Annotated in this window: 58 protein-coding genes (1 of these 58 running past the window's edge); 22 read left to right on the forward strand and 36 right to left on the reverse strand. The window is 73.7% G+C overall.

Features of this window, described 5'->3' with window-relative positions:
• Positions 1–250: 250 nt before the first annotated feature.
• Genes AB7F12_RS11260 through AB7F12_RS11290 form a run of 7 tightly spaced genes read right to left on the reverse strand, consistent with a single transcriptional unit; the run spans position 251 to position 7,939 of the window.
• Entirely contained in the window at positions 251–1,786 is a 1,536-nt protein-coding gene (locus AB7F12_RS11260; protein ID WP_428497735.1) for an acyl-CoA synthetase, read from the reverse strand.
• Positions 1,787–1,841: 55 nt separating this feature from the next.
• The gene (locus tag AB7F12_RS11265; protein ID WP_428497734.1) at positions 1,842–3,158 is read right to left on the reverse strand and encodes an MFS transporter; all 1,317 of its coding nucleotides are present in this window, start codon (positions 3,156–3,158) and stop codon (positions 1,842–1,844) included.
• Positions 3,155–3,877, reverse strand: a complete 723-nt coding sequence (locus AB7F12_RS11270) for an enoyl-CoA hydratase/isomerase family protein (protein ID WP_428497733.1) — start codon at positions 3,875–3,877, stop codon at positions 3,155–3,157. The genes AB7F12_RS11265 and AB7F12_RS11270 overlap by 4 nt, the downstream gene beginning before the upstream one ends.
• 14 nt (positions 3,878–3,891) lie before the next feature.
• A complete protein-coding gene (locus AB7F12_RS11275) occupies positions 3,892–5,196 on the reverse strand; it encodes an LLM class flavin-dependent oxidoreductase (RefSeq protein WP_428497732.1) in 1,305 nt (434 codons plus the stop codon).
• A gap of 3 nt (positions 5,197–5,199) precedes the next feature.
• Positions 5,200–6,357 carry an LLM class flavin-dependent oxidoreductase gene (locus AB7F12_RS11280; protein WP_428497731.1) on the reverse strand — a complete coding sequence of 386 codons (1,158 nt, stop codon included), beginning with the start codon at positions 6,355–6,357 and terminating at the stop codon, positions 5,200–5,202.
• Positions 6,354–7,016, reverse strand: coding sequence for a cyclase family protein (locus tag AB7F12_RS11285; protein WP_428497730.1), 663 nt, complete (start codon positions 7,014–7,016; stop codon positions 6,354–6,356). The genes AB7F12_RS11280 and AB7F12_RS11285 overlap by 4 nt, the downstream gene beginning before the upstream one ends.
• Entirely contained in the window at positions 7,016–7,939 is a 924-nt protein-coding gene (locus tag AB7F12_RS11290; RefSeq protein ID WP_428497729.1) for a dihydrodipicolinate synthase family protein, read from the reverse strand. Before AB7F12_RS11290 ends, AB7F12_RS11285 begins: the two co-directional genes overlap by 1 nt.
• A gap of 377 nt (positions 7,940–8,316) precedes the next feature.
• Here AB7F12_RS11290 and AB7F12_RS11295 point away from each other — a divergent pair, with 377 nt between their 5' ends.
• Positions 8,317–8,979, forward strand: a complete 663-nt coding sequence (locus AB7F12_RS11295; protein WP_428497728.1) for a GntR family transcriptional regulator — start codon at positions 8,317–8,319, stop codon at positions 8,977–8,979.
• 87 nt (positions 8,980–9,066) lie between these two features.
• Here AB7F12_RS11295 and AB7F12_RS11300 read toward each other — a convergent pair whose 3' ends face one another.
• Entirely contained in the window at positions 9,067–9,474 is a 408-nt protein-coding gene (locus AB7F12_RS11300) for an STAS domain-containing protein (RefSeq protein ID WP_428497727.1), read from the reverse strand.
• A gap of 568 nt (positions 9,475–10,042) precedes the next feature.
• Between AB7F12_RS11300 and AB7F12_RS11305 the strand changes: the two genes are divergently transcribed.
• A complete protein-coding gene (locus tag AB7F12_RS11305; RefSeq protein WP_428497726.1) occupies positions 10,043–10,438 on the forward strand; it encodes an STAS domain-containing protein in 396 nt (131 codons plus the stop codon).
• A gap of 165 nt (positions 10,439–10,603) precedes the next feature.
• Here the strand turns inward: AB7F12_RS11305 and AB7F12_RS11310 are convergent, their stop codons facing one another.
• Together AB7F12_RS11310 and AB7F12_RS11315 are read right to left on the reverse strand one after the other, a co-directional pair.
• The gene (locus tag AB7F12_RS11310; protein WP_428497725.1) at positions 10,604–11,176 is read right to left on the reverse strand and encodes a hypothetical protein; all 573 of its coding nucleotides are present in this window, start codon (positions 11,174–11,176) and stop codon (positions 10,604–10,606) included.
• Between the two features lies 1 nt (position 11,177).
• Positions 11,178–11,624: a MarR family winged helix-turn-helix transcriptional regulator gene (locus tag AB7F12_RS11315; RefSeq protein ID WP_428497724.1), complete on the reverse strand. Its 447-nt coding sequence runs from the start codon at positions 11,622–11,624 to the stop codon at positions 11,178–11,180.
• Positions 11,625–11,704: 80 nt separating this feature from the next.
• On the opposite strand from AB7F12_RS11315, the gene AB7F12_RS11320 reads away from it, so the two are divergent.
• Positions 11,705–13,525 (forward strand): ABC transporter ATP-binding protein, encoded by a 1,821-nt coding sequence (locus tag AB7F12_RS11320; protein ID WP_428497723.1) that lies wholly within the window; start codon positions 11,705–11,707, stop codon positions 13,523–13,525.
• A gap of 46 nt (positions 13,526–13,571) precedes the next feature.
• Here the strand turns inward: AB7F12_RS11320 and AB7F12_RS11325 are convergent, their stop codons facing one another.
• Entirely contained in the window at positions 13,572–13,823 is a 252-nt protein-coding gene (locus AB7F12_RS11325) for a hypothetical protein (protein WP_428497722.1), read from the reverse strand.
• Between the two features lie 112 nt (positions 13,824–13,935).
• Between AB7F12_RS11325 and AB7F12_RS11330 the strand changes: the two genes are divergently transcribed.
• Positions 13,936–14,199, forward strand: coding sequence for a hypothetical protein (locus AB7F12_RS11330; RefSeq protein ID WP_428497721.1), 264 nt, complete (start codon positions 13,936–13,938; stop codon positions 14,197–14,199).
• Between the two features lie 53 nt (positions 14,200–14,252).
• Here AB7F12_RS11330 and AB7F12_RS11335 read toward each other — a convergent pair whose 3' ends face one another.
• Positions 14,253–14,798 (reverse strand): type 1 glutamine amidotransferase domain-containing protein, encoded by a 546-nt coding sequence (locus AB7F12_RS11335; protein ID WP_428497720.1) that lies wholly within the window; start codon positions 14,796–14,798, stop codon positions 14,253–14,255.
• A 40-nt stretch (positions 14,799–14,838) separates the two neighbouring features.
• Complete coding sequence (locus AB7F12_RS11340; protein ID WP_428497719.1) at positions 14,839–16,017, reverse strand: thiolase family protein; 1,179 nt, start codon at positions 16,015–16,017, stop codon at positions 14,839–14,841.
• A gap of 101 nt (positions 16,018–16,118) precedes the next feature.
• Between AB7F12_RS11340 and glgX the strand changes: the two genes are divergently transcribed.
• Positions 16,119–18,224 (forward strand): glycogen debranching protein GlgX, encoded by a 2,106-nt coding sequence (gene glgX, locus AB7F12_RS11345; RefSeq protein ID WP_428497718.1) that lies wholly within the window; start codon positions 16,119–16,121, stop codon positions 18,222–18,224.
• Here glgX and AB7F12_RS11350 read toward each other — a convergent pair.
• Positions 18,199–19,389: an erythromycin esterase family protein gene (locus tag AB7F12_RS11350; RefSeq protein ID WP_428497717.1), complete on the reverse strand. Its 1,191-nt coding sequence runs from the start codon at positions 19,387–19,389 to the stop codon at positions 18,199–18,201. The two genes, glgX and AB7F12_RS11350, sit on opposite strands and share 26 nt — an antisense overlap.
• Positions 19,390–19,447: 58 nt before the next feature.
• On the opposite strand from AB7F12_RS11350, the gene AB7F12_RS11355 reads away from it, so the two are divergent.
• Positions 19,448–20,260: a MerR family transcriptional regulator gene (locus AB7F12_RS11355; RefSeq protein WP_428497716.1), complete on the forward strand. Its 813-nt coding sequence runs from the start codon at positions 19,448–19,450 to the stop codon at positions 20,258–20,260.
• Between the two features lie 24 nt (positions 20,261–20,284).
• On the opposite strand, the gene AB7F12_RS11360 is transcribed toward AB7F12_RS11355, so the two are convergent.
• The gene (locus AB7F12_RS11360) at positions 20,285–22,702 is read right to left on the reverse strand and encodes a DUF6777 domain-containing protein (protein ID WP_428497715.1); all 2,418 of its coding nucleotides are present in this window, start codon (positions 22,700–22,702) and stop codon (positions 20,285–20,287) included.
• 219 nt (positions 22,703–22,921) lie between these two features.
• Here AB7F12_RS11360 and ppk2 point away from each other — a divergent pair, with 219 nt between their 5' ends.
• A complete protein-coding gene (gene ppk2, locus AB7F12_RS11365; protein ID WP_428497714.1) occupies positions 22,922–23,764 on the forward strand; it encodes a polyphosphate kinase 2 in 843 nt (280 codons plus the stop codon).
• Here the strand turns inward: ppk2 and AB7F12_RS11370 are convergent.
• The 3 genes from AB7F12_RS11370 to AB7F12_RS11380 all read right to left on the reverse strand — a co-directional run bounded on the left by AB7F12_RS11370 (position 23,761) and on the right by AB7F12_RS11380 (position 27,515).
• Positions 23,761–24,708 (reverse strand): LysR family transcriptional regulator, encoded by a 948-nt coding sequence (locus AB7F12_RS11370; RefSeq protein ID WP_428497713.1) that lies wholly within the window; start codon positions 24,706–24,708, stop codon positions 23,761–23,763. The two genes, ppk2 and AB7F12_RS11370, sit on opposite strands and share 4 nt — an antisense overlap.
• A 49-nt stretch (positions 24,709–24,757) precedes the next feature.
• The gene (locus tag AB7F12_RS11375; protein WP_428497712.1) at positions 24,758–26,575 is read right to left on the reverse strand and encodes a sensor histidine kinase; all 1,818 of its coding nucleotides are present in this window, start codon (positions 26,573–26,575) and stop codon (positions 24,758–24,760) included.
• Positions 26,576–26,690: 115 nt separating this feature from the next.
• Positions 26,691–27,515: a CPBP family intramembrane glutamic endopeptidase gene (locus AB7F12_RS11380; RefSeq protein ID WP_428497711.1), complete on the reverse strand. Its 825-nt coding sequence runs from the start codon at positions 27,513–27,515 to the stop codon at positions 26,691–26,693.
• Positions 27,516–27,648: 133 nt separating this feature from the next.
• Here AB7F12_RS11380 and AB7F12_RS11385 point away from each other — a divergent pair, with 133 nt between their 5' ends.
• Positions 27,649–28,044, forward strand: a complete 396-nt coding sequence (locus AB7F12_RS11385) for a LytR/AlgR family response regulator transcription factor (RefSeq protein ID WP_428497710.1) — start codon at positions 27,649–27,651, stop codon at positions 28,042–28,044.
• The gene (locus AB7F12_RS11390; protein WP_428497709.1) at positions 28,035–28,679 is read left to right on the forward strand and encodes a response regulator transcription factor; all 645 of its coding nucleotides are present in this window, start codon (positions 28,035–28,037) and stop codon (positions 28,677–28,679) included. The genes AB7F12_RS11385 and AB7F12_RS11390 overlap by 10 nt, the downstream gene beginning before the upstream one ends.
• Before the next feature lie 3 nt (positions 28,680–28,682).
• On the opposite strand, the gene AB7F12_RS11395 is transcribed toward AB7F12_RS11390, so the two are convergent.
• Positions 28,683–29,624: an FAD-dependent oxidoreductase gene (locus AB7F12_RS11395; RefSeq protein WP_428497708.1), complete on the reverse strand. Its 942-nt coding sequence runs from the start codon at positions 29,622–29,624 to the stop codon at positions 28,683–28,685.
• Between the two features lie 166 nt (positions 29,625–29,790).
• Here AB7F12_RS11395 and AB7F12_RS11400 point away from each other — a divergent pair, with 166 nt between their 5' ends.
• From AB7F12_RS11400 to AB7F12_RS11420, 5 genes are all read left to right on the forward strand, one after another.
• Positions 29,791–30,111: a hypothetical protein gene (locus tag AB7F12_RS11400; RefSeq protein WP_428497707.1), complete on the forward strand. Its 321-nt coding sequence runs from the start codon at positions 29,791–29,793 to the stop codon at positions 30,109–30,111.
• Between the two features lie 78 nt (positions 30,112–30,189).
• Complete coding sequence (locus AB7F12_RS11405) at positions 30,190–31,062, forward strand: AAA family ATPase (protein ID WP_428497706.1); 873 nt, start codon at positions 30,190–30,192, stop codon at positions 31,060–31,062.
• Positions 31,063–31,070: 8 nt separating this feature from the next.
• Positions 31,071–32,195 (forward strand): vWA domain-containing protein, encoded by a 1,125-nt coding sequence (locus AB7F12_RS11410; RefSeq protein ID WP_428497705.1) that lies wholly within the window; start codon positions 31,071–31,073, stop codon positions 32,193–32,195.
• 11 nt (positions 32,196–32,206) lie between these two features.
• Positions 32,207–32,494 (forward strand): hypothetical protein, encoded by a 288-nt coding sequence (locus AB7F12_RS11415; protein ID WP_428497704.1) that lies wholly within the window; start codon positions 32,207–32,209, stop codon positions 32,492–32,494.
• Entirely contained in the window at positions 32,491–32,892 is a 402-nt protein-coding gene (locus AB7F12_RS11420; RefSeq protein ID WP_428497703.1) for a hypothetical protein, read from the forward strand. Before AB7F12_RS11415 ends, AB7F12_RS11420 begins: the two co-directional genes overlap by 4 nt.
• A gap of 37 nt (positions 32,893–32,929) precedes the next feature.
• Here AB7F12_RS11420 and AB7F12_RS11425 read toward each other — a convergent pair whose 3' ends face one another.
• The 10 genes from AB7F12_RS11425 to AB7F12_RS11470 form a co-directional block, all read right to left on the reverse strand.
• Complete coding sequence (locus tag AB7F12_RS11425) at positions 32,930–33,271, reverse strand: hypothetical protein (RefSeq protein ID WP_428497702.1); 342 nt, start codon at positions 33,269–33,271, stop codon at positions 32,930–32,932.
• The gene (locus AB7F12_RS11430) at positions 33,268–33,573 is read right to left on the reverse strand and encodes a hypothetical protein (RefSeq protein ID WP_428497701.1); all 306 of its coding nucleotides are present in this window, start codon (positions 33,571–33,573) and stop codon (positions 33,268–33,270) included. The genes AB7F12_RS11425 and AB7F12_RS11430 overlap by 4 nt, the downstream gene beginning before the upstream one ends.
• Positions 33,574–33,575: 2 nt before the next feature.
• Positions 33,576–33,818, reverse strand: coding sequence for a hypothetical protein (locus tag AB7F12_RS11435; protein WP_428497700.1), 243 nt, complete (start codon positions 33,816–33,818; stop codon positions 33,576–33,578).
• A gap of 3 nt (positions 33,819–33,821) precedes the next feature.
• The gene (locus AB7F12_RS11440) at positions 33,822–34,049 is read right to left on the reverse strand and encodes a hypothetical protein (RefSeq protein WP_428497699.1); all 228 of its coding nucleotides are present in this window, start codon (positions 34,047–34,049) and stop codon (positions 33,822–33,824) included.
• Positions 34,049–34,318, reverse strand: a complete 270-nt coding sequence (locus tag AB7F12_RS11445; RefSeq protein ID WP_428517917.1) for a hypothetical protein — start codon at positions 34,316–34,318, stop codon at positions 34,049–34,051. Before AB7F12_RS11445 ends, AB7F12_RS11440 begins: the two co-directional genes overlap by 1 nt.
• Before the next feature lie 72 nt (positions 34,319–34,390).
• Positions 34,391–34,972, reverse strand: a complete 582-nt coding sequence (locus tag AB7F12_RS11450) for an SRPBCC family protein (RefSeq protein WP_428497697.1) — start codon at positions 34,970–34,972, stop codon at positions 34,391–34,393.
• A 3-nt stretch (positions 34,973–34,975) separates the two neighbouring features.
• Positions 34,976–37,387 (reverse strand): aerobic carbon-monoxide dehydrogenase large subunit, encoded by a 2,412-nt coding sequence (locus tag AB7F12_RS11455; RefSeq protein WP_428497696.1) that lies wholly within the window; start codon positions 37,385–37,387, stop codon positions 34,976–34,978.
• Positions 37,384–37,869, reverse strand: a complete 486-nt coding sequence (locus tag AB7F12_RS11460; protein ID WP_428497738.1) for a (2Fe-2S)-binding protein — start codon at positions 37,867–37,869, stop codon at positions 37,384–37,386. The genes AB7F12_RS11455 and AB7F12_RS11460 overlap by 4 nt, the downstream gene beginning before the upstream one ends.
• 80 nt (positions 37,870–37,949) lie before the next feature.
• Positions 37,950–38,825: an FAD binding domain-containing protein gene (locus AB7F12_RS11465; protein ID WP_428497695.1), complete on the reverse strand. Its 876-nt coding sequence runs from the start codon at positions 38,823–38,825 to the stop codon at positions 37,950–37,952.
• A complete protein-coding gene (locus AB7F12_RS11470; RefSeq protein WP_428497694.1) occupies positions 38,825–39,094 on the reverse strand; it encodes a hypothetical protein in 270 nt (89 codons plus the stop codon). The genes AB7F12_RS11465 and AB7F12_RS11470 overlap by 1 nt, the downstream gene beginning before the upstream one ends.
• A gap of 207 nt (positions 39,095–39,301) precedes the next feature.
• Here AB7F12_RS11470 and AB7F12_RS11475 point away from each other — a divergent pair, with 207 nt between their 5' ends.
• Genes AB7F12_RS11475 through AB7F12_RS11495 form a run of 5 tightly spaced genes read left to right on the forward strand, consistent with a single transcriptional unit; the run spans position 39,302 to position 44,599 of the window.
• On the forward strand, positions 39,302–40,180 hold the full coding sequence (locus AB7F12_RS11475) for an FAD binding domain-containing protein (RefSeq protein ID WP_428497693.1): 879 nt from the start codon (positions 39,302–39,304) through the stop codon (positions 40,178–40,180).
• The gene (locus AB7F12_RS11480; protein WP_428497692.1) at positions 40,181–40,660 is read left to right on the forward strand and encodes a (2Fe-2S)-binding protein; all 480 of its coding nucleotides are present in this window, start codon (positions 40,181–40,183) and stop codon (positions 40,658–40,660) included.
• Positions 40,657–43,065, forward strand: a complete 2,409-nt coding sequence (locus tag AB7F12_RS11485; protein ID WP_428497691.1) for an aerobic carbon-monoxide dehydrogenase large subunit — start codon at positions 40,657–40,659, stop codon at positions 43,063–43,065. Before AB7F12_RS11480 ends, AB7F12_RS11485 begins: the two co-directional genes overlap by 4 nt.
• A 7-nt stretch (positions 43,066–43,072) precedes the next feature.
• Positions 43,073–43,984, forward strand: a complete 912-nt coding sequence (locus tag AB7F12_RS11490) for an XdhC family protein (RefSeq protein ID WP_428497690.1) — start codon at positions 43,073–43,075, stop codon at positions 43,982–43,984.
• A 60-nt stretch (positions 43,985–44,044) separates the two neighbouring features.
• On the forward strand, positions 44,045–44,599 hold the full coding sequence (locus AB7F12_RS11495; protein ID WP_428497689.1) for a dihydrofolate reductase family protein: 555 nt from the start codon (positions 44,045–44,047) through the stop codon (positions 44,597–44,599).
• Between the two features lie 129 nt (positions 44,600–44,728).
• Here the strand turns inward: AB7F12_RS11495 and AB7F12_RS11500 are convergent, their stop codons facing one another.
• The 7 genes from AB7F12_RS11500 to AB7F12_RS11530 all read right to left on the reverse strand — a co-directional run bounded on the left by AB7F12_RS11500 (position 44,729) and on the right by AB7F12_RS11530 (position 51,843).
• Positions 44,729–45,409, reverse strand: coding sequence for a TetR/AcrR family transcriptional regulator (locus tag AB7F12_RS11500; protein ID WP_428517919.1), 681 nt, complete (start codon positions 45,407–45,409; stop codon positions 44,729–44,731).
• Positions 45,410–45,447: 38 nt separating this feature from the next.
• Positions 45,448–47,046 carry a DHA2 family efflux MFS transporter permease subunit gene (locus AB7F12_RS11505; protein WP_428497687.1) on the reverse strand — a complete coding sequence of 533 codons (1,599 nt, stop codon included), beginning with the start codon at positions 47,044–47,046 and terminating at the stop codon, positions 45,448–45,450.
• A 99-nt stretch (positions 47,047–47,145) separates the two neighbouring features.
• A complete protein-coding gene (locus tag AB7F12_RS11510) occupies positions 47,146–48,726 on the reverse strand; it encodes an MFS transporter (RefSeq protein ID WP_428497686.1) in 1,581 nt (526 codons plus the stop codon).
• Between the two features lie 113 nt (positions 48,727–48,839).
• The gene (locus AB7F12_RS11515) at positions 48,840–49,559 is read right to left on the reverse strand and encodes a M24 family metallopeptidase (protein WP_428497685.1); all 720 of its coding nucleotides are present in this window, start codon (positions 49,557–49,559) and stop codon (positions 48,840–48,842) included.
• Positions 49,560–49,764: 205 nt separating this feature from the next.
• Entirely contained in the window at positions 49,765–50,229 is a 465-nt protein-coding gene (locus AB7F12_RS11520; RefSeq protein WP_428497737.1) for an HAD family hydrolase, read from the reverse strand.
• A complete protein-coding gene (locus tag AB7F12_RS11525; RefSeq protein ID WP_428497739.1) occupies positions 50,226–50,468 on the reverse strand; it encodes a hypothetical protein in 243 nt (80 codons plus the stop codon). Before AB7F12_RS11525 ends, AB7F12_RS11520 begins: the two co-directional genes overlap by 4 nt.
• A gap of 124 nt (positions 50,469–50,592) precedes the next feature.
• The gene (locus AB7F12_RS11530) at positions 50,593–51,843 is read right to left on the reverse strand and encodes a CaiB/BaiF CoA transferase family protein (RefSeq protein ID WP_428497684.1); all 1,251 of its coding nucleotides are present in this window, start codon (positions 51,841–51,843) and stop codon (positions 50,593–50,595) included.
• Positions 51,844–52,022: 179 nt separating this feature from the next.
• Between AB7F12_RS11530 and AB7F12_RS11535 the strand changes: the two genes are divergently transcribed.
• From AB7F12_RS11535 to AB7F12_RS11545, 3 genes are all read left to right on the forward strand, one after another.
• The gene (locus AB7F12_RS11535; RefSeq protein ID WP_428517921.1) at positions 52,023–54,014 is read left to right on the forward strand and encodes a helix-turn-helix domain-containing protein; all 1,992 of its coding nucleotides are present in this window, start codon (positions 52,023–52,025) and stop codon (positions 54,012–54,014) included.
• Between the two features lie 234 nt (positions 54,015–54,248).
• Entirely contained in the window at positions 54,249–54,500 is a 252-nt protein-coding gene (locus tag AB7F12_RS11540) for a hypothetical protein (RefSeq protein ID WP_428497682.1), read from the forward strand.
• Between the two features lie 28 nt (positions 54,501–54,528).
• Positions 54,529–55,760, forward strand: the 5' portion of a protein-coding gene (locus AB7F12_RS11545) for a hydantoinase/oxoprolinase family protein (protein ID WP_428497681.1). It continues 805 nt past the right edge of the window; only the first 1,232 of its 2,037 coding nucleotides appear in the window; its start codon is at positions 54,529–54,531; its stop codon lies beyond the right edge, outside the window.

Consider the following 55,760-nt stretch of genomic DNA (forward strand, 5'->3'; position numbering starts at 1 on the left):
CGTCGCGGCGGAGCTCAACGGCCGACCGCGGGAGACGTTGGGCTGGGACAGCCCAGCCCAACGTCTCGCTACCGTGTTGCCCACACCGAACTAACAGCAGTGTTGCCACGACCCCACGAATCCACCCCGCCCACGCGACCGTGCCGTTCGTGCGTGCCGGTGGGTCGGCGCGCAGGTTCTCCGTGACGGTCGCCGCCACGTGGTCGGCACGGCGTGCCGGGGTCGTCGGCGCAGACGACGCGGGGACCGGTCAGCGGGCGTAGTGGGCGCGCAGGACGTGTTTGCGAAGCTTGCCCGTCTCGGTGCGGGGCAGCTCGTCGACGAAGTCGACCTGGCGCGGGACCTTGCGCCGCGAGATCCGCTCCTGCAGGAACCCCCGCAGCTCCTCGGCCAGGTCCGGTCCCGGGGTGGCGCCGGGCGCGGCGCGCACGACGGCCGTCACACGTTCACCGAGGTCGTCGTCGGGCACCCCGATGACGGCGACGTCGAGGACGGCGGGGTGCAGCGCCAGCGCGTCCTCGATCTCCTGCGGGTAGACGTTCACCCCGCCGGAGATGATCGTGAAGGCGCGGCGGTCGGTGAGGTAGAGGTAGCCGTCGGCATCGACGTGGCCGATGTCGCCGTTGGTGCCCCAGTTGGGGTGCTTCGGGTTCTGCGCCTCGGCCGTCCTGTCCGAGTCCTTGTGGTAGCTGAACGGCAGCGTCTCACGCTCGAAGTACACGAGCCCGGTGTCGCCGATCGCCACCTCGTCGCCGGTGTCGTCGCACACCCGCAGCACGCCGAGCCGGGAGCGGCCGACCGAGCCGGGATGCGCGAGCCACTCGTGGGAGTCGATCATCGTGACCCCGAGGGCCTCGGTCGAGCCGTAGTACTCGTGCAGGATCGGCCCCCACCAGTCGATCATCCGCCGCTTGACCTCGACCGGGCACGGCGCCGCCGCATGCACCGCCACCCTCAGCGACGACACGTCGTGGCGCGCGCGGACCTCGTCGGGCAGCTTGAGCATCCGCACGAACATCGTCGGCACCCACTGGCTGTGCGTGGCGCGGAAGCGCGCGATCGCGGCCAGCGAGGACTCCGCGTCGAAGCGCGGCATCACGACGACGGTGCCGCCGACGGCGTGCACCATGGCGCCGAAGCGCAACGGCGCCGCGTGGTAGAGCGGCGCGGGGGAGAGGTAGACGGTGTCGGCGTCGAAGCCGTAGACCGGCCCGAACACCGCCAGCAGCGGATCCGGGCCGTCGTCGATCCCCTTGTCCGACAGCGGCGGCTGCACGCCCTTGGGGCGGCCCGTCGTCCCGGAGCTGTAGAGCATGTCCTTGCCGCGCGGCGGGTTCCCGGGCACCGGCTCCGCAGACGCGCCGGCCAGCGCGGACTCGTAGTCGTCGTGCCCCGCCACCGCGCCGCCGAACGCCAGCCGCAGCCGCACCCGCGGCGTGCCGTCGACGATCGCGGTCGCCGTCGCGGCCTGCGCGGCCGAGGTGACCAGGGCGGTCGCGTCGCAGTCGTCGACGATGTAGGCCGCCTCCGCGGGCTGCAGGTGGAAGTCCACCGCGGTGACGTAGAGGCCGCTGCGCACCGCCGCCCAGTACACCTCGAAGCAGCGCGGGGAGTTCTCGGAGAGCACGACGACGTCGTCGCCCGGGCGCAGCCCCGCGTCGAACAGGACGCGGGCGAGCCGCCGTGAGCGCTCGTCGAGCTCGGCGTAGGTGAGCGTCTCGCCCGTGTCGGACATGACGACCGCGGGCGTGTGGGGCGTGAGAGCGGCGAACCGGCCGGGGTGCACGACGGCGAGGTTATGCGGCGCGCGGCCCGCGCGGCGACCCTCGCCACTCGCGGGGTCAGCCCGGGAGCGGCCTCCCCTTCGTCTCCGGGCCCACGACCAGCGCGAACACCAGCCCCAGGACATAGATCGAGCCGATGGTGAGCGCCGCCGTCGAGATCCCGCCCAAGCCGCCGACGATCCCGCCGGCCAGCAGTGCGCCCGCCGCGGCGAACACCCGGCTGATGTTGAACACGACGGTGATCGCGCTGCCGCGCAGGCTCGTCGGGAACAGCTCGCCCGGGTAGGTCGCCATCCAGCCCATCTGCCCGAGGGTGAAGAACCCGTTGACCGCGACGACGAGCGTCAGCAGTCCGAGCGAGGAGTACTGGACGCCGAACAGCACCCACGTCAGCACCAGCGCGCCCGCGAAGTAGGACCACAGCGCCCAGCGCCGCCCGATCGCGTCGGCCAGCACGCCCCACGCGAGCCAGCCCAGCACGCCGCCGACGTTGTAGGCCACGACGATCAGCGTCGTGGTCGTCGGTGCCGCGCCCGCGGCCTTGACCGCGGCACCCGCGTACTGCGGCACCCAGGTGGAGACGGCCCACCAGCCGACGAGGCTCGCCGTCGAGCACGCCAGCAGCGTCAGAATCCTGCGCCGGCTCTCCGGCTCGCTGAACAGCCGGCGCAGGGTGAAGACCGTCAGGGCGCGCTCGTGCTCGTCGAGGATCTCCCCGGAGGCCGCGCGGGCGGTGGCCGCGCGGCGGCGGGCGTCGGCGGCCTCCCACATCGGGGACTCTCCGACCCGGCGCCGGACGAACAGCACGACCAGCGCGGGCAGGGCGCCGATGGCCAGCAGCCAGCGCCAGGTGCCCGGGTCGGTGGGGCCGAGCAACCAGAACACGGCCGTCGCCACCAGGAAGCCGACGCCGAACGCACACTGCAGCAGCGCGATGCCACGGCCGCGGGTGCGGTCGGACCAGGTCTCGGCGACCAGCGCGCTGCCGGGACCCCACTCCGCGCCCATGCCCAGGCCGGCGATGATCCGCAGGACCAGGAAGATCGCGAAGTTCGGCGACAGCGCGGCGAGGCCCGTCGCGATCGCGTAGGTGAGGATCGAGGCCATCAGCACCTTGCGGCGGCCGAAGTAGTCGATCAGCACGCCCGACGCGAGGCCGCCGACGGCCCAGGCGATCAGCTGGACGGCGAGGATCGTGCCGAAGTAGATGGGTGAGGCGCCCTTGCCGACCAGGTCGGCGACGACCAGGCTGCCGACCAGCACGATCGCGTAGGTCTCGAACCCGTCGAGCATCCAGCCGAGCCAGGCCGACGCGAAGTTCGCGCGCCGCGTGTTCGGCGCCGTCTTCGGCGCGGCTGCCATCTCCGTACTCACGAGTGGGTCTCCCGCTCGATCCACGCGACGAGACGCTCCACCGCGTACTCGCCGAACTCCTTGGCCGGACGCTGCTCGGCCGACTTCGCCTCGCCCGCGAACTCCTTGAGCAGCCGCAGCGCCGACGCGTCCCGCCCGGCCAGCTCGGCGACGGTCCGCTCGACCGTCGTGTCCAGGTCCGCCTCGGCGACGACGCGGCTGACCAGGCCGAGCCGCAGCGCCTCGGCCGCGCCGACCTTGCGCGAGGTGAGGACGAGGTCGTCGGCGGCCTTGGGGGTGACGTGGCGGTACAGGTAGGTGAGGACGACCAGCGGCGGCAGCCCGGCCGCCAGCTCGTCGAACCCGAGGGTCGCGGTGTCGGCGGCGATCGCGATGTCGGAGTGCAGCGCCAGCCCGGTGCCGAAGCCGAGGGCACGGCCGCGCACGGCCGTCACGCTGATGCCGGGGAAGCCGGCGAGCAGCTCGTTGGCGCGCAGAATGAGCCGCAGGTTGTCGGCGCGGGTGACGCCGGCGACGCGCTCGCCCTTGTCACGGCCCAGCGTCAGGTCGTTGCCGTTGCCGGACACGACCAGCACGGTCGCGCCGCAGGCGTGGGCCCGCTCGAGGCCGGCGAGGAACGCCTGCATCGTCGCGTAGGTGATCGTGTTGGCGTGGTCGGGTCTGTTGAACCGCACGCGGGCGACGCCGTCGGTGACGTCGTAGAGCACGGGCTCTGTCATGGGTCGCTTCCGGGTCAGGGGGAGGGAAGGGGAGGGAGGCCGAGATTGGTGCGCAGGGTGGACCCCGCGTACTCGTGCTGGAACAGACATCGCTTGCGCAGCAACGGGACGACGTGGTCGACGACGTCCTCCAGGCCCGACGGGAAGCTGTCGATCATGAGGTTGAAGCCGTCGACCGCGCCGGCCTGCACCCACGTCTCGATCGTGTCGGTGATCTCCTCCGGCGTGCCCACCACCTGCTGGTGGCCGCCGCCGTTGGCGTAGAGCAGCTCGCGCACCGTGAGGCCCTGCCGCGTCGCGAGCTCGACGGCGGCGTCGCGGAAGCCGTGCGAGCCGCGGAAGGCGTCGTTGGCCCGGATGAGGTCCACGGGCAGGGGCGCGTCGAGCTCGAGCGCCGCGACCGGCACGCCGACCCGCAGCGCGAGCTTCTCCAGCTCCGGCCCGACGCCGCGCAGCTCGTCGAGCTCCTGCTTGCGCGCCTTCGCCTCCGCGGTGGTGCTGCCGACGACGGGCAGCAGCCCGGGGACGACCTTCACCGCGTCCGCGGACCGGCCGTACCCGACGGCCCGGCGCCGCACGTCGGTGCGGAACGCCGTCGCGGCCTCGATGGTGTTCTGCGCGGTGAACACGACGTCGGCGTACTGCGCGGCCAGGTCGCGCCCGCCCTCCGACGCCCCGGCCTGGAAGATCACCGGCCGGCCCTGGCGCGAGCGGGGCAGCGTCGACGGGCCGCGGACCGAGAAGTGCTCGCCGACATGGTCGAGGGTGTGCACGCGGGCGGGGTCGACGAACGTGCCCGTCGCCTTGTCGCCGACGGTCGCGCCGGGCTCCCAGCTCTCCCACAGCCCGATGACGACGTCGAGGAACTCCCGGGCCCTGGCGTAGCGCTGGTCGTGGGCCGGCAGCGGGGCCCCGCCGAAGTTGCCCGCGACGGCGGGCACGAACGTCGTCACCGCGTTCCAGCCCGCCCGGCCGCGGCTCATGTGGTCGAGGCTCGCGAAGCGCCGGGCCAGGTTGAACGGCTCGTTGAACGTCGTCGACGAGGTGCCGACGAGCCCGATCCGCTCGGTGTGGGCGGCCATCACCGCCAGCGTCACCGCGGGGTCGAGCGCCCCGAGGTTGGGCCGGGCGAAGCGCTCCTCGCTGACGTCGAGGGTGTCGGCGAGGAAGATCGCGTGCAGCGCCCCGGCCTCCGCGGTCCGCGCGATGTGCGCGTAATGGTCCGGGTCGACGTAGTCGAACGGGTCGCCGTCGCGGTGGCGCCACGAGCCGTGGTGCATGCCCAGGCCCATGACGGTGGCGGTGAGGATGATCTCCACGCCCTACCCCCGCAGGCCCTTCGCCTTGAGCAGCGGGACGACGGCCTCGGTGAAGAACGCCAGCTCGGGCTCGTAGTCGTAGAAGCCGAGCTGGACGCCGTCGAACCCGGCCGCGTGCAGCCGCTCCAGCGCGTCGGCGACCCGCTCCGGGCCACCGGTGATCTGGAGGTGCCCGCCGAGCGCGCGGTCGGCCAGTACGTGCTCGGGCCAGGCCTGGGCGTCGCCGGAGGTGTGCCGGGCGTGGTAGTTGACCAGCGAGCCGGTGTCGGCGTGGGCGACGATCTCGTCGCGGTAGGCGAACGCCTCCGCGTCGGTCTCCCTGCAGATGACCAGTGGGAAGATGATGACCTTCACCTCGCGCCCGTGCGCGCGCGCCGCGTTCTTGATCTTCGCGACGTGCTCGGGCATCGCGTCGATCGCACCGTCGAAATCGGCACCCGCGGGGCTCGCGGTGAACACGATGTCGACGTGGCGGCCCGCGAAGTCGTAGCCCGCCGGGGACCCGCTGGCCGCCACCAGGATCGGCCGGCCGTACTTCGGTCGCGGTGAGACGTAGGCGTCGCGCAGGGAGTAGAACTCGCCGTCGTAGGTGAGGTTCTCGCGGCCGTTCCACAGGTCGGAGAGGATCGAGGTGAACTCGTCGGCCATGTCGTAGCGACGGTCGTGGTCGATGCGGTCCATGCCGAACATCGGCGGCTCGCCCGCGGCGTAGCCGGTGACGATGTTGAGCCCGTAACGCCCGCCCGCGATGTGGTCGGCCGTGGCGGCGAAGCGCGCCAGGTGCATGGGGTGCCAGTTGCCGTAGAGCACGTGGACCGTGGAGATCGACAGGATGTTCGTCGTCACCGTCGACAGGGCGATCGTCGAGATGAACGGGTCCAGGAAGTTCTCCCGGTAGTTCATCTCGCCGCCGAAGCCGCCCTTGCCGATCCACTGCTGCAGCCCGAACACGAACTCGAAGCCCGACGCCTCGGCGAGCTGGGTGAGGTGGCGGTTGTACTCGAAGTCCCACCGCGTGGCCCGCGGCAGCGTCGACTGCGAGAACGCGCCCGTCTGCAGCGGCAGGAACAGCCCGAGCATCAGCGGCTGGCGCGCCGCGCGCGAGAGCGGGCTGTCGGGGAAGTCGAGCGGCCCGGGGACGGGGTCGAGGGCGCGGCTCATCGCGCGGCTCCGGTCTCGACGACCACGCGGGCAGGCCCGGCGTCGCCGCCACGGATCGCCAGCGGGTAGGCGTGCACGTGGACCCGTTGTCCCGCAACGGCGTCGAGGTTGGTGAGGTTCTCCGCGATCAGGACCTCGGCGCCGAGCAGCGTGCGGTGCACGGGGAAGTCGAAGCCCGCGCCGCGGCGGTGCACCGGCAGGTCGGGGGTGATCATGTCGACGCCCACGAACGGCACCCCCTGCTCCACACACCAGGTGGCGAGCTCGGGGGACAGGCTCGGGTGGTCGGCGTAGTCGGCGGAGCGGAACTTCTCGCTCCATCCCGTCGCGACCAGCAGGAACTCGCCGCGCCCGGGAGCGGGGCCGCCGGCGAGCACGTCGTCGACGGTGATCTCCTCGCCCGGTTTGCGGTCCACCTTCGCGACGACGGCCGACCCGGCGAACCGCTCGATCGGCAGCTCGTCGATCGTCTTCGCGCCGTCGACCGCGTGCGCCGGCGCGTCGATGTGGGTGCCGACGTGCAGCGCCAGCGTGATCGCGCTGATGTTGAGCGGTGCGCCGTCGGCGATCGAGGCCACCTGGTGGCGCTCGACCTCGGGCAGGATCGGGATCTTGGGCATCCCCGGCCACAGCTGGTGGGAGATGTCGAGCAGTGCCATCAGGCAGCCTCCTTGGCGGCGAAGTGGTCGAGCAGGTCCCACTTCGCGAGGAACTCACGCATCTCGGCGCGCGCGGTGTCGTCGAGACCTGACCAGGGCCACACCGGCTCGCCGAGGTCGCAGCCCATCAGACCGGCCGCCGCCTTGACCGCCGGCAGGAACCCGAGCCCCGTCCAGCGGCCCGGGAACTCCGAGAAGAACAGCTGCAGCTTCGCGGCCCCGGCGACGTCGCCCGCTTCGAACGCCTCGACGAGCCGGGTCGCGATCGGCAGCCCGGACGTCGGCAGCATGGCGCCGCTGCCGCCGAGGACCAGCGTCGAGAGCAGCAGCTCCATGTTCGTGTAGACGTGCGCGCTGCCCTGGATGCGGTTGATCAGCCCGAGCAGCTTCTGCTCGTCGCGTGAGGTCTCCTTGATCGCGACGACGTTCGGGTGGGCGCAGATGCGGGCCATGGTGTCGACAGACAGGTCCACACCCAGGCGCGGGTTGTTGTAGAGCAGCACCGGGATCGGGCTCTCGTCGGCCAGCGTCGCGAACCAGTGGTGGGCCTCGTCGGGTGTCGGGGCTGCGCCCCACGGCTTCGGGCTCGCGACCGCCGCCGCCACCGAGGCGCCCCGCTTCGCGATCTCCGACGCGAGCGCGATCGACTCCGTGAGCGACGCGCTCGACACCCCCGCCAGCACCGGCACGTCCCCGGGCAGACCCTCGCGGGCGGCGTCGACCAGCCCCAGCCGGGCAGCCTTGGTCAGGACCTGGAACTCCTGGCTCTCCACGGCGCCGACGGTCACCGCGACCGGCCGGGCATCCGCGAGGACGTCGATCTGTGCGGCGAACCGCGCCTTGTCCACCCGCACACTCGTCCCCACGAAGGGGGTCAGGGCTGCCACGACCAGTCCACGGCGCAGCACGACGTCAGCCGACATGAAGGGGTACCTCTCTGGGAAGGGTTCCGGACCGGCACGGGTCACGGACGGCGAGCGGCCCGGCTCGGCGGCGCGGGCGGCGGCGGTCAGCCGCGGAGGGGACCGGGACGACAGCTTCGGCAGCCGCGGTCACCGCGGGTGTCGCGCGGCCGGGACAGAACGCTGCGCTGGGAGAACCTCACGATTTCTCCTCGCCGTCGTCGTCGGGGTCGCCCGCGACATTAAGTCAGGGCCGCGCCATGTGCAAGACACGTGTCGACGCGCGTGTACGCGCGTCTACGTGCTTGACCGGTCGGCGGGATTGTGCGCACACGTCCCGTACTCTGTGCCGCGTCGATGTCGAGCCGGACCTCACGGTCCGCCGGTGAGGGGGATCCGTGGCCGCACCCGTGCCGACAGGCAACGCCGCCGAGTCGCAGTACCTCGTGCTGCGCGACGAGATCGTCGGCGGGGCGCTCCCGCCCGGGACGACTCTGCTGGAGACCGCACTCGCCGCCCGCCTCGGGGTCGGCCGCGCCCCCGTCCGCGAGGCCATCCTGCGGCTGGAGTGCGACGGTCTCGTCGTGCGCGGCCCACGCGGCCCGCACGTGCGCACCCTGACCGCGCCCGAGGTCGTCGACATCTACCAGGCCCGCATCGCGCTCGAGGCGGAGGCCGCCGCGTCCGCCGCCGCCCACCGCTCCGCCCTCGACCTGGCCCGGCTGCGCCACGTCGACGAGGAGGCCCGCGGTGCCCGCGACCAGGACGAGCGCCGCGCCCTGCACGGGCGCTGGCACGCCGTCCTGCGGCAGGCCTGCCACAACCCGACGATCACCGGCATCCTCGAACAGCTGGCCCTGCAGCTCGCGCTCTACGACAGCATCGACATGTCACGCAATCCGAACCTCGAGTCGACCGACGACGAGCATGCCGAGGTCCTCGAGGCCATCTCCGACGGTGACCAGGACCGCGCCCGCACCGTGCTGCGCGCGCACCTCGAACGCACCCGCGACGTGCGCATCGCCGCGCTCGTCCGCCAGGAGAACAGCTCCACGGCCTGAGCCCCGCCGAACCCGACGTCCGGCCGGTTGCCGTGACGGCCGACGACGCGGGCCCCGGCCGCCGCGCACTGATCGACGGGCGGGTGTTCAGTCCCGGGTGTCGAGGGAGTCGACGAGGTCGAGCGTGGTGTCGACCTGGGTGAGGGTCAGCGGTCGCATGACGACGTGGCTGCCGCGGTCGACGATCACGCGCATCCGGCGGCCGGCGGCTCCGGCATGGCGGTGCACGCGCAGCAGCGCGCTGATGCCGCGGGAGCCGAGGAAGGTGACGGCGCGCAGGTCGACGACGAGGTCGGCGCCGTCGTCGACGACGGCGACACCTGCCGCGACGAGGTCGGCGGCCTCGGGGGCGTCGACGTCGCCGCGAACCTCGAGCACCTGCTCGGAGGGCGAGAGCGAGGCCCGGCCGAGCGCGCCGGGGCGGGCACCGGGCACGTCGGTGAACCGCAGGCCGTCGCCGTCGACGGACAGGGGGTCGGGGGTCGCGGGCGGCACGGGAGTCCTTTCGGGGGTCCGGCGTTCTGCCGCTGGGGTCGGCGGGCCGGTCGCGGGCGCGGGCGTACGGCAAGCCGGAAGCACGCTGCTCGACCACCGGACGCGTGAGGACCATATCCGCGCGGGCCGCGACGCGCGCGGGATGGACCGGTGGTTGCGCCGGTCGGAGGCCTGTGGGTGTGCCCCGGTCGGCCGCCCGGGCCCGGGCGGCAGGGCAGCCGCGGTCCTCGCGGCGCCACGGGCACGGTGAACCGGACGCGGCGGCACCCGGCACCGGCGCCGGTGATCGTCGCCTCCGGGGTCGGGGGCCCTCCCGGTGCGGGTGACGGTGCCGAGCAGGACCGGCCACCGGCGGCCCCGGCCCCACTCGTCCGGCAGGAGAACAGCTCCACCCCCTCGGCGTGCCCTGAGGGGGTGCGGACCTCGTCGGTGCGCCGAGTCCGTCGAGCTCGGCGGGCGGAGTGGCGAAGTCGTCGGCGGAGGAGGTTTGGGACACCCGGAATGCGGTGATCATCTTCCGTCGGGCCGTTCGCATCCGGCTCGGGTGGCGTGGAGGGTGGAGGCAGCGGTGGACCAGGGAAGTCAGATCGCGGTGGACAAGCCGGAGCACGACGTCGTGCTGGTGCGGGTGGCGGGCCCGCTCGACGCCAGGACGGCGACGCGACTGTTGCGCAGCGTCGAGGTCCAGCTCCTCGCGCCCGCGCTCGTGCACTGCCGGCGAGTGCGGAGCCTGCTCGTCGACCTCTCGTCGGTGTCGCGGATCGACGCGGACGGCCTGCGGGTCCTGCACCGCACGGAGTACCTGGCCCGCCGCGCCGAGGCGACGATGACCGTCGTGGGCCTGGACGAGCGTCGCGACGTCCTGCCGGGACTGGTGGTCGAGGTCCTCGACTCGTTCGGTGTCGATGTCCTCTCGGACGAGTCCGTGACCGCCGACGAGGCCGACCTGGCCGCCGCGTCGTGATCCCCGGCGGGCGTCAGCCCTGACGGTCGAGGGTGGTGTCGACCTGCGTGAGCGTGAGCGTCCGCATGACGACGTGGCTGCCGCGGTCGACCACCGGGGCGCGCGGCGACGCCGGACACGTCGGTGAACCGCAGGCCGCCGATCGACGGTTGCGCCGGTCGGAGGTCAGGGTGGGAGCGGGACGGTGAAGCGGACGTGGCGGCGGCCGTCGCCGGCGTCGGTGATCGTCGCCTCCGGGATCGGGTGTTGCCCGGCGCAGGTGACGGTGCCGCGCGCGGGGAGGTCGGGGCAGTCGAAGGCGACGATGTCGACGGTGCCCACCGCGCGAAGCGCCTGTAGCGCCGCGCCCAGCAGCAGGCTCTCGTCGCGGATCGGCTGCGGTGGGTCGAGGACCTTGTCGTAGCGGCCGGCGGCATCGACCTCGAAGCCCCAGGTCCAGAAGGTGCTCCAGGCGCTGTCGAACTTGTCCTCGCGGGGCTTGCGGGTCACCGACGCGCTGAGCCAGCCGTAGCGGCCGGCATCGTCGCGCAGCAGGCAGCCCCAGCCGTCCTCGTGGGGCTCCTCGCACACGGCGGTGACGGCGGCGCGCTCGCGGGAGCCGACCTGGGAGGCGGCCTTCGACTCGAACGCGGCGCGGTCGGGCAGCGGGGTGCGCTGGGCCCACCAGGCGATGGTGCCCGCGATCGCGAGGGTGGCGAGGAGCGCGATCCAGCCGCGCAGCCGTCGACGAGCGGGCACGTCAGTCGCGCAGGGAGCCGAGGATGCGGGCGAGCTCGGCGCGGTCGTGGGCGTCGAGACCCCGGAAGAACTCCTCGGCCTCGGCGACGCGGGCGGCGCGGATGCCGTCGGCGACCTGGCGGCCGCGGGGGGTGACGCGCACGAGGGTGGCACGCCGGTCGGCGGGGTCGGGGGACCGTTCGACGAGGCCGCGGTCCTCGAGGTCGTCGACGACCTCGGTGGCCGAGCGGGGCGCGATCCGCAGGTGTTCGGACAGGGCGCCGGGGCGCATCTCGCCGCTGCGGGCGAGGACGCCGAGGGCGCGGGACTGGCCGGGGGTGACCTCCCAGGGGGCGAGCGCGTCCTTGGAGAGCCTGCGCAGCCTGCGGGCGACGGCCCAGAAGGTCTCGGCGAGCGCGTCGTCGTGGGCGGGCTCGGCGGGGGAGTCCGGGCCTGGCGCAGCGGTCACGGGAACAAAACTAGCACCAGGTCGTGTTGTCGCCTCATGTTGAGGTAACCTCAGTAAGTCTCGATCGAAAGGGGTCCGGCTTGGAACCCACGCTCAGCGGCAGCACCGCCGGCACCGAGGACCGTCCGCGTCGCGGCGCCCGCACCGTCACCGCGGCCGAGAAGGCCCAGGCGCGCGAGGTGTCGCTGCGCCGCATCGGCCGCCTGTTCACGCCCTACCGCAGCCGGCTGGCCGTGGTCGTCGCCATGATCGTCGCCTCGTCGATCGTCGGCATGGCCTCACCGTTCCTGCTGCGCGCCGTCATCGACACGGCGCTGCCCGCACGCGACGTCGCGCTCCTCGTGGCACTCGCCGCCGGAATGGTCGGCGTCGCCGCGCTGACCTCGGCGTTCGGCGTCGTGCAGACCTGGATCAGCACCCGCGTCGGCCAGCAGGTCATGCACCGGCTGCGCACCGACGTCTTCGGGCACCTCCAGCGCCAGTCCATCGCCTTCTTCACCCGCACCCGCACCGGCGAGGTGCAGTCGCGGATCACCAACGACATCGGCGGCATGCAGTCCGTCGTCACCTCCACGGCGACCTCGATCGCCGCCAACCTCACCACCGCCGTCGCGACGATCGTCGCCATGGCGGTCCTGTCCTGGCAGCTCCTCCTCGTCTCCCTCGTCGTCATGCCGCCCGCGATCCTGCTGACGCGCCGCGTCGCACGGATGCGCCGTGCGATCACCGCCGCCCAGCAGCGCGAGCTGGCCGACCTCAACGTCACCGTCGAGGAGGGCCTCTCGATCAGCGGGGTCCAGCTCAGCAAGACCATGGGCTCCGGGCCCGCCGTCGTCGAACGTTTCACCAGGTCCTCGGAGCGGCTGACCGACCTGGAGCTGCGCTCCCAGCTCGCCGGGCGCTGGCGGATGGCCTCGATGAACGTGATCTTCGCCGCCGTCCCCGCGATCATCTACGTCGGCGCGGGCCTGCCCGTCTCGCCCACGACGATGACGATCGGCACCCTCATCGCCTTCACGACACTGCAGGCCGGGCTGTTCCGGCCGATCACCGGGCTGCTCAACGTCGGCGTCTCCATCGTCAGCTCGCTCGCCCTGTTCGCGCGCATCTTCGAGTACCTCGACCTGCCCGTCGACGTCGACGACCCCGCCGACCCGGTCGAGGTCGACCCGGCCCGCGCCCGCGGCCACGTCCGGTTCTCCGACGTCACCTACGCCTACCCGGGCAGTGCGACCGCGGCCGTCGCGGGCGTGAGCCTCGACATCCCCGCCGGCTCCACCCTGGCACTGGTCGGCGAGACCGGATCGGGCAAGAGCACCCTCGCCGGACTCGTCGCCCGCCTCCAGGACCCCACCGGTGGCCGGATCACGATCGACGGCGTCGACCTGCGCGACATGCGCCTGGCCGACCTCACCGCGATCGTCGGCACCGTCAGCCAGGAGACCTACCTGCTGCACACCACGGTCAGGGAGAACCTGCGCCACGCCAAGCCCGACGCCACCGACGCCGAGATCGAGACGGCCGCGCGCGCCGCGCAGGTCCACGACCTGATCGCGTCGCTGCCCGAGGGCTACGACACCGTCGTCGGCTCCCGGGGTCACCGGTTCTCCGGCGGGGAGAAGCAGCGCCTGGCGATCGCGCGGACGCTGCTGCGCGACCCGCGGGTCCTCGTCCTCGACGAGGCCACCAGCGCACTCGACACCGAGACCGAACGCGCGGTCCAGCAGGCGTTCGACACCCTGACCCGCGGTCGCACGACCATCACCATCGCCCACCGGCTCTCCACGGTCCGCGACGCCGACCGCATCGCGGTCCTCGACCACGGCCGCGTCGTCGAGGCCGGCACGCACGCCGAGCTGCTCGCCCGCGACGGCCGCTACGCCGCCCTCGCCGCGGCCTGACCGGGGGCGCCGTCGACGGCCCGGCCGGCCCGGCCCGGACCGGGGCTCAGCCCCGGGCCGCCGTGTACTCGGCGAACCGGTCCAGCGCGGCGGCGACGTGGTCGCGCCGGGCGCCCCGCTCGACGCAGGCGGCCTCGAACAGCTCGCGACGGCGCCCGGCCGGCGCCTCCCGCGTCCACATCAGGTACTGCTCCACGATCGACAGGTGCCGCCGGCGGACATGGTCGTCGGGTTCGCGCGCCGCGAGCCACACGATGAACGGCGCGAGCGTCGGGGCCAGATTCACGTCGGAAGCCACCGTCACGTCCTCCACGGGTCATGACCGCCACACTGCGGCCCCCACCCGATTCTCACCCGTCGGCCGCCACCGCGCCGGGTTGACCCACCCGGCCCGCGGGTACGGGACGCCCGTGCCCGACGACGACCTCCCGCACGGCCTGACCCGTTCGGACACCGCGGGCCCCGGCTGGACCCGCCAGCGCCGCGGCACGGGCTGGAGCTACTCCGACGACCGCGGCGCGATCATCACCGACCCGTTGGTGCGCACCAGGATCGGCCGGCTCGCCATCCCGCCGCGCCGGGTCGGGGACGTGACGTCGGAGGACGGCTCGGTCGACGGCCGCTCCCGCGACGTCCTCGACCGGGCCGTGGTCCGCCTGATCAGGAAGGGCTGACCAGCAGCCGTGGGCGGCGACGGTCGCCACCGCGACCATCGCCGCTCCCAGGCTCAGTCCGCCGCGAACTCCTGGACGATCCGCTCGCAGAAGGCGGGCAGGTCGTCGGGGTTGCGGCTGGTCGTGAGCCGGCCGTCGGTGACGACCTCCTCGTCGACGGCCGTGCCGCCGGCGTTGCGGATGTCGGTGCGCAGGCTCGGGAACGACGTCAGGGTCCGCCCCTTCACCAGGTCGGCCTCGACGAGGGTCCAGGGGGCGTGGCAGATCGCGGCCACCGGGTGGTCGGCGGCGAAGGACTCGCGCACGAACGTCAGGACGTCGCGGTCGAGACGGAGCCGGTCGGCGTTGACGGTGCCGCCGGGCAGGATCACCGCGTCGTAGTCCGCGGCCGAGACCTCGGACACGACCCGGTCGACCGGGTGTGTGCCCGCGGGTTCGATGTCGCCGTTCATGGCCTGGATGTCGCCGTCGTCGAGGGAGACCAGCTCGGTCGTCGCCCCGGCCGCCTCCACGGCCTTGCGGGGCTCGACGAGCTCGACCTCCTCGACACCGTCGGTGGCGAGCACGGCGATCCGCAGTCCTTCGAGTGTTCCGCTCATGTGGCCGGGCGTGCCCGCCACCGTGGCGGGCAAACCCGGCTCAGGCGACGAGCTCGACGATCGTCGCGTTGGCGGTGCCGCCGCCCTCGCACATCGTCTGCAGGCCGTAGCGGATGTCGTTGGCACGCATGTGGTGCACGAGCCGCGTCATGAGGATCGTGCCCGACGCGCCGAGGGGGTGGCCGACGGCGATGGCCCCGCCGAGGGGGTTGAGGTACTTGCCGTCGGCGTCGTCGAGACCCAGCTCGATCTGCCAGGCGAGCGGGACGGGCGCGAACGCCTCGTTGACCTCGAAGGCGCCGATGTCGGAGATCGCGAGGCCGGTGCGGGCCAGCACCTTGCGGATCGCAGGGATCGGCCCGGTGAGCATCATCAGCGGGTCGGCCCCGCTGACGGCGCCCGCGTGGTAACGCGCGATCGGGGTCAGCCCCAGCTCCTTCGCGCGCTCGGGCGTCGTGATCAGGACGGCGGAGGCGCCGTCGGAGATCTGGGAGGCGTTGCCCGCGTGGATCACCCCGTCCTCACGGAAGGGCGGCTTCAGCGTCGCGAGCGTGTCGGGGGAGGTGCCGCGGCGCAGGCCCTCGTCGGCGGTGAACTCCGGCTTGCCGGGGATCTCGACGAGCTGCCCGGCGAACGCGCCGGAGTCGATGGCCGCGGCGGCGAGGGCGTGCGAGCGGGAGGCGTACTCGTCGAGCCGGGCCCGCGACAGGCCCCACGCGGTCGCGATCCGCTCGGCCCCCACGCCCTGGTTGAAGTCCCCGCCGGGGAACTCGCCCGAGGTCAGGTCGTCGGCGTAGCGCTCGCGCACCAGCGGGCCGAAGGGGCGCCCGAGGTCGCGGCCGGCGCCCAGCGGCACCCGCGACATCGACTCGACCCCGCCGGCGACGACGAGGTCGTACTGGCCGGCCATCACCATGCCGGCCGCGAAGTCGAGCGAGGACTGGCTCGACCCGCACGCCCGGTTGATCGTCACGCCGGGCACCGTCTCGGGCCAGCCGGCGGCGAGAACGGCGTAGCGGCCGATCTGCGCGGCCTGGTCGCCGGCCTGGTTCACGCAGCCCCAGACGACGTCGTCGACCAGCGCGGGGTCGATGCCGGTGCGGTCGGCGAGCGCGCGGAGCACGGCGGCGGACAGGTCGACGGGATGGACGTCGGCGAGCGACCCGTTGCGTCGGCCGATGGGGGTGCGGACGGCGTCGACGATGACGGCTTCCGGCATGGGCGCTCCCGGTGTCTCGGACAGGGTTCTCCGCTCGACCGTACGTCGTGGCGCGTCCGCTCCGCCGTGCCGTCCGCCACACGGGACCGCATCCTGGGTGGGTGCGGATGTGGCCGGGGCAGTCGTTCCCGCTGGGAGCGTCGTGGGACGGTGGCGGGACGAACTTCGCCATCTGGTCGGGCGTGGCCGACCGGATCGAGCTGTGCCTGTTCGACGACGCGGGCACCGAGACCCGGGTGGAGCTGCCCGAGCGGCACGGCCTGGTGTGGCACGGCTACCTGCCGCGGGTCGGGCCGGGGCAGCGCTACGGCTACCGCGTCCACGGCCCCTACGACCCGGCCGCGGGGTTGCGCTGCAACCCGGCGAAGCTGCTGCTCGACCCGTACGCCAAGGCGGTCGAGGGTGACGTCGGGTGGGACCCGGCGATGTTCGGGTACCGGTTCGGCGACCCGTGGTCGCGCAACGACGACGACTCCGCGCCCTTCGCGATGCGCTCGGTCGTCGCCGACCCGTACTTCGACTGGCAGGACGACCGGCCGCTGCGCATCCCCTACCACGAGACCGTGATCTACGAGGCGCACGTGCGCGGGCTGACGATGGGTAACCCGCGAGTGCCGGCGGACGTGCGCGGCACCTACGCGGGCGTCGCGCACCCGGCGACGATCGCGCACCTGAAGGCGCTCGGGGTCACCGCCCTGGAGCTGATGCCGGTGCACCAGTTCGTCCACGACTCGACGCTGCACGAGCGGGGCCTGCGCAACTACTGGGGCTACAACACGATCGGCTTCTTCGCCCCGCACAACGGCCACACCGCCACCGGCGCCCGCGGCCAGCAGGTGCAGGAGTTCAAGGCGATGGTGCGCACCCTGCACCGGGCGGGCATCGAGGTGATCCTCGACGTCGTCTACAACCACACGGCCGAGGGCAACCACCTGGGGCCGACGCTGTCGTTCCGCGGCATCGACAGCCCGGCCTACTACCGGCTCGTCGACGGGGACCCGCGCTACCACTACGACACCACCGGCACCGGCAACAGCCTCAACGTCCGCCACCACGAGTCGCTGCGGCTGATCATGGACTCGCTGCGGTACTGGGTGACGGAGATGCACGTCGACGGGTTCCGGTTCGACCTGGCCTCCAGCCTCGCGCGGGAGTTCCACGAGGTCGACCGGCTCGCGGCCTTCTTCGACCTGGTGAACCAGGACCCCGTCGTCAGCCGGGTGAAGCTCATCGCCGAGCCGTGGGACGTCGGCGACGGCGGCTACCAGGTCGGCGGGTTCCCGCCACTGTGGACGGAGTGGAACGGGCGCTACCGCGACACCGTGCGCGACTTCTGGCGTGGCGAACCGGGGGTGCTGCCCGAGTTCGCGAGCCGGTTCTCCGGCTCCTCGGACCTCTACGAGGCCGACGGCCGCCGGCCCTTCGCGTCGATCAACTTCGTCACCGCGCACGACGGGTTCACCCTCGCGGACCTGGTGTCCTACAACGAGAAGCGCAACGACGCGAACGGCGAGGACAACCGCGACGGGGAGAGCCACAACCGGTCGTGGAACTGCGGTGTCGAGGGCCCCACCGACGACAGCGACGTCACCGTCCTGCGCGAACGCCAGAAGCGCAACTTCCTGACGACGCTGCTGCTCTCGCAGGGCGTGCCGATGATCTCCCACGGCGACGAGCTCGGCCGCACCCAGGGCGGCAACAACAACACCTACTGCCAGGACTCGGAACTGGCCTGGATCGACTGGGACGACGCGCGCAGCCACGAGGTGCTCACCGAGTTCACCGCGGGACTCGTGCGGCTGCGCGCCGAGCACCCGGTGTTCCGGCGGCGCCGGTTCTTCCAGGGCCGTCCCCTCGGCGGCGGCGACGTCGCCGACATCGTCTGGCTGCGCCCCGACGCGGCCCCGATGACCGACGAGGACTGGCACACCCGCCACAGCCTGGCGGTGTTCCTCAACGGCCGCGGCATCCCCGACCGCGACGAGGTCGGCGAGCCCGTCGTCGACGACTCGTTCCTGCTGCTGGTCAACGGTGAGCACCGGCAGACGACGTTCACGTTGCCCGGCGAGTCCTACGGCCGGACGTGGCGGATCGTGGCCGACACCGCGGACCCGTTGCTGGCCACCGCCCACCGGCGACGGCCCGCCCCCGGTGGCCGGCTGCGGACCGCGCCGCTGTCGGTCACGGTGCTGGAGTGCCGCTACTAGCGTCGCGCACGAACAGCAGCCCGTCGACGCGCGGCAGGTGCGCCGGGTCGAGCGGGGCGTAGCCGAACCACGGCGACACCCGCGCGGGCGTGCCGGGGTCGAACGCGCGCGGGTCGGCCAGCACCCGCTGCGCGCCGAGCGCGGACAGCCGCCCCTCGACGGTGTCGGCGGCCGGGGCACCCACCTCGTGCGCGGCGATGGTGCCGACAGCGGTGTGCAGGAACGCGTAGTCCGCGCCCAGCCGGGTGTCGGTGATCGCGCCCGCGCTCCACCAGCGCACCGGGTCCCCGCCCATCCGCACCGAGCTCTCGTCGCGCTGCAGGTGCGCGTTGTGCGCGAACACCGCGACCGGGCCGCGCTCGGCCGCCGCGAGCAGGTTCCCCGCCATCATCGCGTCGCGCACCCCGAGCAGCCGCGCGATCCGCGCCGGGGACGTGTCGGCCATCCAGGAGTGGTAGCGCAGCAGCCCGACGGCGGTCCGGCCGTGCAGCCGCGCCCGGTCCCACTCGTCGGGCGACGACGCCGCGCACAGGCCGGGGGACCAGGCGTCGAGCAGGTCGACGAGGTCGTCGGCGAGCAGCCGCAACGCCTGCGCGTCGGGGGTCCGGCCCACCGAGCGGGCCGGGTCGCGCATCGCGGCGGGCTCGGTCCAGCGGGCGTCGTCGCCGACCAGGGCGTCGAGCGCGCCGGCGGTGCAGGGGAGCAGGCCCGCATCGAGGCGGGCGGCGAGGAAGGCGTGCAGCGCCGTCAGGGTCTCGCGCGGGCTCGCGGCGGCCGTGATCTCCAGCGGGCCGTCGACGCCCGCGAAGCGCACCCGCTCCGCGACCGGGCGGCCCTCGTTGTGGGCGCGCATCCAGGCCACCAGCGCCCGGTTGCCGGGGTGGGCGCCCCACCCGTGGCTGACGCCGCGCGCCATGATGTCGTCGAGGTCGCCGGCGCCGGTCGTGACGTGGTCGTCGACGAGCAGACCCGCGACGCAGTCGCTCTCGACGGCGACGGTGCGGTAGCCCTCGTGCTCGACGAGGTCACGGACGAGGTCGTTGCGCAGGGCGAGCAGCCCCTCCTCGCCGTGGGTGGGTTCGCCGAGGGCGAGGACGCGGGGGCGGCGGCCGAGCAGGCCCAGCACGGACGCGGCATCGACGGGGTGGGAAGGGCTGGGGCTCATTGCCTCAACGGTATCGTTGAACACCCGGTTGAAACTTTCACCCGATTCCGGCAGGTCGATGCCCGAGAACCCTCGACGACGGTTGCGCCCCGTCGACCTCGCGCGGGCGCACGGCCTGTCCACCCAGGCGATCCGCAACCACGAGGCCGCCGGCATCCTCCCGCCCGCCGGTCGCACCGCGCACGGCTACCGCGTCTACACCCTGCGGCACGCGAGTGCGCTCGCGGCGTTCCTCGCCCTGGTCCCCGGCCACGGGCACGGCCCCGCCGCCGAGATCATGCGAGCGGTCAACGACGGCGCCGTCGACACCGCGCTGGGGATGATCGACGAGAGCCACGCCCGGCTCGTCGAGGACCGGGCCGTGCTGCGCGCGGTCGAGACCGCCCTCGCCGACCTGGAACCGCCGCCCGCACCGTCGCAGCCGTCGTCCGGTGGCCAGGGGTTCGGTGGCCGGACGTTCGTCGGGCCGCTCGCGCACCGGCTCGGCATCCGGCCTGCGACGCTGCGCCGCTGGGAACGCGCCGGGATCGTCGCCCCGCGCCGCGACCCGGTCACCGGCTACCGCGTCTACGACGCCGCCGACGTCCGCGACGCCCTCATGGCCGGGCAGCTGCGCCGGGGCGGGTACCGGCTGGAACAGATCGCGGCCGTCGTCGCACACGTCCGCGCGGCGGGTGGGGTCGAACCGCTCGAACCCGTCCTGCGCGACTGGAGCGCCCGCCTCGCCGCCCGCAGCCGGGCGATGCTGCGCGGAGCGGCCACCCTCGACGCCCACCTCGCGGGTGACCGACCGGCCCCGCCGGTCGCGCACGGCCCTCCCGACTCCCGGGGGCGGGCATCCGCCGCGGCGACCGCCGACCCCCGCCCCTGACCCGCGCCGGCGGGCCCGCCGGGGTCACTTCGTGGCGCTGACGGTCCAGGACTGGGAGCCCGCGGTACAGCCGGTCGCGGGGATCGTGTGCTCCATCCGCCCGTTCACGCCGGTCGCGGCCCACACCGTGTTCTGCACCGACGCCCCGGTCGCGGACAGCGTGAGCCTGAACGTCGCCGCGATGGGGCTGCCGTCGCAGTTGTAGCCGTACTGGTCGGCGATCGCGCCGGCCACGGTCCAGGCCCCCGAGCCGTCGACGGTCATCGTCAGGTTGCCCGGCCACTGCCCGTTGGGGGCGCGCGCAGTGCAGGTCGTGCGGTTGCAGTCGGAGACGATCACCGAGATCTCCAGGCTCTTCGACTTCGCGCAGTCCGACAGGTCGCACCTGGCCTGCTGGCCCTTGAGGACCCAGGCGCCCTCGAGAGAGGCGTTGGCGGGCACGGCCTCGAAGTCGTCGCCACCGGTGGAACCGGCGGGCCGGCGCAGGTCGGCGCCGGACGGGTCGAGCAGCCCGAGCTCGCGGACCGCCTCACCGGCACCGACGACGGCGACGGTCCGGTCCTTGTCGTAGCCGGGCCAGGGGGTGCCGTCGGTGGCGGCGGGATCGGTCGCACCGGGGGCGGTGAGCGGGTTGCCCGACGCGCAGCGCACCCGTGGGATCCCGTAGGCGTCGACGAGCACCGCGGTACCGGCCTGCAGGACGGCGGGCGCCTGCTCGGGCGAGCCGTCGGCGAGGCCGTGCTCGGTGACCCGGGTGTCGGCGGCCAGCAGGACCGGGGTCAGCTCACGCAGGTAGGTCGTGAGGTCGCCGCTGGACAGGACGGTGGGGGTGCGGCTCCAGCGCAGGCCGGGGTCGGTGCGCAGCGCGCTCACCCACGCGGTGGCGACGTCGGCGTGCCCGGACAGGAACGACGACAGCCCGTCCCGGTCGCACGACGCGCTGCCCTTCACCCCGCGGTAGAGACCGTCGGTGCTGCCGGGGACGGCGTCGCGGTTCGGCACGCCCTCGGGGACCGACGACGCGGACCCCGAGCCCGTCGGCCCGGCCGCGCGGGAGAAGTCGGTGGTGAACGCCCCGAGCACCGACGCGCCCGTCGCAGGCTGCAGGACGAGGTCGTTGCCGCCGCGGGAGAGCAACCACCACGTCCCACCGCCGGCGAGCAGCGCCACGACCACGACGATCGCGGCGACGAGGGGCCACCTGCGGCGCGGGCCCGGCCCCGTCCCGGACCCGGGCGGGGTGGTGCCCCACGCCGACGCGGGGGCGCCCGGCCCGGTCGCGGCCGCCGCGAACGCGGGCTGAGGGGTCCAGCTGTCGGGCCCGGGCGGCGGCGACACCGCGGGCGGTGTCGTGGCGTACGCCGGCGGGGTCGTGGCGTACGCCGGCGGGGTCGTGCCGTACGCCGGCGGGGTCGTCCCGTACGCGGGGGCCGGGGGAGTCGTCCCGTGCGACGGCGGGACCGTCCCCGGCACCGGGGGGACCCTGCCGCCGACGGGAGCGCCGGTGCCGGGCACGGGCGCGACCGTGCCCGTCGCCGGGGGAACGGCGATGCCCTCGGGCGGACCGATCAGCGTCGGCGCGGGCAGCGGTCCGGCGGGCCGGCCCGACTGCAGTGCCCGGGCCTCGGCCACGGCGTCGGCCATCGACTGCGGTCGCTGCGCCGGGTCGAGTGCCGCCATCCGCACGAGCAGCGCCGTGAACTCCGCGGGCACCCCCGCCACGATCGGCGGCGGCAGCGGGCCGCGCAGGATGCGGGCGACCATCGGGCCCGGTCCGGCGTCGCCGTCGGCACGGAACGGGCCGCGCCCGCACAGCAGCTCCCACACCGTCGTGGCGAGGGAGTACACGTCGGAGCGGACCGTCGGCCGGGTGTTGTCGAGGACCTCGGGGGCGACGTGGTCGAGGCTGTACCCGCCCGCGACCGTCTGGGACTGGGCGCTCACGGTGCCGCGGGCGACGCCGAAGTCGGTCAGCGCCGGCGTCCCGAAGTCGGTGATCATGATGTTGGCGGGCTTGACGTCGCAGTGCAGCACGCCATGGGTGTGCGCGGCGACGAGCGCCTCGCCGACCCGGATGAGCACGTCGAGGGCGTCGGCGGGGGGCATCGGGCCGTACTCGCGCAGCGCGGCGGCGTAGGAGCCGCGCGCGCACAGCTGCAACGCGAGCCACGGACGGTTGTCGACGACGCCGGCGTCGTAGAGCGCGACGATGTGCGGGTGCTGTGAGAGCGCCGCCATGGCCTGGCGTTCGCGTTCGAACCGGCCCCGGGCGTCGGGGTCGCGCAGGTCGACGTCGAGCAGCTTGAGCGCCACCGACCGGCCCGCCGACACCTGTGTCGCCTCCCAGACGACGCTCGACGCGCCGCGCCCGACGATCCGGATGGGGACGTATCCGGGCGGGACGGGACCCCCCGGACCGAAACCGGCTCCCGTGCTGTTCACGCTGTGCTCCCCCTCGCCCCGCGATCCACCGTGGGCGCGCGAGCGCCGTCGGGCCGGCACCGGGGGCGCCTCCCCACGGGTGGGGCCACCGCTCGTGGCGTCGCCCGACCGCGGACATCCGTTACGGGCAGTATTCCCAGGCGCGTCCGGTTGCGGATCCGCGGCCCTCCCGGGCCCGAGATCTCCCGCGGGGCCCGTCGGCGGTGACAGACTGCCCGGATGGCGAAGGACACGGCGGGCGTCGCGACGGACACGGGGGACAGGCCCGCCCGGGTACCCAAGAAGGCCTACGAACGTGAGCTGCTGCGGCTGCAGGGCGAGCTCGTGCAGATGCAGGAGTGGGTGCGCGACACCGGTGCCCGGATCGTCGTCGCCTTCGAGGGCCGCGACGCGGCGGGCAAGGGCGGCGCGATCAAGCGGGTCACCGAGCATCTCAACCCCCGCGTCGCGCGGATCGTCGCCCTGCCGGCGCCGGGGGAGCGCCAGCGCACGCAGTGGTACTTCCAGCGCTACATCGAGCACCTGCCCGCGGCCGGGGAGATCGTGCTGCTCGACCGCAGCTGGTACAACCGCGCCGGTGTCGAACGCGTGATGGGCTTCTGCACCCCCGAGGAGTACCAGCGCTTCATGCGCCAGTGCCCGATCTTCGAGAACCTGCTCGTCGAGGACGGGATCCTGTTGCGCAAGTACTGGTTCTCGGTCAGCAACGAGGAGCAGGTGCGACGGTTCTCCGAGCGCGCGGCCGACCCGCTCAAGCAGTGGAAGCTCTCACCGATGGACCTCGAGTCGATCACCCGCTGGGACGCCTACTCCCAGGCCAAGGACGACATGCTCGTCCACACCGACACCGAGACCTCACCGTGGTGGGTGGTCGAGGCCGAGGACAAGCGGGCGGCGCGGCTGAACATGATCCACCACCTGCTGACGTCGATCCCGTGGCAGCCGGTCTCGCGGGCGCCGCTGGCGCTGCCCGACCGGCCCGCCGGCACCGGCTACGTCCGGCCGCCGCGGGAGATCCAGCGCAGCGTGCCCGACCACGCCGCGACGCTCGGACGCTCCTAGCTCCAGATCGTCACGTAGACCGGCGGCCGGAACCGGGCGGGGGCCAGCCCCTCGCCCGGCGCCCGCAACAGCTTCATCGCCTCCGGTGTGGACAGGAAGTGCCGCAGTGACGACGCGGCCGCCGACCGCCGGTCCACCGGCAGCGTCGACACGTGCCACACGACGTCGACCGGGGTGCCGGGCAGCTCGACGACGGTGAGCTCCCGCCGCCGGATGTGGTGCACCGCGAGGTGCGCGACACCGGGGGCGACGCCCGCGCCGCGCGCCGCGGCGTCCCACGCGGCGGTCTGGGTGGGGAACACCGACAGGCTCGACTCCGGGATGCGCGCCGCCCGCAGCATCCGGCCGACGTCGCTGTCGGGGTCGGTCGCCGACGGCTCGACCAGCCACGGCCAGCGGGCGGGCGGGCCGGTGAACCGGGCGTCGTGCGCCGCGAGGACGACCAGCCGTGCCCGGAAGATCGGCTCGCTCACCAGCCCCATCGACCGCTCGCCTGCCAGGTGCGGGCCGAGCGCGACGTCGGCCAACCGTTGCGAGACGAGTGCGGCCATCTCCGCGGTCGTCGCGACACCCGAGCTGATCTCGATCGTCCCTGACGACCGCGCACCGAACGTCTCGCCCAGCGGGCCGGCGACGAACTCGACGACCGGGCTCGGGGCGACGAGCCGCAGCTGCTCGGGTGCCCCCTTGGCGGACCGTACGGCCGACTCGGCCTCCGCGCCCAGGGCCACCATCTGCGCCGCGATCGCCAGCAGCCGGGTGCCGCCCGCGGTCATCGTCATGCCGTTGCCGCTGCGCACCAGCAGCGGGTCGCCGAGGTACTTGCGCAGCGCGGCGAGCGCCTGGGACACGGCGGGCTCGCTGACTGACAGCGCGTTCGCGGCCGCCTTGACCGACCCCAGGCGCGCGACGAGCACGAACGCGCTCAGCTGCGTCAGCGTCATGGCGGCATTCTCGACCATCGACAACCGTGATCGGGTGGCCGTTAAGCGATCACTTAGGACCCGATCGTGCCATGCCGCCCGGATCGTGGAGTGCCGCGCGCACCGGGAGCACCGCCTCCACGACCGTGCCCCCGCCCGGGCGGGGGACCACCCGGAGCCGCCCGCCGGCGGCCTCGACCCGGTCGGCGAGACCCCGCAGGCCCGTCCCCGCGGCCGGGTCCGCACCGCCCACGCCGTCGTCGGCGATCGTCACGACGACCTCGGTGTCCGTGTGGCGCAACGTGATCGTCACCGCGGAGGCGTGGGCGTAGCGCGCGACGTTCGTCAACGCCTCCGCCGCGACGAAGTAGGCGGCCAGCGCCACCGCCTCCGGGGGCTCGGGGCCGGGACCGGCGTCGAGGGTCGTCGGCACGGCCGCGCGCACGACGAGCGACTCCAGCGCCACGACCAGGCCCTGCTCCAGCGCGGCCGGATGGATCCCGCGGGCGAGCTCGCGCAGCTCGTCGATCGAGGCGGCGAGCTCCGCGGCCGCGGCCCCGGCCAGCGCCTCCGCCTCGTCGGGGTCGTCGCGGACGGTGCGCCGCAGCAGCGTGAGCTGCAGCGCGACCGTCACGAGCCGCTGCTGGGCGCCGTCGTGCAGGTTGCGTTCGATGCGGCGGCGTTCGGCGTCGGCGGCGGTGAGGATGCGCTCGCGGGAGGCCTGCAGCTCGACCAGGCGCCGCTCGAGCTGGGAGTGCAGGTCGCTGTTCTCGCGGGCGAGCATCGCCGCCCCACCGACGGCGTCGAGCAGCTCCGGGTCGTCGTCGAAGGAGGAGTCGTGCAGCAGCACCGCGACCGGCCGGCCGCCGCGCAGCACCGGCAGGACCGAGCGGCCCTCGCCCGCAGCGGGCGGGACCACCCGCCGGCCCGTGGTGTCGTGGAGCAGCCCGTCGGCGGCGGGGTAGGCGATCGTCAGCCCCGGGTCGCCCAGCAGCCGGGCGAGCTCGGCCTGCAGCTGCGGCGGGCGCATGGTACGTAGGTCCCGGAACAGGTCGGCCAGCATGCCGCGGGCCAGCCGCGAGCGCAGCAGCCCGACGAGGAACGCGACGGGCACCGCCGCGATCGAGCCTGCCGCGACCCACAACAGGACCTGGGAGCGCTCGCCCGTCGTCAGGTCCACGATCAGCAGCGCCGCGAACAGCAGCAGGCACGTGCACCCGGCGAGCGCGGGCAGCAGCGCGCGCCGTCCCGGTCGGCTCGCCGCCCGGAACCGCGCGCCGACGACGGCCGTCGTCGCGAGCGTCACCGCCACCAGCACCGACCGCTGGGCGGTGTCGACGGCGGCCGCCACGGCCGGCGCCGGGGTGACGAGCAGGAGGTTGCCCTCGTGCTCGGAGAACACGAGCCACAGCGGCGCGAGCACCGCCACCTCCACCGCCACCGCGGCGACCACCACCCGGTCGGCCCGGGTGCGCAGCCGACCGCCCGAGGTGAACGACAGCAGCAGCGCGACCATGAACACGACCCACAGGTCCGGCAGCCACGCCGCGGCGGTGAGCGCCACCGGCGAGGACAGCTGACCCAGCAGCGGGGAGACGAAGAACGCGACGCCGGTCGCCGTCATCAGCGGCCCGACCCGGCTGTCGGACCTGCGCCGCCACGCGACCAGCCCGCACGCCGCGAACGAGCCACCGACGAGCCGGAAGACCACGTCGACGGGAGTGAAGGGGACGTGCCGGAAGATCACCGGGGCCAGCGCGCCGAACACCGCGGCCGCGACGAGCGCCCAGGCGAGGACCCAGAACCCCCGGCCTGGTCCGGGCGTGGCGAACCGGTGGAGCAGCCGGATGCTCCCGTGGCTCAGCGCTGCCGTCTCGGACGACGCCATGTGTGACCTCACGGCTCACGGGCACTGCGCGGCGGACGTGCGGGACCGGCGAGCGTACGGCGCCCGCGCCGGGGCGGGCACCGCTGAACGGTGCCCGCCCCGATACCCGGTCCGGTCACCGCCGGGCCGCAGCTGCGGGCGTCGTCGGCTCCCGCGGCGCGACATCGGTGACCGTCCCCTCCGGTGCGACCCGCCAGACCCGCCGGTCCAGCGTCACGACGGCGACGGCCAGCAGCACCCACAGCGCGCCGGTGAGCAGGTCCATCCGCTCGGCGTCGGCCCCGGTGAACCCGAGCGCCTGGTAGGTGACGGTGCCCTGCAGCACGTGGAACACCAGCGTCGCGAGCAGGCTGCCGCCGGTGCGGTTGAACAGCCACGCGTAGACGAACGTGATCGCGAACGTGACGGGCAGCCCGACGACCGGCAGCGAGCCGGCCACGACCAGCGGCAGGTGCCAGAGCGTGGCGAACACCGCGAGGACGGACGTCGCGCCGAGCGGGGACGTCAGCGCCTGCAACCGGGGCTGGGCGTACCCGCGCCAGCCCGGTTCCTCGCCCGCCGGCCCGTCGCCCGGGTTGACCAGGCGCAGCGCCGCCGAGGCGGCCAGCGCCCCCCAGCCGAGGCCCGCCAGGTCCGGCACCGGGGCACCCCAGACGGCCACGCCGGCCAGCGAGGCGACGGCGAGCACCGCGAGCGGCGTCCCGGCCGCGACGACCCACCACCAGCCGATCCGCCAGCGCAGCAGGCGTTGCAGCAGGTCGCGGTAGCCGGCGGCGCCCTCGGTGAGCCCCACGACGACGAGCGCCGCCGTGAGGGGACCGAACGTCAACAGCACCGGGTCCTCGACGGTGAACGGCCACGCCGCCCAGCTGACGAGGAACGTCAGGCCGAAGAAGAGGGCGAGCCGGTGGCGGCGGCTCAGGTGGCGCAGGGTGCTCATCGCTGTCTCCCGTGGTCGGTGTGGGACGGCCACGGTCCCCGGCCGGGCGGGGCGCGGGGTAGCGGGCGGACCCCGGGACCGCGACAGGGTCAACCCCGTGGCCGCGGCGGTGCGGGCCGGTCAGCATCGGGGCATGCACGTGCGGTTGCTGATCGTCGACGACCATCCGGCCTTCCGGGCCGTCGCGCGCCGGCTCCTGGGTTCGGGCGGGTTCACGGTGGTCGGCGAGGCGACGGGCGGGCTGGCCGCCATCGACGCCGTCCGCGAGCTGCGACCCGACGTCGTCCTGCTCGACATCGCCCTGCCCGACCTCGACGGGTTCGCCGTCGCGCTGCGGCTGGCCGCCGAGTCCGCGCCACCGGCCGTCGTGCTGGTGTCGAGCCGCGCGCGATCCGACTACGGTTCGCTCGTCGACGTCAGCCCGGTCGCCGGGTTCATCGGCAAGTCCGAGCTCAGCCCCGACGCCGTGCGCGCGCTCGTGGACGGTCCGCGGCACGGTCCGCCCGTGGGAGGTCCGAGATGCGCGTGATGGTCGCCGACGACGCCGCGCTGTTCCGTGCAGGTGTGGCCCGGCTGCTCACCGACTCCGGTTTCGACGTCGCCGCCGAGGCCCCCGACGCGCGGCGGCTGCTCGCGGCCGTCGACGCCGACCCGCCCGACGCCGTCGTCGTCGACATCCGGATGCCCCCGACGCACACCACGGAGGGGCTCGACGCCGCCGCGACGCTGCGCGAGAGCCACCCCGGCGTCGGCGTCCTCGTCCTCTCCGCGCACGTCGAGCCGCACTACGCGCTCGCCCTCATCGAGTCCGGTGCCGACGGCGCGGGCTACCTGCTCAAGGAGCGCGTCGCCGACGTCGACGAGCTGGCCGACGCGGTGCGCCGCGTCGCGGGCGGCGGGCTCGTCGTCGACCCGTCGGTCGTGGCGGCCCTGGTCGGGCGCGCACGGGCGCACAGCCCGCTCGACGACCTGTCGGCCCGCGAGCGCGACGTCCTCGCCGTGATGGCCGAGGGACGGTCCAACCAGGCGATCTGCAACCGGCTCCACCTCTCGCCCAAGACCGTCGAGGCCTACGTCCGCTCGGTGTTCACCAAGCTGGGACTGCACCAGGGCCCCGACGACAACCGCCGGGTCCTGGCCGTCCTCACGTTCCTGCGGGGCTGAGCCTCACGTGTCCGCCCCGCTGAGGCGGCGCACCAGCTCGCGCAGCGCCACCGGGTCGACCTGCTGCGCCTCGCGGGCGACCCGGTCGCCCGCCCGCCGCCCGCCCGCGGCGCGCAGCACCACGTCGCGCAGCCACCGCACGGCCGGGTTGCGCTGGTGGGCCAACCGCGACAGCAGATCGGCGCGGTTCTGCACGCGCGCCACCGCGGGCCGGCGCAACCGGTCGTAGTCGGCCGGCGCGTCCTCGACCGTGGTGGCCGCGGCCAGCCGCCCGACGAGGACGGCCGCGTCGACCAGCGCGCTGTTCGCCCCCTGGCCCGCGGTCGGCGCCATCGCGTGCGCGGCATCGCCGCCCAGGACGCGCCGTCCGTCGTACCAGCGGGCGCAGTCGACCCGCACCACGTCGTTGACCAGCAGGTCGTCGAAGGAGTGCAGCCGTTCCAGCAACGGCACGGCCTCCGGGTAGCCCCGCTCCCAGAGCCGCCGCAGCGCCGCCAGGTCGCGCGCAGTGACCGCCTCGGCCACCCCGGGCGCGGTCGCGGACGCGTAGAAGTACCAGGTGTCGGCGTCGACCGGGGCGCCGCCGAAGATCCCCGCCGGGGCCCACGTCTCGCCCGGCTCGGCCGCGATCGAGGCCCGCGGGACCAGGCCGCGCAGGTACACCTGCCCGGTCGCGCGGACCCGGGCCGGGAAGCCCCCGCTCGTGCGCACCGCCGAGTGCACGCCGTCGAAGCCGACGGCGAGGTCCGCGGCGAGCCGCTCACCACCCGCCGTCACGACCGTGCCGTCCGGCTCGGCGCCGACGACCGTGGTGCCCACGCGCAGGCGGGCCCCCGGCTGCGTGGTGACGGCGTCGAGAAGGACCGTGTGCAGGTCGGCGCGGCGCACCGCGAGCATGTGGTCGAGGTCGGGCGCGAACGCCGGGGCGCCGAGCGGCGCGATCACCGCACCGCTGTGTAGCCCGCAGGGGCACCGGCTTAAGCGAACGCTTAGGACCAGGTGTCGTGCGTCGCGGTCGCGCGCCAGACTCGTCGCGACCCGGACGGAGGCTGCACGCCGGCCGGGGAAAGGGCCACCATGGCCCGCACCGCCCGCGGAGGGGAGGACACCGATGTCCGACGAGCAACCGGCCGCCGAGCGCCGCGACAGCGGCACCGACGAGGCGCTGACCGTGCTGCGCGGCATCTGGTCCGCGACCGGCCAGACCAGCGCCGAGCTGGAGGAGCGCTTCGGCAGCGCCCCCGCGAAGGTCTGCAAGAACATGAAGAACATCGGCTTCGGCGGCATGCCGGGCGACCCGGCCGACGGGGACACCAACACCCCCGTCGACGAGGACGTCCGCGCGGCATGGCGGCGCCGGCTCGAACGCGACGGGAAGCTGCACCCGCGCGGGGTGAGCGTCGGCGAGTCGCTGCACCGGCGCGGCACGTGACCCCGTGAGCCGCTCACGAGCGCTCGAACCCTGATCGTCCGCCCGTCCGCGTCACCGCCCTACGAGGAGACCGTTCCGTTGACCCGCCCCGGCTCGGTCGCCGAGCTCACCGAGGCCCTGCACGCCACCGGCTACCTGGCCGACCGCGGGCTCGCCACCGCCGTCCACGTCGCGCTCGCCCTCGACCGGCCCGTCCTGCTCGAGGGCGAGGTCGGCGTCGGCAAGACCGAGCTGGCCAAGGCGCTCGCCCAGGTGCTCGGCCGGCGGCTGATCCGGCTGCAGTGCCACGAGGGCATCGACGCCGCGCAGGCCCTCTACGAGTGGGACCACGCCCGCCAGCTCATGCACATCCGCGCGCTCCAGGAGACCGGCGGCGGCACCGACGACGCGGTCGACGCCCTCTTCGGGCCGCGCTTCCTGCAGGAACGGCCGCTGCTCGCCGCGGTCCGCGCCGGGGCGGGCGCCGTGCTGCTCGTCGACGAGATCGACCGCGCCGACGACGAGTTCGAGGCGTTCCTGCTGGAGCTGCTGTCGGACTTCCAGGTGACGATCCCCGAGATCGGCACGGTCGTCGCCGAGGCGGCGCCGCTGGTGCTGCTGACGTCGAACCGGACCCGGGAGCTGCACGACGCCCTCAAGCGGCGCTGCCTCTACCACTGGATCGGCTACCCGTCGGCGGCCCGGGAGGTGGCGATCGTGCGGTCGCGGCGGCCCGAGGTCTCCGAGGCGCTCGCGGCGTCCGTCGTCGCGGCCGTGCACCGGCTGCGCGCGATGGACCTCGCCAAGCCGCCCGGGGTGGCGGAGACGATCGACTGGGCACGCACCCTGGAGTTCCTCGGCGACGACCTCGACCCCGGGACCGCCGACCTGACCCTCGGCTCGGTCGTGAAGGACCACGACGACGAGGAGCTCGTCCGCGCCCGCCTCGACGAGCTCACCGCGCGCGGCTGAGGCCCGGGATGGCCGACCTCGTCGGGCTGCTGGTCCGGTTCGCCCGCACGCTGCGCGCCGAGGGCGTGGCCGTCGGGCCGGGCGACGTGCTGACCTACTGCGCGTCCGTCGCCGCCCTCGACCCCACCGACCTCGCCGACCTCTACTGGGGCGGGCGGGTCGCACTCGTCACCCGGCACGAGGACGTCGCGACCTACGACCGCGTCTTCGAGGAGTTCTTCCTGGGCACCGGCGTGGACGCGGGGGACCTGCTGGAGCTGCTGCTGCGCGCCGAACCCGAGGCCGAGACGACGCTGGAGACCGTCGCGCCCGACCCGGGCCCCGACGAGCGCCCCGACGAGGAGACGACGCTCGGGCTGATGGCCTCCGACGTCGAGACGCTGTCGACGCGGGCCTTCGCCGAATGCACCGACGAGGAGCTGGAGGCGCTGCGGCGCATCATGTCCCGGGTCCGGCTCCGGCCGCCGCTGCGGCGCAGCCGGCGCACCCGCCCGGTCCGGCGCGGGCGCCGGCCCGACCTGCGCGCCAGCATCCGCCGCTCCCTGCGCACCCACGGCGAGCTCGTCGAGCTGCGCTACCGGCGCCGCCGCGTGCGACCCCGCCCCCTCGTGCTGATCCTCGACATCTCCGGCTCGATGGCCGACTACTCCCGCGCACTGCTGCAGTTCGCGCACTCCGCGCAGCGCGGCGCCCGCTTCCGCGTCGAGGTGTTCTGCTTCGGCACCCGGCTCACCCACCTGACCCCGTCCCTGCGCACCCGCAGCCCCGACGAGGCGCTCGCGCGCGCCGCGGACCTCGTCGTCGACTGGGAGGGCGGCACCCGCATCGGCCGGGCGGTCGACGAGTTCGTCCGCCACTGGGGGCGGCGCGGAATGGCCCGGGGTGGGATCGTGGTGATCTGCTCCGACGGTCTCGACCGTGGCGACCCCGAGCTGCTGGAGACCGCGATGCAGAAGCTGGCGCGGCTGTGCCACCGCGTGGTGTGGACCAACCCGCACGTCCTCGCGGGTGGGCGCGGGATGCCGCGGACCGTCGGCATGCTCGTCGCCGAGCCGTACGTCGACGTGCTGCTGTCGGGGCGCGACCTCGCCAGCCTCGACGAGCTGGCGGCGCTGCTGCCCGAGCTGGGATAGGAGAGGTACGGATGCGCTGGAGCGTGGGGCTGCAGGCCCAGGGGGACCGGCCGGTCACCCACGACGAGATCGTGGAGCTGGCCGACGCGGTCGCCCCGCACGGTGGCATCGCGTCGGGTATCGGCACCGACCGCTACGGCGCCCAGATCGTCGTGGTCGCCCAGACGCGCGAACAGGCGCTGGAACAGGGCGCCGCGACGTTCCGCGCCGCCGCGGCCACCGCCGGGCTGCCCGAGTTCCCGATCGTCCACGCGGAGGCGGTGAGCGAAGCCGAGGACGACATGGCCTGGGAGACATGATCCGGCTCGGCTCGCTCGCCGGGTACGCCTTCTCGGGCCCCCGGCTCCTGGCCGGCTGGTCCCCGCCCGCCGAGCCGGGCGTCTACGTGATCCTCTACAAGCCCGAGCCGGAGCGCGAACGCTACGCCGTGGTCTACGTCGGGCACGCCGACGACCTCACCGCCGAGGGCCTGCCGCTGCGCCATCCCCGCGCGCACTGCTGGACCCAGCGCGCCGGCGGGAAGTGGCGGCTGCACGTCGCGACGCTGGCGATCCCCGGCGGCACCAGGGGCCACCGCGAGATGGTCGCCGAGGAGCTGATCTCGATGTACTCCCCGCACTGCAACGCCGAGCGCTACGACGGCGCCTGGCGCGAGGAGTGGATCGGCTCGAACATGCCGGGCCCCGACAGCCCGTGAGCGGCGATGGTCGCCGTCGCGACCATCGCCGCGCACGTCAGCGGGGGGAGTAGCCCACGCCGTCGAACAGCCGTGAACGGCGCCGGCCCGACGCGGGGACCGCGACGTCCGGGCGCACCGCGTTCGGCGAGGCCTTGACCACGATCTTCTCCGCGAACCCGTAGAGCAGCGGCAGTGCCCCGGCGACGGTCGCGCCGGAGCGATTGACGTGCTCGACGCCGGGCCCGATCCGCGCGGCGTCCCGGTTGACCTGCCGGACGCTCTCGTCGCAGGCCTCCAGGTTCGTCGCGATCCCGGTGAGCAGCGTGCCGACCCAGAACAGGTAGAACGCCAGCCCGGCGATGAGCAGGGCGATCACGACCACCGTCAGCACGATCATCGCGATGCTCCGTTCGTGACGGGGGCGGGGGCCGGCGTCGGGATCGACGGCAGCACCCGGCCCAGGAACAGGTGGTGCTGCAGACCTTCGGCGAGGACGCGGTCGACGGCGTCGCCGGTGGGGTCGATCAGCGCGGTCGACGCCGTGTTGGCCGTGACCTTCGCCAACGTCGCCCTGATGCCGGCGACCCGGCGGTCGATGGTCTTCACCAGCTGCACGAGCAGCTGCAGCAGGGCCGCGACGACGATGACGACGACGAACCCGGCGATGATCGCGATCCACCAGGCGGTGGTGTCGGACATGGTCAGCCTCCCAGCCTGGCGCGGCCACGGGCGAGGCCCGCGGTGATGGTGTCGGCGTACTCGATCGTCTCGGCCAGTGCGGCGAGCGGGCGGGTGTTGACCTCCGCCTGCTGCAGCCCGGCGTCGATCGAGGCGGCCTGGCGACCGATCCGCGCGGCCAGCACGAGGATCGGCACCACGAGCGCGACGACGACCAGGACCACGACGACGCCGATCACGAACCCGACGATCCATCCGGTACTCATCGGCTACACCCCCGCACAGAAGTCGCGGACCGGCTTCAGGTTGGCGTTCACCGAGGTCAGGCGCGCCGGCACGGTCGAGGTGGAGGCGACGATCGCGTCGACTCCGCCGTCGAGGGCGGCGAGGGTCTTCGAGACGTGCCGCAGGTGCAGGATCACCCGCAGCAGCCCGATCCCGGCGATCGCGATGATCAGGGCGGCGACGACGATCGTCGCCCACGCAGCGGCGGGCATCAGTTCTCACTCTCCTTGGGGGGCAGCAGCACCGCGACGCTGCCCGCGTACCGGACCGCGCCCGCGGACACCTGGGCGACGGTCGCGTCGGTCGTCGCGAGCATCGAGGGGACGGGGTCGAGCGCGCCGGCGAGCTGCACGCCGCCGGCGAGGATGTCGTCGGCGGCCCAGCGGATGCGCTCGACGGCGGCGAGCACCCGGTTGAGCAGTGCGATCACCACCGGGAGCACCCCGAACCGCAGGCCGGCGTTGCCGATCCACCACCGCACCTGGTGTTCTCACCTCCGGTACGGGTCGTGGGTGGCGCCGGTCGCCGCGGCGACCGTCGCCACCCACGGGGCTTATGCGGGACGGGTGCTCGGGCCGAAGAAGCGGCGGGCCACGCGGCGCAGCGCCATCAGCGCCGCGGACAGCCCGATGCGGAACCCGCTCGCGGGTGCGGCGCGGGTGAGGACGGCGGTGCCGCCGCGGCTGCGGGCCTCGGCGTTGGCGGCGATGCAGTCGGTGAAGGACCCGAGCAGCACGCTCGTGACGTCGGAGATCATGCCGCGCCCGTACTGGGCGGCGGCGCCGGAGATCTGCAGGTCCTGGGCCACGTGCATCGACGTCGCGCCCGCGCCCGCCTGCCTGAGCGTCGCGGTCACGGTCATCTCGGCGGTGCCCCGGCCGCGGACCTCCGACCCGGCCGCGTGCAGCACCATGCGCCGCGCGGTGGCGTCGGACTCCACGATCCGCGCGGTGCCGGTGAACCGCAACGACACCGGACCCATGCTGACCTTCACCCCGCCGGTGTAGCCGCCGTCGGCCGTCTCACCGGTGAGCTCGGCGCCGGGCAGGCACGGGGCGAGCCCCGGCACGTCCTGCAGGAACTCCCAGACGTCGGCCAACGGTGCGGAGAGCCGGAAGTCGTTCTCGATGAGCATCGCTCACTCCGTCCGGAAGGGAGGGGCACCGGAGACGTCGTCGCCGGTGTGGGCGGCGTGCCAGACCCGGTCGGGCAGCAACGGCATGTCGATGTTGCGCACGCCGGTGGGGCGCAGCGCGTCGAGCACCGCGTTGACGTACGCCGCGGGCCCGCCGACGGCCGCGCACTCGCCGACGCCCTTGGCGCCGATCGGGTGGTGCGGCGAGGGCGTGACGACCTCGTGCAGCTCGAAGCCCGGGGTCTCCCACGCCGTCGGCAGCAGGTAGTCCATGTAGTTGGCGCCCACCAGGTTGCCGTCGACGTCGTAGGTCTGGAACTGCATGTTCGACATCGCGTAGGCCTCGGTGAGCCCGCCCATGATCTGGCCCTCGACGATCATCGGGTTGATCCGGACACCGCAGTCGTCGACGGCGACGAACCGCAGCACGTCCCACACCCCGGTCTCGGGGTCGACCTCGACCGTCGCGATGTAGCAGGCGAACGGCCAGGTCAGGTTGGGCGGGTCGTAGTAGGCGTTGTTCTCCAGGCCGGGCTCCATGCCGTCGGGCATGTTCGAGTACGCGGCCATCGCGCACTCCTGGATCGTGACGCCCCGGCTCTGCGCGCCGCGCACGTAGAACCGGCCGAGCTCCCACTCGACGTCCTCCTCCGACACCTCGAGCAGGTGCGCGGCGAGCTTGCGCGCCTTGGCCCGGATCTTGCGGGCCACCATCGCGGTGGCCGCGCCCGCGACCGGCGTCGACCGGGAGGCGTAGGTGCCCATCCCGAACGGGGTGTGGTCGGTGTCGCCGTGCTCGACGACGATGTCCAGCGCCGGGATCCCCAGCTCGTGGGTGACGATCTGGGCGAACGTCGTCTCGTGGCCCTGGCCCTGGGTCTGCGCCCCGATCTTGAGGACGGCCTTGCCGGTCGGGTGCACCCGCAGCTCGGCGGAGTCGAACATCTTGATGCCGAGGATGTCGTACTCGCGGCTGTTGCCCGCGCCGAGCGGCTCGGTCATCGTCGAGATCCCGATGCCGAGCAGCCGGCCCTGCTTGCGGGCCTCGGCCTGCTCGACGAGGAAGTCGTCGTAGCCGATGGCGTCGAGCCCGATCTGCAGGCACTTGAGGTACTGCCCGGAGTCGGTGAGGAACCCGAACGGCGTCCGGTAGGGGAACTGGTCGTCGCGCACCAGGTTGCGCCGCCGGAACTCCGCCTGGTCGATCCCGAGGTCGTCGGCGGCGGCCTGCATCATCCGTTCCTGGAAGAACATCGCCTCGGTGACCCGGAACGAGCACCGGTAGGCCACGCCGCCGGGGGCCTTGTTGGTGTACGTGCCGCGCGCCGTGATGTGCCCGACCGGCACGTCGTAGCAGGCGAACGACGAGTGCACGAGGCCGATCTTGAACTTCGTCGGCTGGGCGTCGGCGAAGAAGGCGCCCTGGTCGGTGGTGGCGTGGTAGCGGACGGCGAGGATCTTGCCGTCGTTCGTGAGCGCCATCTCCGAGTCGAGGTACATGTCGCGGCCGAACCCGGTCGAGGACAGGTTCCCGGACTTGTCCTCGATCCACTTCACCGGCTTGGCCGTGAGGATCGAGCACAGGATCGCGCAGACGTAGCCCGGGTAGACCGGGACCTTGTTGCCGAACCCGCCACCGACGTCGGGGGAGATGATCCGGATCATGTGCTCGGGAAGCTCGGCGATCAGCGCGACCGCGGCCCGCACGATGTGCGGTGCCTGGCTCGTCATGTAGACGGTCAGCTTGCCGGTCGCGTTGTTGAAGTCGGCGACGGCACCGCAGTTCTCGATCGGCGACGGATGGCTGCGCGGGTAGTGCAGCCGCAGCGTCGAGACGCGGTCCGCGCGGGCGAACGCGGCATCGGTGCCGTCCTTGTCGCCGACCTCCCAGCTGTAGGCGACGTTGTCGGTCTGCCCGGCCTTGTCGTCGCGGATCAGCGGGGCGTCGGGCGCCAGCGCCTGCTCCGGGTTGACGACCGGCGGCAGCGCCTCGTACTCGACGACGATCGCGTCGCACGCGTCCTTGGCGATGTAGGGGTCCTCCGCGACGACGCAGGCCACCTCCTGGCCCTGGAAGCGCACCTTGTCGGTGGCGAGGACCGCCTGGGTGTCGTAGGACAGCGTCGGCATCCAGGCGAGGTTGCGCTGGGCGGCCATCTCGCCGGTCAGCACGAGCTTGACACCCGGGATCGCCCACGCGGCGCTGGTGTCGATGCTCTTGATCCGGGCGTGGGCCAGCGGGCTGCGCAGGATCTCCATGTGCAGCATGCCGGGCAGCGTCACGTCCTCGACGTAGTTGCCGCGGCCCCGGATGAACCGGGCGTCCTCGACGCGCGGCCGGCTCGACCCGAGCCCGCCGATCTTGACCTCGTCGAGCGCCTGCGACCCGGCGCGTGGCTCGGCGGTCTGCGTCATCGCGACCCCTCCTCGGTGGCGCCGGCCGGGCGCTCCTTGTCGGCCGCCCACAGGACGGCCTTGACGATGTTCTGGTAGCCGGTGCAGCGGCAGAGGTTGCCCGACAGCGCCCACCGCACGTCGTCCTCGGTGGGGTCGGGGTTGCGGTCGAGCAGCGCACGGGCGGCGAGCATCATCCCGGGCGTGCAGAACCCGCACTGCAGGCCGTGCTCGGCGGCGAAACCCTCCTGCACCGGGTCGAGCTCGCTGGGCGTGCCCAGGCCCTCGACGGTGGTCACCTCGTGCCCGTCGGCCTGGACGGCGAGCATCGTGCACGACTTGATCGGCGCCCCGTCGTAGAGGACGGTGCACGCCCCGCAGTTGGTGGTGTCGCACCCGACGTGGGTGCCGGTCAGTGCGAGTCCCTGCCGCAGCAGGTGCGCGAGCAGCAGCCGCGGCTCGACCTCGGCGACGCGGCGCTCACCGTTCACGGTGACGGTGATGCGCCTGGTCGGGACGGCGTCGCTGCCGGGGCCTGCCCCGGTGTCGACGACGGGTTCGGTGGCGGTCACGGAAATCCTCCTCAGGCCGCTGCGCCCGCGGGCGCGCGCTCGGCGGTCAGGATGCGGCGCACGAACGTCGCGACGACGTGACGCTTGTAGTCGGCGGTGCCGCGGTGGTCGGTGCGCGGGCGGGCGACGGCGGCGGCCAGCTCGGCGGCCCGGTCGACCACGTCGCGCTCCAGCGACGACCCGACGAGGGCCTGCGCGGCCTCCGTCGCGGCGAGCGTCGACGGGCCGACGCCGGTCAGCGCGATCCCGGCCCGCACGACGCGACCGCCCTCGGACTCCAGCGCGACGGCCACCCCGGCGGTCGCGAAGTCGCCGACGCGGCGCTCCAGCTTCAGGTAGGAGCCCGAGCGGACGCCGCGGGCGTCCGGGACGACGGCCTCGACGGCGATCTCGTCGTGCTCCAGCGCGTTCTGGAAGGTGCCGACGACGAAGTCGCCGACCGGGATGGTCCGCCGGCCGCGGGGGCTCGCGGCCACGACCGACCCCCCGAGCGCGAGCATCACCGACGCCCAGTCGCCCTGCGGGTCGGCGTGGCACAGCGACCCGACGAGCGTGCCGCGGTTGCGCACGATCGGGTCGGCGACCAGCGGGGCGGCGGCGGCCATCGTCGGGTGGGCGCCGGGCAGCACGGACGAGTGTTCGAGGTCGACGTGGCGGCACAGCGCGCCGATCCGCAGCCCACCGCCCGCGGTCGCCTCGTGGTGGCCCAGGCCCGGGATGGCGTTGATGTCGACGAGGACACCGGGCGCGGCGAAGCGCAGCTTCATCATCGGGACCAGGCTCTGGCCGCCCGCGAGGACCTTGGCGTCCTCGCCGTGCTCGGCGAGCAGCGCGAGCGCCTCGTCGAGGGTGCGGGGCGCCTCGTAGCGGAACCGCGACGGGTACATCAGATCTCCTCTCGCGCGTGCCGCGCCTCGGCGGGGCGGGGCGGCTCGACGATCGCCACCGGCAGCGGCTCGTCGTCGGGATCGGGACGCGGCTGCTGGTGCGGCGGCCAGGGACCGGCGACCGGCCGGCCGGCGACCTGCAGCCAGCCGACCATCCCGGGGAAGGCCCAGATCGTCGGGCTCGGACCGTCCTTCGGCGCGTTCTCGAAGAGCTCGAACATCCGGCCGGTACGGCCGCCCGGTGCGTTCGGCGGAGGATCGCTGGTCATCGTCGACTCATTCCTCGGCGTACAACTGGTGGCGCGGGCGCGTGCGGGACGACGGCGGCCGCGTGGTGGCGGAATGGTCCACCTGCACCAACCGCTGCGCACCCCTGCCCTAAGCGAAGCCTTAAGTGGGGTTTGGACTCCTCGGTGGCCTCACGCCACGATGGGCACCGCGACCACCGCGGTCGCCGACGGGGAGAGGGGCGGGCGGTGCAGGTTCCCGCGTTCTTCGAGTACCAGCGCGCGACGAGCGTCGAGCACGTCGTCACGCTGCTCGAACGGTTCGGCCCGGAGGCGCGGATCGTGGCGGGCGGGCACAGCCTGATCCCGATGATGAAGCTGCGGCTGGCCCAGCCGGAGCTGCTGGTCGACGTGAACGACCTGGCCGAGCTGGCCGGAGTCCGCGTCGACGGCGACGAGCTGCGGATCGGGGCGCTCACCCGGCACGCCGAGCTGCTGGCCAGCGCGCTCGCCGGTGCGCACTTCCCGATCCTGCACGACGCCGAGCGCGTCATCGCCGACCCCGTGGTGCGCAACCGCGGCACCGTGGGCGGGTCGGTCTGCCAGGCCGATCCGTCGGAGGACCTGTCCGGGGTGTTCACCGCGCTGCGTGCCGTGGCCGTCGTCCGCGGACCGGCGGGGGAGCGCACCGTCCCGATGCGCGAGTTCTTCCACGGCCCGTACGAGACGGCGGTGCAGCCCGCGGAGATCCTCGTCGAGCTGCGGGTACCGCTGCGGCCCGGCGCCGGCAGCGCCTACGTGAAGGTCGACCGGCGGGCCGGGGACTGGGCCGTCGCCGCCGCGGCGGCCGTCGTCGAGCTCGGACCCGGCGGGGTGGTCACCGAGGCCGGGATCGGGCTCACCGCGGTCGGCGACGCCGACTTCACCGCCACCGAGGCGGAGGACGTGCTGCGCGGGCGCGTCGCCGACGACGACGCGTTCGCCGCGGCGGGTGCGGCCGCCGCGGCACACTGCCGGCCGGTCGCGGACCAGCGCGGACCCGTCGACTACAAGCGCCATCTCGCGGGGGAGCTGACCGCGCGGGCGCTGCGCGCCGCCGCGGTCCGGGCCCGGGTCGGGCAGGTCTGAGTGCGGGTGGGGGTGGCGGTGAACGGGGTGGCGCACGTGTGCGACGTGGAGCCGCGGCTGCTGCTCGTGCACCTGCTGCGCGACGAGCTGCGGCTCACCGGGACGCACTGGGGCTGCGACACGTCGAACTGCGGGGCGTGCACGGTCTGGATGGACGGGGTGCCCGTCAAGTCGTGCACCGTCCTCGCGGTGATGGCCGACGGGCGCAGCGTGCGCACCGTGGAGGACCTCGAGGGCCCCTTCGGGCTCGACCAGGTGCAGCAGTCGTTCATGGACTGCCACGGGCTGCAGTGCGGCTTCTGCACGCCCGGCATGCTCATGACCGCCCGCAAGCTGCTCGACGACAACCCCGACCCCACCGACGCCGAGATCCGGGAGGCCATCGCCGGACAGATCTGCCGGTGCACGGGCTACCGCAACATCGTCGCGGCCATCCGGCACGCCGCCGACGCCGAGGCCGCCGGCCGGGAGGCGTCGTGACCGGCACCGTCGACGGCTGCGCGGGCCCGGGCTTCGGGTCGATCCCGCGCAAGGAGGACGGCCGCTTCGTCCGCGGCCGCGGCCGGTTCGTCGACGACATCGCGCTGCCGGGGATGCTGCACGGCGCCGTGCTGCGCAGCCCCTACGCGCACGCCCGGATCCGGTCGGTCGACACCACCGCCGCGGAGTCGCACCCCAAGGTTCGCGCGGTGATCACCGGCGAGACCCTCGCCGGGCGCGCGATGGCGTGGATGCCGACGTTCTCCCACGACGTCGCCGCCGTCCTGGCCACCGACAAGGTGCGCTACCAGGGGCAGGAGGTGGCGTTCGTGGTCGCCGACAACCGCTACGCCGCCCGCGACGCGCTCGCGCTGATCGAGGTGGACTACGAGCCGCTGCCGCCGGTCGTCGACGCGCGCCGGGCACTCGACCCCGACGCGGCGGTCATCCGTGACGACCTCGCCGGGCGCACCGACAACCACGTCTTCGACTGGGAGACCGGCGACGCCGACGCCACCGCCGCACTGTTCGCAGGGGCGGCGCACGTGTCGGAGTGCGATCTGGTCTACCCGCGGGTGCACCCGGCGCCGCTGGAGACGTGCGGGACGGTCGCCGACTTCGACCGCGTGTCCGGCAAGCTCACCGTGCACGCCACGGCGCAGGCCCCGCACGCGCACCGGATGCTCTACTCCCGCATCGCGGGCATCCCCGAGCACCACATCCGGATCATCGCCCCCGACATCGGCGGCGGCTTCGGCAACAAGGTCGGCCTCTACCCCGGCTACCTGTGCGCCGTCGTCGGCTCGATCATGACCGGGGCGCCGGTGAAGTGGGTCGAGGACCGCTCCGAGAACCTCATGAGCACGTCGTTCGCCCGCGACTTCCACATGCACGGCGAGATCGCCGCCGACGCCGACGGGCGCATCCTCGCCATCCGGGTCTCGGTGCTCGCCGACCACGGCGCCTTCAACGCCACCGCCCAGCCCTCGAAGTTCCCCGCCGGCTTCTTCGGCGTCTTCACCGGCTCCTACGACATCGCCGCCGCGCACTGCCGGGTCACCGGCGTCTACACCAACAAGGCACCGGGCGGGGTGGCCTACGCCTGCTCGTTCCGCGTCACCGAAGCCGTCTACCTGGTCGAACGTCTCGTCGACGTCCTCGCCCACGACACCGGCCGCGACCCCGCCGAGCTGCGGATGGCCAACCTGCTCACCCCGGACCGGTTCCCGTTCCGCAGCGCCACGGGCTGGGAGTACGACTCGGGCGACTACCCGCGCGCGCTGCGCACCGCGCTGGACATGGTCGACTACGCGGCGGTCCGCGACGAGCAGGCGCAGCGGCGCACGGCCTACGAGCGCACGGGCCGCGGCCCGCTCACCGGGATCGGGATGAGCGTGTTCACCGAGGCCGTCGGAGCCGGTCCACGGCGGCTGATGGACATCATGGGGCTCGGCATGGCCGACGGCGCCGAGCTGCGCGTGCACCCGACGGGCAGCGCCGTCCTGCGGCTGTCGTGCATGAGCCAGGGGCAGGGCCACGAGACGACGTTCGCCCAGATCGTCTCCCACGAGCTGGGACTTCCCGTCGACGCCGTGCAGGTGATCCAGGGCGACACCGACAACACCCCGTTCGGAATGGGCACCTACGGTTCCCGCTCGACGCCGGTGTCGGGTGCGGCGGCGTCCGTCGCGGCGCGCAAGGTGCGCGAGCAGGCGCGCCAGGTCGCGGCGGTGCTGCTCGAGGTCGCCGCCGACGACCTGCGCTGGGACGTCGGTCCGGGAACCGCCGAGGGCGGGAGCTTCACCGTCGCGGGCGTCCCCGGGGTCGCGGTGAGCCTGCGCGAGATCGCGATGGCCGCCCACGGCGGGCTCGACCTGCCCGAGGGTGTCGAGGGACAGCTCGCCGCGAGCACCGTCTACAACCCGCCCAACCTGACGTTCCCCTTCGGCGCCTACCTCTGCGTCGTCGACGTCGACCCGGGCACCGGGGAGGTCGACGTGCGGCGGTTCGTCGCCGTCGACGACTGCGGCGTGCGGATCAACCCGATGGTCGTCGAGGGCCAGATCCACGGTGGGCTCGCCGACGGGGTCGGCATGGCGCTGATGGAGCTCGTCGCGTTCGACGACGACGGCAACCACCTCTCGGCCTCGTTCATGGACTACCTGCTGCCCACGGCGGTGGAGTGCCCGCCGTGGGAGCTGGCGGCGACCGTCACCCCGTCGCCGCACCATCCCCTGGGCGCCAAGGGCGTCGGCGAGTCGGCGACCGTGGGGTCCCCGCCCGCCGTCGTCAACGCCGTGCTCGACGCCATCGGCGTCCGCCACGCAGACATGCCGCTGACCCCCGCCCACGTCTGGCGAGCCCTGCAGGGCCGCCCGATCCGGACCGACATCGCGATCAGGTGAGGCGATCATGACCACGACCGAGCTCCGCGCCCACGCCGACCGGCTGCACCGCGACCGGGTTCCCTACGTCCTCGCGACGGTGGTCCGCGCCGAGCGCCCCACCAGCGCCAAACCGGGCGACAGCGCGCTGGTGCTGCCCGACGGGTCGATCGACGGGTTCGTCGGGGGCGTGTGCGCCGAGTCGACCGTCCGTCTCGAGGGCCTGCGGCTGCTCGCGTCGGGGGAGTCGGAGCTGCTGCGCGTCACCCCGGCCGCGGCGGGCAGCCCGGCACCCGAAGGGGTGCGCGTCGTGGAGAACCCGTGCCTGTCCGGGGGGACGCTGGAGATCTTCCTCGAGGCCGTCATCCCGCCCGTGCTGGTCCGGGTGTTCGGGGACTCGCCGATCGCCCGGGCCATCGCGCAGGTCGGGGCGGCCCTCGACCTCGACGTGCAGAACGACGTCGACCCTGCGCTGGCCGTGGCGGCCGACACCACCGCCGTCGTCGTGGCCGCCCACGGCCGCGACGAGGCGCCGGTGCTACGCGCCGCGCTCGCGGCGGGGGTGCCCTACGTCGCGCTGGTGGCGAGCCCGAAGCGCTCGGCGGCGGTACTGGCCGAGCTCGACGTCGCCGGTGACGACCGGGCCCGCGTCCACGCCCCCGCGGGCCTGGACATCGGGGCCCGCACGCCGCACGAGATCGCGCTGTCGATCTACGCCGAGATCGTGGCCTGCCGCCCCCGGGCGGCCGTCCCGGCCGAACCCGCCGGCGGCTCACCGGTCGCCGAGGCCCTCGATCCGGTGTGCGGCATGACCGTCGCGGTCAGCCCGGCCGGCCTGTCGCTGGCGCACAAGGGGGTCGACTGGTACTTCTGCGGGACCGGCTGCCGCGAGGCGTTCCGCGACGCCCCCGACCGCTACCTGGCCACGGTCCGCGCCTGACCCGTGCCGCGCGCGCCGGGGGCACCGATGAGTCCGCTCCTGCCGGGCGGTCTACCTCCCATGGGCACCCTCACCTACACGATGAGCATCTCCCTCGACGGCTACATCAGCGACCCGGCCGGCGACATCGGCTTCGCGAACCCCGACGAGGAGGTGCACCGCTTCGCCAACCAGCAGACCCGCGACGCGGCGGCCCTGCTGTTCGGCCGCAGCCTCTACGAGGTCATGGAGGACTTCTGGACCGCTCCGGAACGGGCCGACGCGGACGAGGTGGAGGCGGAGTTCGCCCGCTTGTACACCGCCACCCCGCGGATCGTGTTCTCCGACTCGCTGGAGTCGGTCGCGCCCGGCTGCCGGCTCGTGCGCCGCGCGGACGCGGTCGAGGAGGTCACCCGGCTCAAGAGGGAGACCGACGGGGAGCTGGCCGTCGGCGGGGCCGCGCTGGCCGCGTCGTTGCTGGACCTGATCGACGAGTTCGGCGTCCGGGTCGTACCGGCCGTCGTCGGCGGCGGCACGCCCTTCTTCCCGCTCGGCGAGGACCTGCGGCTGCGGCTGGTCGAGCAGCGCACCTTCGGGTGCGGCACCGTCTATCTGCGCTACGCACGACTCACCTGACCACCCGCACCGTGGTGGCCGGGAACCGGGCCCGGCCGGTGCCCGGCCTGTCGCGCGCAACCCGAGGGTCGCGCGGGGGCTCGGGGACAGCAGTGGGGTTGCAGCCGGGGGCTGTCGGGGCGGGCCGGGTCAGCAGGGCGGCAGGTGGCGGCTGCAGGCCTGTTCCAGCGCGTCGAGATCGAGGGCCGCGGGGCCCAGGGGGCTCGGACCGTCGCGGCGGGTGCACAGGCCGTCGAGCACGATCCGCAGGTAACGCCGCCACGCCTGCGGATCGGCGGCCTCGGTGAAGGTCGCGACCTGGGTCAGCATGACCTGCAGCGGGGCGAAGTCGGTCAGGACGAAGTCGGGACGCAGGGCCCCGGCCGCAACTGCCCGGGACACGCCCTGCGCGACGATCGGCATGAGCTCGGCACGCCGCTCCCGGAAGGTCTCGTGGTCGCCGAGCGCCCCGAAGATCACGTCCTTGAGGCCGCGGTCCTCGATCTGCATGGCGATGAGCGACTCCAGCGCCGTGCAGAGCCCCTCCCAGGGGTCGGGATGGGCCACGGCCTCCTTGACGGTGGCCACGACCTGGTCGAGCCGCTCCTCGAACAGCGCCGTGACCAGCGCAGTCTTGTGGGGTAACCGACGGTAGACGGTGCCCGTGCCGACGCCCGCGTGGCGGGCGATCTCGTCGAGACCGGCCTCCAGGCCGCGGCGCGCGAACACCTCGCGCGCCGCGGCCAGGACCCGCTGCCGGTTGCGCTCGGCGTCCGCGCGCAGCGGCTTGTCCGGGTGCAGCGGCTTGTCGGACTGTTCGGTGGCCGTCATCGGCTCCTGTTCAGGGCAGCGGGCTCAGGGCATCGGGCTCAGTGCATCATGACCGGCGCGCCGGTGCCCGCCTCGTCGTCCTCGACCGGGGCCGGCTTGCGCTTGGGCAGCAGCACCAGGGCGACGACGAACGAGACACAGACGAACGCGAAGGCCCACCAGAACGTCTGGCCGAAGGAGTTGGCCTGGATCGTGGCGATCTGGGCCTTGACCTCGGGCGGCAGCGCGGCGAGCGCGGCCGGGTCGGACGTCGCGCCCGCGGCGGGGCCGAAGGCGTCGCTGAACTTGTTCGTCGTGATGACGTAGAGGATGACCGTCATCAGCGCGGTGCCGATCGAGGCGCCGACCTGCTGGGTGATGTTCAGCGTGGTGCTGGCGTTGGCGATCGAGCGGCGGCGCAGGGTCTGCAGCGCACCGGTGAACGTCGGCATCATCGTGAAGCCCATGCCGACACCCATGGCGAACAGCGCGATGCCCAGGTGCAGGTACGAGGTGTCGGCCTCCAGCCCGGTGAGGTACCAGAAGGAGCCGGCGATGATCGCGAGGCCGAAGGGGACGATGCGGCCGACCCCGGTGCGGTCGGCGAGCTGACCGGCGATCGGCATGACGAGCATGGCGCCGAGGCCTTGCGGGGCCAGCAGCAGACCGGTGTCGAGGGCGGTCTCGCCGCGGACCATCTGCAGGTAGATGGGCAGCAGCAGCATCCCGCCGAACACGGCGAGGATCATCAGCACCATCGTGGCGATCGACGCCGAGAAGACCTTGTTGGCGAACAGGCGCAGGTCGATGAGGGGTTCCGGGGTGCGCAGCGCGTGCCAGACGAACCCGACGAGCAGGACCGCGCCGACGACGAGCGGCGCGATGACCTGGGCGTGGCCCAGCCCGTGCAGGGCGCCGTACTCGGCGAAGCCGTAGATCAGCAGCGCGAGGCCCGGGGAGAGCAGCGCGAGGCCCAGGATGTCGAGCTTGCCGCGGATCGAGTCGCCGTCGCGCGGCAGGATCCGCGCGGCGAGGAAGAAGCCCAGGATGCCGACCGGCAGGTTGATGAAGAAGATCCAGCGCCACGAGAAGCTGTCGACGAGCCAGCCGCCGAGGATCGGGCCGCAGATCGGCCCGAGCAGCATTGGGACCCCGATGATGGCCATGACGCGACCGACGCGGTCGGGGCCCGCGGCGCGGGTCATGATCGTCATGCCGACGGGCATCAGCATGCCGCCGCCGAGGCCCTGCAGGACCCGGAAGACGATCAGCGACGTGATGTCCCAGGCGAACCCGGCGAGGACCGAGCCGGCGACGAACAGGACGATGGAGATCATGTAGAGGCGCTTGGTGCCGAACCGGTCGCCCGCCCACGCGGTGAGGGGGATGACCGTGGCGAGCGCGAGGGTGTAGCCGGTGGCGATCCACTGGATCGTGGTCAGCTCGACGTCGAAGTCTCGTTGCAGGGTGGGGATCGCGACGCTGACGACGGTCACGTCGAGGATCGACATGATCGCGCCGATGACGACGACCGACGCGATGGCGAGGACGCGACGGTCGAGCTTGTCGGCGTTCTTGCCCGTCTTCGCGGCGGCGGGAGCCGCGGGGTTCGGCTCCTCGGGCAGCGTGTTCTGCCCGGGGTCAGGGGTGGACGACATGGTCTCCTCTTAAGCGGAAGGACTCTCTCCGGATAGACCGTAGCGGGATCGGGTGAACGAGAGCCAACGGGTTTTTCGTGGCCTCGGTCACGATCCGGTTCAACATGGGTCGCAAGCGGGTACCGAGTCGGCCTCTTCGGGGCTCTCCGGGGCAGTGCCGCTACGAAGGGTGACCGCGGCGACCACGGCGATCACCGCAGCGACGACGGCGGCCGCACCCGAGGTGAGCTGCAGCCCGCTCACGAACGACTCGCGGGCGGCGGCCAGCAGCGCGTCGGCGGTGGGCCCCGGCAGTCCGGCCGCCACGGAGACCGCGCCGCCCAGGGTGTCGCGCGCCGCGGACGCGGCATCGGGCCCGAGCCCGGCCGGCAGGCCCGACGCCACCCCCGCACGGTAGATCGCGGCTCCGACACTTCCGAGCGCCGCGATGCCCAGCGCCCCGCCCAGCTCGGCGGCCGTCTCGGAGACACCGGAGGCCGCGCCCGCCTTCTCCTCCGGCGCCGACCCGACGACCATCTCCGTGGTCAGGCCGAACACCGGGCCCATCCCGACCGACACGACGACCGACGCGACGACGAGCACGGGCAGCCCGTCGTGGACGCCGACGAGGGTCAGCATGCCCAGCCCCAGCGCGGCGGCGCCCAGGCCGGCGGCGACGACCGTCGAGGCCCGGAACCGGGCGACGATGCGCGGCCCGAGCTGCGAGCCCAGGACGAAGCCGGCCGCCGACGGCACCGACCACAGCCCCGCCTGCAGCGGCGAGAGGCCCAGGACCAGCTGCAGGTACTGCCCGATGAACAGGAAGTACCCGACCATCACGAAGATGGCGAGGAAGTTGACCAGCAGCGCGCTGCGGAACGCGCGGACCCGGAACAGCCCGACGTCGAGCATCGGGTCGGTGAGCCGGCGCTGACGGCGCCACCACACGACACCGACGACCCCGCCACCGACGACGAGCAGCACCGACAGCACGCCGACCCCGTCCTGGACCAGCTCCTTGAGCCCGCCGACGACGGCCAGCAGCGCGACGATCGACATGACGACGCTGAGCAGGTCGAGCCGTCCCGCGCCGGGGTCGCGGTACTCCGGCAGGATGCGCGGGCCGACGACGAGCAGGGCGCCCATCACCGGCAGCGCCAGCAGGAACACCGCGCCCCACCAGAACACCTCGAGCACCAGCCCGCCCAGCACCGGGCCGATCGCGCTGCCCGCGGAGAACGCGCCGATCCACACCCCCACGGCGAGCGAGCGCTGCCTGGGGTCGGTGAACATCGCGAAGATCAGCGACAACGTCGACGGCGCGACGGTGGCCCCCGCGATGCCCAGCAGCGCCCGGCTGACGATGAGCATCTCCGGCGTCGTGGAGAACGCGGCCAGCACCGAGACGGCGCCGAACGCGGCCGCGCCGATGAGCAGCAGCCGGCGACGGCCGATGCGGTCACCGAGCGTGCCCATCGTGACCAGCGCGCCCGCGACCATGAAGCCGTACACGTCGATGATCCACAGCAGCTGGGTGCTGCTGGGTCGGAGGTCCTCGGTCAGCTGCGGAACCGCGAGGTGCAGCACCGTGAGGTCCATGACGTAGAGCAGGCAGGCCAGCGAGAGCACGGCGAGGCCGGCCCACTCGCGACGGCCGGCGCGGCGCGGCGCGGCCGTCGGGGGCGGTTCGGGCGTGTCCATGGTCGGTCCCTCCGGGAGCTGCCGGGCTCGGTCACCAGCTCTGACGACCGGCCCTCCCGGAACTCATCGCCACGGCCGCCGCGGATGTCACGCGGCGGGCCGTGACGCGCACCTCATTCGCGGCGCAGGTCGAGCAGCTGCTCGTAGAACCCGCCGATCTCGCGCTCGCGGTCGACCAAGTGGACCTCGAGGATCCAGTGGCAGACCCTGCCGGACCTGTCGGTGCGGCGCATGGGGTGCGGGTTCTCCGGCGCGATGTAGCTCTCGATGCGCTCGCCGTCGATCAGCTCGTGCGGGAACTCGCCGACCAGGTGGCCGCTGTGGGCGCCGCCGAACTCCCAGCCCGCCTGCGCGGCGAGCCCGCACACGTGGGCGTAGAGCTCGGCGCCGGTGATGTCGGGGTGGGTGTCGAAGTGCACGGCGCCCGCCCGCCACACCGTCTCGAGGTCGTCGCGCAGCCGCGCCTTCACCGGGTCGTCGCCCAGGACGTAGGTGCGGCCGAAGTCGGCCTCCCACTCGGCGAAGATCGGCCCGAGGTCGAGGAAGACGATGTCGTCCTCGCCGATGGCCCGGTCGGGCGGGTTGGCCCGGAACGGGTGCAGGGTGTTGGGGCCGGAGCGCACGATCCGCTTGTGCCAGTGCCGGCTCACGCCGAACAGGTCGGCGGCGAGGTCGCGGACGCGGTCGCTGACCACCGACTCGGTGACGCCGGGCTCGATCAGGCCGCGGGCGGCCACCGCGTCGAACAGCGCGACGGCCTTCTCCTCGGCGGCGACCAGCTCGGCCGCCCGCCGGTCCTCGGTGACCGGGCCGTCGGTGGTGTCGGTGTGCACGTGCTCACTCCTCGTCGGGGCGCGGTCTCCTCGCGGCGCCGCCCAGGCCCCGCGACCGCACGACGACCCGGAGTCTAGGAGGGTGCCGGACGACCCCGGCCGTCGTGACGTCGCGCGGTGGCTCGGCGGCGGTCGGTGCCCTCCGGGGGCGGACGGTCGGTGCCCTCCGCGGGCGGGACGGACGGTGCCTGCGCGGGCGGGACGGTCAGGGCTCTCCCGGGTGGGCCGGCAGCGCGGGCAGGCCTGCGACGACGTCGTCGAGACCGCCGGCGACGACGTGCGGGCGCAGCACCGTGTCGGGGACCCGGCCCTCCAGGCGCAGGCAGAGCCCGCCGAGCAGCCCGGCCGACATCGCGCCGTGGGTGTCCCACGAGTGCACCGCGACCAGCGCGGTCGCCGCCGGCGGCGAGCCGACGCGCGCGCACACCCATTCGTAGACGCGGGCCGGTGGCTTGAACGAGCCCAGCTCCTCGCACGAGTGCACCCCGGCGAGCAGGTCGCGCACCCCGGCCGCGGCCAGTGCCTCGGCCGCCACCCGCGCCGATCCGTGGGTGAACGCATACGCGGGCACACCCGCGTCGGCGAGCAGCCCGAACGCGGCGGGCACGTCCGGGTGCACGGGCAGCGTCGCGAAGCCGTCGAGGACGTGCGCGACCTGCGCGTCGGTCAGGTCCGGCCGCTGGTGCGGCGCAGCATGTCCGCGGCCACCGCGCGGAACGGTGGCGCCCCGCCCGCGAGCGTCAGGGCCATGCCGTGGTGCAGGAGCCGGGCGAAGAACAGGTCGAGGTCCGTCCCCGGCCGGCCGATCTCGACGAACCGCGGCCGGAGCGCGTCGAGCTGCAGGCACGTCTCGAACACGTCGAACAGCACGACGGAAGGGCGCCGGGCGCGCACGGGCGGGGCGGTCACGGCCGCCGCGCCCACGGGGGCCGGTGCGGGGTCCGGGCGGGGCCGACCGGGCGTACCCGCCGGGCCCGCTGCTGCGGTGACATCCGTGCCTCCTCCTGCACGCCGGCCGGCGTGACCCGCCCGCTCAGATCGCCCCGGTGGCGCGCAGCTGCGCGATCCGCTCGTCGGACATCCCACCGAAGGAGCGCAGCAGCATGTCGGTGTGCTCGCCGACGCGGGGCGCGACGCCGCGCGGGTCGGCGGGGGTGCGGCCCAGCTTGATCGGGGTGCCGAGCATCCGCAGCTCGCCGAGATCGGGGTACTCGACCTCGACGATCATGTCGCGGGCGGCGGTGTGCGGGTCGGCGACGATCTCGTCGACGGTCTTGATGGCCGACAGGGGAACGTGGTCGGCGGCCATCTCCTCCAGCTCGGCCTTGGTGCGCCCGGCGAACCAGCCCTCCAGCAGCGGGTGGACCCGCTTGGCGTAGACGTCGGCGTCGAAGCGCTTGCTCATCGTGTCGATCTCGGGGTCGTGTGCCAGCTCCGGCTGCCCGAACATCTCGCAGGTCAGGCGCCAGAACTTGTCGGTGTAGCCGCCGAAGAAGACGAAGCCGTCGGCACACGGGTAGAGCTCGTAGGGCCGGACGAACGGGTGCGCGTTGCCCAGCGGCGACGCCACCTTCTTCTCCACGGTGTAGGACACCACCGTCGACTCGGTCAGCGTCATCACCGAGTCCTGCTGGGAGACGTCGACGAGCTGGCCCTCGCCGGTGTGCTCGGCGTGGCGCAGCGCGGCGAGCGTGCCGATCACGGCGTACATCGTGGCCGCCATGTCCCCGATGATCGTGCCGACGCGCACCGGCGGCCGGTCCGGGTATCCGTTCTGGGCCCACAGCCCGCCGGTGGCCTGCGCGCTGTTGTCGTAGGCCGGCCGGCGCCGGTAGGGGCCGGTCTGGCCGTAGCCGGAGATCGCGGTGTAGACCAGCCGCGGGTTGACCGCGCGCAGGTTCGCCTCGCCGACGCCGAGCTTGTCCATGACCCCGGCGCGGAAGTTCTCGACCAGGACGTCGGAGCGGGCGACGAGCTCGCGCAGGACCTCCTTGCCCTCGTCGGTGGACAGGTCGAGGGTCAGGCCGAGCTTGTGCCGGTTGTACTGCGCGAAGTAGGCGCTGAACCTGCCCTCGAGGTCGTCGGCGTCGCCGAGGAAGGGCGGGAAGTCGCGCGCGTAGTCGGGTTCCTTCGGGTTCTCGATCTTGATGACGGTGGCGCCGAGGTCCGCGAGGATCATCGAGCAGAAGGGGCCGGCGACGACCCTGGTGATGTCCAGGACGACCACCCCGGACAACGGCCGGCGCCCCGCGGCCGGGCCCGGATCGCCTGCGCTCCTGTCCATTCGGCCTCCGCCCGGCTGACGAGTCCCTCTCGACGACGGCGCAACCGTAAGGGCGGGCGGTGGGGCGGGTGTATGGGTGATCCACCCATAGCTCCGCACCCGTGCGTGGGTCCTCTGTGTCGCGGAGCACAGATGTGTGTCAGATTGGGGACGGCTACCCCAACCGCGCGGAGGCGACGTTGCCACTCACCGGGACCGTCCGGACGACCGAGGAGCTCAGCAGGGCCGGCAGGGGGCGGGACACCACGGCTGCCCGACGGATGTCGGTCGACGGGGTGCTGGCGCTGCTGCGGTCGATCCGCGCGGACGCCAGTCCCGGGCGTGGGGTGGCGGGCCTGCTCGCCCACGAGGACCTGCCGTCCGACGTGCTCGCGATGCTGGAGGACGAGGTCCTGCGCGTGCGGGGGACCGTGACCCGGATGGCGCGGCGCGAGCACGAGCTGTCGGCGCTGTTCTCCTCGGCGCGCGAGCTCGCCGAGGAACGCGAGCCCGCCCTCCTGCTGCGCAGGCTGGTGCAGCGCGCCCACGACCTGCTGGGCACCGACGTCGCGTACGTGGCCTCGTTCGAGCAGCCCGGCGGCGTGCTCGTCATCCACGAGGCGGTCGGCTCGGTGACCCCGGAGCTGATGGGGGTGCGGGTGCCGCCCGGCAAGGGGCTCGCGATGAAGGTCGCGCAGAGCCGCGCGGCGTGCCGCAGCACCCGGTACATGCAGGACCACGGCATCGAGCACGACGACGAGGTCGACGCCGTCATCGACGGCGAGGGCATCGTGTCGATGGTCGGGGTGCCGATGCTCGCCGGCGACGACGTCGTCGGCGTGCTCGTCGCGGCGAACCGGTCGGTGCGCACCTTCTCGACGGAGGAGATCGCGCTGCTGTCGGCGTTCGCCGACCACGCCTCGGTCGTGCTGCAGACGGCCCGGCTGCTCGACGAGGCCGTCGCGTCGGCCGCGGCCGCCGAGCAGGCGTGCGCCGAGCTGACCCGGCAGACGTCGGCGATGGAGCGCACGGCCGCCGTCCACTCGGAGCTGACCGCGGCGGTGCTGCGCGGTGGGAGCGCGCAGGAGGTCGCCGACATCCTCGGGGGTGTGCTGCGGCGGCGCATCACGATCCTCGACCGGCGCGGCACCCCGCTGGCCGACTCCGGGGGCCGGGCCGCGGCGGCCGCGGAGCCCCCCGGGGACGGCGAGGAGCAGACCGGGTTCCCGACGGCGATCCGCGCGGCGTTGCGGGAGAGCCGGCGCACCGGCCAGTGCGTGCCGTTGCGCGAGGGCGCGTCCGGGCTGGCCGTCGCCGTCGTGGCGGGGGAGTCGCTGATGGGGGCGATCCTGGTCGACGACGGCGAGATCGCCCTGACCCCGGCCGACCGGCGGACCGTAGAGCGGGCCAGCCAGATCGTCGCCCTGCTGACGCTGCGCCAGGAGGCCGTGGCCGACGCCGAGGAGCGTGTGCGCGGCGAGCTGGTCTCGGACCTGCTCGGGGCGCGCTCGGTGTACCGCCACGAGCTGCTGCTGCGGGCCCGCTCGCGCGGCATCCGCATCGACGATCTGCGCACCCCCGTCGTCGTGATCGTCGAACCGGAGCACCGCCGCGCCGCGCTGCGCGCCGCCCACGACATCGTCCCCGGCGGGCTGGCGGGCGAGCACGAGGGCACCGTGGTCGTCCTGGTGTCCGAGGCCCCCGGCGACGCCGCCGACCTGGTCCGCACCCGCCTCGCGGCGACGCTGGGCTGCCCGCTGCTCGTCGTCGCCGGGCCCGCGGGGTCGCCGGAGTCGCTGGCCGACCGGTTCGACCTGGCGCGGCGCTGCGCCCGGCTGCTGGCCGCGCTCGGGCGCACCGACACCGCCGCCACCACCGACGGCTACGCGCCCTACCTCGCCCTGTTCGGCTCCGGCCGCGAGGACCTCGGGGCCTTCATCGAACAGACCCTCGGCCCCGTCATCGAGTGGGACGCCGAGCGCGGCACCGACCTCGTCGCGACGCTGCTGGGCTTCGTCGAGGCCAACGCCAGCCCGACGAAGACGGCACGCAACCTCGGCCTGCACACCAACACCGTCCTGCAGCGCCTCGACCGCATCACGACCCTGCTGGGGGAGTGCTGGCGCGAGGCCGAGCCGCTCTTCCGGATATCCATCGCGGCACGGCTGCACCAGCTCGCAGCGGTCGTGTGAACAACGATTCCCCTGGTCGGAACGCGCCATGGGGAATCGGCCCACCCCCTCCGCCACATCTGTGGTGGATCGGCCCATGGTCGGTTCGGTGAGCGTCGCCATATGGTCCGGCTCACACGGCGTTCTCCCTGGCACCGGACCGGCCGGCCCGATCCGACACCAGTCGGCACCGAGAGAACGACGAGTCACCGCCGGAAGTCGACCAGGTCGAGAACACGACAACAGGAGGACGACGTGACAGACGGACCCAGCGTGGCGCCCGGGCTCAGCGTCGAGCGCGAGGACGTCTCCGAGGACGAGCTGCGTGAGCTGGGGGTCGACACCTCCGGGGCGTCGGCCTCGGACTTCAAGCGGTACCCCGTCCTCTCGGAGGGCGGCTGGTACATCGTGATCAAGAACCAGAAGACCATGGAGACCGTCCACCGCAAGAAGTGGACGTTGCTCGGTCCCATCAAGCTGGTCACCGACGGTCTGCACATCGCCTGACATCCACGACGAGAGGAGCGGTATCTCAATGAGCATGATCGGAGTGGACGTCGGCGGGACCTTCACCGACGTCGTATCGATCGAGGACGGGGTGATCAAGACCGTCAAGGTCTCCACCGACGTCCGCAACACGCACCTGGCGGTGCTCGAGGGCGCCCGCGAGGCGGGTGTCCAGAACGCCACCGTGTTCAACCACGCCAGTACCCACGGCCTCAACGCCGTCATCACCCGGCGCCTGCCCAAGATCGCGTTCCTGACGACGCTCGGGCACCGCGACATCCTCGACATCGGGTCCAGCTACCGCCCCCTCGACGCCCTCACCGACGCCAGCTGGCGCCGCGGCTTCGGTGACGCGATGCGTCCGCTGGTGCCCCGGTACCTGCGCCGCGGCATCCGTGAGCGGCTCAAGACCGACGGCAGCGCGCTCATCCCGCTCGACGAGGCCCAGGCCCGCGAGGAGCTCGCGGTCCTGCGCAAGTGCGGCGTCCAGGGTGTGTCGATCTGCCTGATCAACGCCTACGTCAACCCGGGCCACGAGGAGCGGCTGCGCGAGATCGTCCACGAGGAGCTCGGCGCCGACATCCCGGTGTCGATCTCCAGCGAGACCTCGCCGCTGGCCAAGGAGTGGGCGCGCGCGTCGACCACCACGATCGACGTGTTCATGAAGCTCATCTACGGCGACTACACCAAGAAGCTGGGCGACGGCCTGCGCGAGCAGGGCTTCGCCGGCGACTTCAACTACGCCAACTGCGCCGCGCAGCTGCTCAACGCCGACATCGCGATGGAGCAGCCGTTCGAGATCGTCTTCGCCGGCCCCGCGGCGGGCACGATGGCGAGCGCGCACTTCGGCAAGCTGATCGACCGCGGCAACCTGCTGTGCGTCGACCTCGGTGGCACCTCGTGCGACATCTCGATGGTGTCCGGCGGCGACCCGTACGTGAACACCACGTTCCTGCTCGAGCACGACCTCATCGTCAACGCGCTCTCCAACGAGGTCGAGTCGATCGGTGCCGGCGGTGGCTCGCTGGTCAAGATCGCCCCCAGCGGTGAGGTCCTGGTCGGCCCCGGCTCGGCCGGTGCGGACCCGGGCCCGGCCTGCTACGGCAAGGGCGGCACCGAACCGGCGACGACCGACACCCTGATCATGATGGGCGTCATCGACCCGAAGACGTTCGCCGGTGGCCGGATGTCGCTGGACCCCTCGCTCTCGGAGCGGGCGTTCAACGACCTCGACGCCCCGCAGCTGTCGCTGCACCAGCG

The organism is Pseudonocardia sp. (genome assembly GCF_050250275.1).
GTDB lineage: Bacteria > Actinomycetota > Actinomycetes > Mycobacteriales > Pseudonocardiaceae > Pseudonocardia.

What these genes read in the sequence shown, in the direction of transcription:
- AB7F12_RS11420 (WP_428497703.1), top strand. Translation starts at nt 32,491, where the DNA reads ATGATCCGGCTCGGCTCGCTCGCCGGGTACGCCTTCTCGGGCCCCCGG.
- AB7F12_RS11350 (WP_428497717.1), bottom strand. Translation starts at nt 19,389, where the DNA reads ATGAGCCCCAGCCCTTCCCACCCCGTCGATGCCGCGTCCGTGCTGGGC.
- AB7F12_RS11355 (WP_428497716.1), top strand. Translation starts at nt 19,448, where the DNA reads ATGCCCGAGAACCCTCGACGACGGTTGCGCCCCGTCGACCTCGCGCGG.
- AB7F12_RS11415 (WP_428497704.1), top strand. Translation starts at nt 32,207, where the DNA reads ATGCGCTGGAGCGTGGGGCTGCAGGCCCAGGGGGACCGGCCGGTCACC.
- AB7F12_RS11285 (WP_428497730.1), bottom strand. Translation starts at nt 7,016, where the DNA reads ATGGCACTGCTCGACATCTCCCACCAGCTGTGGCCGGGGATGCCCAAG.
- AB7F12_RS11450 (WP_428497697.1), bottom strand. Translation starts at nt 34,972, where the DNA reads ATGCTCATCGAGAACGACTTCCGGCTCTCCGCACCGTTGGCCGACGTC.
- AB7F12_RS11400 (WP_428497707.1), top strand. Translation starts at nt 29,791, where the DNA reads ATGTCCGACGAGCAACCGGCCGCCGAGCGCCGCGACAGCGGCACCGAC.
- AB7F12_RS11270 (WP_428497733.1), bottom strand. Translation starts at nt 3,877, where the DNA reads ATGACAGAGCCCGTGCTCTACGACGTCACCGACGGCGTCGCCCGCGTG.
- AB7F12_RS11490 (WP_428497690.1), top strand. Translation starts at nt 43,073, where the DNA reads ATGACCACGACCGAGCTCCGCGCCCACGCCGACCGGCTGCACCGCGAC.
- AB7F12_RS11340 (WP_428497719.1), bottom strand. Translation starts at nt 16,017, where the DNA reads ATGCCGGAAGCCGTCATCGTCGACGCCGTCCGCACCCCCATCGGCCGA.
- AB7F12_RS11375 (WP_428497712.1), bottom strand. Translation starts at nt 26,575, where the DNA reads ATGGCGTCGTCCGAGACGGCAGCGCTGAGCCACGGGAGCATCCGGCTG.
- AB7F12_RS11290 (WP_428497729.1), bottom strand. Translation starts at nt 7,939, where the DNA reads ATGTCGGCTGACGTCGTGCTGCGCCGTGGACTGGTCGTGGCAGCCCTG.
- AB7F12_RS11510 (WP_428497686.1), bottom strand. Translation starts at nt 48,726, where the DNA reads ATGGACACGCCCGAACCGCCCCCGACGGCCGCGCCGCGCCGCGCCGGC.
- AB7F12_RS11505 (WP_428497687.1), bottom strand. Translation starts at nt 47,046, where the DNA reads ATGTCGTCCACCCCTGACCCCGGGCAGAACACGCTGCCCGAGGAGCCG.
- AB7F12_RS11390 (WP_428497709.1), top strand. Translation starts at nt 28,035, where the DNA reads ATGCGCGTGATGGTCGCCGACGACGCCGCGCTGTTCCGTGCAGGTGTG.
- ppk2 (WP_428497714.1), top strand. Translation starts at nt 22,922, where the DNA reads ATGGCGAAGGACACGGCGGGCGTCGCGACGGACACGGGGGACAGGCCC.
- AB7F12_RS11430 (WP_428497701.1), bottom strand. Translation starts at nt 33,573, where the DNA reads ATGTCCGACACCACCGCCTGGTGGATCGCGATCATCGCCGGGTTCGTC.
- AB7F12_RS11495 (WP_428497689.1), top strand. Translation starts at nt 44,045, where the DNA reads ATGGGCACCCTCACCTACACGATGAGCATCTCCCTCGACGGCTACATC.
- AB7F12_RS11435 (WP_428497700.1), bottom strand. Translation starts at nt 33,818, where the DNA reads ATGAGTACCGGATGGATCGTCGGGTTCGTGATCGGCGTCGTCGTGGTC.
- AB7F12_RS11280 (WP_428497731.1), bottom strand. Translation starts at nt 6,357, where the DNA reads ATGAGCCGCGCCCTCGACCCCGTCCCCGGGCCGCTCGACTTCCCCGAC.
- AB7F12_RS11380 (WP_428497711.1), bottom strand. Translation starts at nt 27,515, where the DNA reads ATGAGCACCCTGCGCCACCTGAGCCGCCGCCACCGGCTCGCCCTCTTC.
- AB7F12_RS11385 (WP_428497710.1), top strand. Translation starts at nt 27,649, where the DNA reads ATGCACGTGCGGTTGCTGATCGTCGACGACCATCCGGCCTTCCGGGCC.
- AB7F12_RS11465 (WP_428497695.1), bottom strand. Translation starts at nt 38,825, where the DNA reads ATGTACCCGTCGCGGTTCCGCTACGAGGCGCCCCGCACCCTCGACGAG.
- AB7F12_RS11440 (WP_428497699.1), bottom strand. Translation starts at nt 34,049, where the DNA reads ATGCCCGCCGCTGCGTGGGCGACGATCGTCGTCGCCGCCCTGATCATC.
- AB7F12_RS11335 (WP_428497720.1), bottom strand. Translation starts at nt 14,798, where the DNA reads ATGAGCGGAACACTCGAAGGACTGCGGATCGCCGTGCTCGCCACCGAC.
- AB7F12_RS11410 (WP_428497705.1), top strand. Translation starts at nt 31,071, where the DNA reads ATGGCCGACCTCGTCGGGCTGCTGGTCCGGTTCGCCCGCACGCTGCGC.
- AB7F12_RS11425 (WP_428497702.1), bottom strand. Translation starts at nt 33,271, where the DNA reads ATGATCGTGCTGACGGTGGTCGTGATCGCCCTGCTCATCGCCGGGCTG.
- AB7F12_RS11455 (WP_428497696.1), bottom strand. Translation starts at nt 37,387, where the DNA reads ATGACGCAGACCGCCGAGCCACGCGCCGGGTCGCAGGCGCTCGACGAG.
- AB7F12_RS11530 (WP_428497684.1), bottom strand. Translation starts at nt 51,843, where the DNA reads ATGGACAGGAGCGCAGGCGATCCGGGCCCGGCCGCGGGGCGCCGGCCG.
- AB7F12_RS11470 (WP_428497694.1), bottom strand. Translation starts at nt 39,094, where the DNA reads ATGACCAGCGATCCTCCGCCGAACGCACCGGGCGGCCGTACCGGCCGG.
- AB7F12_RS11370 (WP_428497713.1), bottom strand. Translation starts at nt 24,708, where the DNA reads ATGACGCTGACGCAGCTGAGCGCGTTCGTGCTCGTCGCGCGCCTGGGG.
- AB7F12_RS11500 (WP_428517919.1), bottom strand. Translation starts at nt 45,409, where the DNA reads ATGACGGCCACCGAACAGTCCGACAAGCCGCTGCACCCGGACAAGCCG.